This is a genomic window from Micromonospora sp. NPDC023644, assembly GCF_040640115.1.
In the GTDB taxonomy this organism is placed as follows: domain Bacteria; phylum Actinomycetota; class Actinomycetes; order Mycobacteriales; family Micromonosporaceae; genus Micromonospora.
On record NZ_JBFABA010000006.1, the window covers coordinates 56,871 to 114,301 of the forward strand.

General features: G+C 74.5%; 46 protein-coding genes (1 of these 46 only partly in view). 15 read left to right on the forward strand and 31 right to left on the reverse strand.

Annotation, left to right across the window (positions count from 1 at the left end):
* A protein-coding gene (locus tag AB0G08_RS07050; RefSeq protein WP_358084328.1) for a VIT1/CCC1 transporter family protein crosses the window boundary here: on the reverse strand, nucleotides 1-382 show its 5' portion. The gene continues 335 nt to the left of window position 1, outside the view; 382 of the gene's 717 nt are visible here — the first part of the coding sequence; the start codon lies at nucleotides 380-382; its stop codon lies beyond the left edge, outside the window.
* Nucleotides 379-1,236: a type I methionyl aminopeptidase gene (gene map, locus AB0G08_RS07055; RefSeq protein WP_358084331.1), complete on the reverse strand. Its 858-nt coding sequence runs from the start codon at nucleotides 1,234-1,236 to the stop codon at nucleotides 379-381. Before map ends, AB0G08_RS07050 begins: the two co-directional genes overlap by 4 nt.
* 95 nt (nucleotides 1,237-1,331) lie before the next feature.
* Between map and AB0G08_RS07060 the strand changes: the two genes are divergently transcribed.
* Nucleotides 1,332-1,649, forward strand: a complete 318-nt coding sequence (locus AB0G08_RS07060; RefSeq protein WP_358084334.1) for an STAS domain-containing protein — start codon at nucleotides 1,332-1,334, stop codon at nucleotides 1,647-1,649.
* Nucleotides 1,650-1,706: 57 nt separating this feature from the next.
* Here AB0G08_RS07060 and AB0G08_RS07065 read toward each other — a convergent pair whose 3' ends face one another.
* From AB0G08_RS07065 to pcaF, 9 genes are all read right to left on the reverse strand, one after another.
* A complete protein-coding gene (locus AB0G08_RS07065) occupies nucleotides 1,707-5,366 on the reverse strand; it encodes a SpoIIE family protein phosphatase (protein ID WP_358084336.1) in 3,660 nt (1,219 codons plus the stop codon).
* A 350-nt stretch (nucleotides 5,367-5,716) separates the two neighbouring features.
* The gene (locus AB0G08_RS07070; RefSeq protein ID WP_358084339.1) at nucleotides 5,717-6,463 is read right to left on the reverse strand and encodes a gamma-glutamyl-gamma-aminobutyrate hydrolase family protein; all 747 of its coding nucleotides are present in this window, start codon (nucleotides 6,461-6,463) and stop codon (nucleotides 5,717-5,719) included.
* Nucleotides 6,460-7,227 carry a 3-oxoacyl-ACP reductase gene (locus AB0G08_RS07075; protein ID WP_334607230.1) on the reverse strand — a complete coding sequence of 256 codons (768 nt, stop codon included), beginning with the start codon at nucleotides 7,225-7,227 and terminating at the stop codon, nucleotides 6,460-6,462. Before AB0G08_RS07075 ends, AB0G08_RS07070 begins: the two co-directional genes overlap by 4 nt.
* A 4-nt stretch (nucleotides 7,228-7,231) precedes the next feature.
* The gene (locus AB0G08_RS07080) at nucleotides 7,232-8,608 is read right to left on the reverse strand and encodes an aldehyde dehydrogenase family protein (protein WP_358084341.1); all 1,377 of its coding nucleotides are present in this window, start codon (nucleotides 8,606-8,608) and stop codon (nucleotides 7,232-7,234) included.
* 141 nt (nucleotides 8,609-8,749) lie between these two features.
* A complete protein-coding gene (locus AB0G08_RS07085) occupies nucleotides 8,750-10,111 on the reverse strand; it encodes a glutamine synthetase family protein (RefSeq protein ID WP_358084344.1) in 1,362 nt (453 codons plus the stop codon).
* A 616-nt stretch (nucleotides 10,112-10,727) separates the two neighbouring features.
* Nucleotides 10,728-11,228, reverse strand: a complete 501-nt coding sequence (locus AB0G08_RS07090) for a DUF456 domain-containing protein (protein WP_358084347.1) — start codon at nucleotides 11,226-11,228, stop codon at nucleotides 10,728-10,730.
* A complete protein-coding gene (locus AB0G08_RS07095; protein WP_358084349.1) occupies nucleotides 11,225-13,399 on the reverse strand; it encodes an EAL domain-containing protein in 2,175 nt (724 codons plus the stop codon). Before AB0G08_RS07095 ends, AB0G08_RS07090 begins: the two co-directional genes overlap by 4 nt.
* A gap of 4 nt (nucleotides 13,400-13,403) precedes the next feature.
* Nucleotides 13,404-14,222, reverse strand: a complete 819-nt coding sequence (locus AB0G08_RS07100; protein ID WP_358084352.1) for an SAM-dependent methyltransferase — start codon at nucleotides 14,220-14,222, stop codon at nucleotides 13,404-13,406.
* Nucleotides 14,223-14,403: 181 nt separating this feature from the next.
* Complete coding sequence (gene pcaF, locus AB0G08_RS07105) at nucleotides 14,404-15,606, reverse strand: 3-oxoadipyl-CoA thiolase (protein WP_358084355.1); 1,203 nt, start codon at nucleotides 15,604-15,606, stop codon at nucleotides 14,404-14,406.
* A 106-nt stretch (nucleotides 15,607-15,712) separates the two neighbouring features.
* Between pcaF and AB0G08_RS07110 the strand changes: the two genes are divergently transcribed.
* The 4 genes from AB0G08_RS07110 to AB0G08_RS07125 all read left to right on the forward strand — a co-directional run bounded on the left by AB0G08_RS07110 (nucleotide 15,713) and on the right by AB0G08_RS07125 (nucleotide 20,066).
* Entirely contained in the window at nucleotides 15,713-16,678 is a 966-nt protein-coding gene (locus AB0G08_RS07110) for a glutathione S-transferase C-terminal domain-containing protein (protein WP_358084358.1), read from the forward strand.
* Complete coding sequence (locus tag AB0G08_RS07115) at nucleotides 16,671-17,336, forward strand: DUF998 domain-containing protein (protein ID WP_358084361.1); 666 nt, start codon at nucleotides 16,671-16,673, stop codon at nucleotides 17,334-17,336. The genes AB0G08_RS07110 and AB0G08_RS07115 overlap by 8 nt, the downstream gene beginning before the upstream one ends.
* 232 nt (nucleotides 17,337-17,568) lie before the next feature.
* Nucleotides 17,569-18,876: a dicarboxylate/amino acid:cation symporter gene (locus AB0G08_RS07120; RefSeq protein WP_358084691.1), complete on the forward strand. Its 1,308-nt coding sequence runs from the start codon at nucleotides 17,569-17,571 to the stop codon at nucleotides 18,874-18,876.
* Nucleotides 18,877-18,998: 122 nt separating this feature from the next.
* Nucleotides 18,999-20,066, forward strand: a complete 1,068-nt coding sequence (locus tag AB0G08_RS07125; RefSeq protein ID WP_358084365.1) for an NADH:flavin oxidoreductase/NADH oxidase — start codon at nucleotides 18,999-19,001, stop codon at nucleotides 20,064-20,066.
* Nucleotides 20,067-20,202: 136 nt separating this feature from the next.
* Here the strand turns inward: AB0G08_RS07125 and AB0G08_RS07130 are convergent, their stop codons facing one another.
* From AB0G08_RS07130 to AB0G08_RS07155, 6 genes are all read right to left on the reverse strand, one after another.
* Nucleotides 20,203-23,778 (reverse strand): ATP-binding cassette domain-containing protein, encoded by a 3,576-nt coding sequence (locus AB0G08_RS07130; protein ID WP_358084368.1) that lies wholly within the window; start codon nucleotides 23,776-23,778, stop codon nucleotides 20,203-20,205.
* 144 nt (nucleotides 23,779-23,922) lie between these two features.
* On the reverse strand, nucleotides 23,923-24,762 hold the full coding sequence (locus AB0G08_RS07135; protein ID WP_358084371.1) for a GNAT family N-acetyltransferase: 840 nt from the start codon (nucleotides 24,760-24,762) through the stop codon (nucleotides 23,923-23,925).
* Nucleotides 24,763-24,865: 103 nt separating this feature from the next.
* Nucleotides 24,866-26,038 (reverse strand): flavodoxin-dependent (E)-4-hydroxy-3-methylbut-2-enyl-diphosphate synthase, encoded by a 1,173-nt coding sequence (ispG, locus tag AB0G08_RS07140; RefSeq protein ID WP_358084373.1) that lies wholly within the window; start codon nucleotides 26,036-26,038, stop codon nucleotides 24,866-24,868.
* A 9-nt stretch (nucleotides 26,039-26,047) separates the two neighbouring features.
* Nucleotides 26,048-27,298, reverse strand: a complete 1,251-nt coding sequence (locus AB0G08_RS07145; protein WP_358084376.1) for a site-2 protease family protein — start codon at nucleotides 27,296-27,298, stop codon at nucleotides 26,048-26,050.
* Nucleotides 27,298-28,512, reverse strand: a complete 1,215-nt coding sequence (gene dxr / locus AB0G08_RS07150; RefSeq protein WP_358084379.1) for a 1-deoxy-D-xylulose-5-phosphate reductoisomerase — start codon at nucleotides 28,510-28,512, stop codon at nucleotides 27,298-27,300. The genes AB0G08_RS07145 and dxr overlap by 1 nt, the downstream gene beginning before the upstream one ends.
* A 43-nt stretch (nucleotides 28,513-28,555) precedes the next feature.
* Complete coding sequence (locus tag AB0G08_RS07155) at nucleotides 28,556-29,263, reverse strand: Uma2 family endonuclease (RefSeq protein WP_358084382.1); 708 nt, start codon at nucleotides 29,261-29,263, stop codon at nucleotides 28,556-28,558.
* A gap of 225 nt (nucleotides 29,264-29,488) precedes the next feature.
* Here AB0G08_RS07155 and AB0G08_RS07160 point away from each other — a divergent pair, with 225 nt between their 5' ends.
* Nucleotides 29,489-30,805 carry a family 43 glycosylhydrolase gene (locus AB0G08_RS07160; protein ID WP_358084385.1) on the forward strand — a complete coding sequence of 439 codons (1,317 nt, stop codon included), beginning with the start codon at nucleotides 29,489-29,491 and terminating at the stop codon, nucleotides 30,803-30,805.
* Nucleotides 30,806-30,891: 86 nt separating this feature from the next.
* Here the strand turns inward: AB0G08_RS07160 and AB0G08_RS07165 are convergent, their stop codons facing one another.
* Entirely contained in the window at nucleotides 30,892-31,440 is a 549-nt protein-coding gene (locus tag AB0G08_RS07165; RefSeq protein ID WP_358084387.1) for a GNAT family N-acetyltransferase, read from the reverse strand.
* 51 nt (nucleotides 31,441-31,491) lie between these two features.
* Here AB0G08_RS07165 and AB0G08_RS07170 point away from each other — a divergent pair, with 51 nt between their 5' ends.
* A complete protein-coding gene (locus AB0G08_RS07170) occupies nucleotides 31,492-32,367 on the forward strand; it encodes a YhjD/YihY/BrkB family envelope integrity protein (RefSeq protein ID WP_358084390.1) in 876 nt (291 codons plus the stop codon).
* On the opposite strand, the gene AB0G08_RS07175 is transcribed toward AB0G08_RS07170, so the two are convergent.
* Nucleotides 32,271-34,469: an MMPL family transporter gene (locus tag AB0G08_RS07175; RefSeq protein WP_358084393.1), complete on the reverse strand. Its 2,199-nt coding sequence runs from the start codon at nucleotides 34,467-34,469 to the stop codon at nucleotides 32,271-32,273. The genes AB0G08_RS07170 and AB0G08_RS07175 overlap by 97 nt on opposite strands.
* Before the next feature lie 104 nt (nucleotides 34,470-34,573).
* Here AB0G08_RS07175 and AB0G08_RS07180 point away from each other — a divergent pair, with 104 nt between their 5' ends.
* Entirely contained in the window at nucleotides 34,574-35,395 is an 822-nt protein-coding gene (locus tag AB0G08_RS07180; RefSeq protein ID WP_358084396.1) for a TetR/AcrR family transcriptional regulator, read from the forward strand.
* Between the two features lie 34 nt (nucleotides 35,396-35,429).
* Nucleotides 35,430-37,025, forward strand: a complete 1,596-nt coding sequence (locus AB0G08_RS07185) for an NAD(P)/FAD-dependent oxidoreductase (RefSeq protein WP_358084399.1) — start codon at nucleotides 35,430-35,432, stop codon at nucleotides 37,023-37,025.
* Nucleotides 37,026-37,249: 224 nt separating this feature from the next.
* Here the strand turns inward: AB0G08_RS07185 and AB0G08_RS07190 are convergent, their stop codons facing one another.
* The gene (locus AB0G08_RS07190; RefSeq protein ID WP_358084401.1) at nucleotides 37,250-38,842 is read right to left on the reverse strand and encodes a Rieske 2Fe-2S domain-containing protein; all 1,593 of its coding nucleotides are present in this window, start codon (nucleotides 38,840-38,842) and stop codon (nucleotides 37,250-37,252) included.
* A gap of 271 nt (nucleotides 38,843-39,113) precedes the next feature.
* On the opposite strand from AB0G08_RS07190, the gene AB0G08_RS07195 reads away from it, so the two are divergent.
* Nucleotides 39,114-39,335, forward strand: a complete 222-nt coding sequence (locus AB0G08_RS07195; protein WP_358084404.1) for a DUF2631 domain-containing protein — start codon at nucleotides 39,114-39,116, stop codon at nucleotides 39,333-39,335.
* 100 nt (nucleotides 39,336-39,435) lie between these two features.
* Here AB0G08_RS07195 and AB0G08_RS07200 read toward each other — a convergent pair whose 3' ends face one another.
* The 8 genes from AB0G08_RS07200 to AB0G08_RS07235 all read right to left on the reverse strand — a co-directional run bounded on the left by AB0G08_RS07200 (nucleotide 39,436) and on the right by AB0G08_RS07235 (nucleotide 48,587).
* A complete protein-coding gene (locus tag AB0G08_RS07200; protein WP_358084407.1) occupies nucleotides 39,436-40,812 on the reverse strand; it encodes a DivIVA domain-containing protein in 1,377 nt (458 codons plus the stop codon).
* A gap of 31 nt (nucleotides 40,813-40,843) precedes the next feature.
* On the reverse strand, nucleotides 40,844-41,995 hold the full coding sequence (rlmN, locus tag AB0G08_RS07205) for a 23S rRNA (adenine(2503)-C(2))-methyltransferase RlmN (protein ID WP_358084409.1): 1,152 nt from the start codon (nucleotides 41,993-41,995) through the stop codon (nucleotides 40,844-40,846).
* A gap of 104 nt (nucleotides 41,996-42,099) precedes the next feature.
* Complete coding sequence (locus AB0G08_RS07210) at nucleotides 42,100-43,302, reverse strand: phosphatidate cytidylyltransferase (protein WP_358084412.1); 1,203 nt, start codon at nucleotides 43,300-43,302, stop codon at nucleotides 42,100-42,102.
* A gap of 294 nt (nucleotides 43,303-43,596) precedes the next feature.
* Nucleotides 43,597-44,154 (reverse strand): ribosome recycling factor, encoded by a 558-nt coding sequence (frr, locus tag AB0G08_RS07215; RefSeq protein WP_089001534.1) that lies wholly within the window; start codon nucleotides 44,152-44,154, stop codon nucleotides 43,597-43,599.
* 76 nt (nucleotides 44,155-44,230) lie between these two features.
* Nucleotides 44,231-44,998 (reverse strand): UMP kinase, encoded by a 768-nt coding sequence (gene pyrH / locus AB0G08_RS07220; RefSeq protein WP_091096741.1) that lies wholly within the window; start codon nucleotides 44,996-44,998, stop codon nucleotides 44,231-44,233.
* A gap of 161 nt (nucleotides 44,999-45,159) precedes the next feature.
* Nucleotides 45,160-45,990, reverse strand: a complete 831-nt coding sequence (gene tsf, locus AB0G08_RS07225; RefSeq protein WP_121396087.1) for a translation elongation factor Ts — start codon at nucleotides 45,988-45,990, stop codon at nucleotides 45,160-45,162.
* A gap of 136 nt (nucleotides 45,991-46,126) precedes the next feature.
* Nucleotides 46,127-47,023 carry a 30S ribosomal protein S2 gene (rpsB, locus tag AB0G08_RS07230; protein ID WP_358084415.1) on the reverse strand — a complete coding sequence of 299 codons (897 nt, stop codon included), beginning with the start codon at nucleotides 47,021-47,023 and terminating at the stop codon, nucleotides 46,127-46,129.
* A gap of 268 nt (nucleotides 47,024-47,291) precedes the next feature.
* Complete coding sequence (locus tag AB0G08_RS07235) at nucleotides 47,292-48,587, reverse strand: hypothetical protein (protein ID WP_358084418.1); 1,296 nt, start codon at nucleotides 48,585-48,587, stop codon at nucleotides 47,292-47,294.
* Between the two features lie 374 nt (nucleotides 48,588-48,961).
* Here AB0G08_RS07235 and AB0G08_RS07240 point away from each other — a divergent pair, with 374 nt between their 5' ends.
* Genes AB0G08_RS07240 through AB0G08_RS07250 form a run of 3 tightly spaced genes read left to right on the forward strand, consistent with a single transcriptional unit; the run spans nucleotide 48,962 to nucleotide 52,099 of the window.
* Complete coding sequence (locus AB0G08_RS07240; protein WP_358084421.1) at nucleotides 48,962-49,321, forward strand: YraN family protein; 360 nt, start codon at nucleotides 48,962-48,964, stop codon at nucleotides 49,319-49,321.
* A 52-nt stretch (nucleotides 49,322-49,373) separates the two neighbouring features.
* Nucleotides 49,374-50,894 carry a YifB family Mg chelatase-like AAA ATPase gene (locus AB0G08_RS07245; protein ID WP_358084424.1) on the forward strand — a complete coding sequence of 507 codons (1,521 nt, stop codon included), beginning with the start codon at nucleotides 49,374-49,376 and terminating at the stop codon, nucleotides 50,892-50,894.
* Nucleotides 50,891-52,099: a DNA-protecting protein DprA gene (locus tag AB0G08_RS07250; protein WP_358084427.1), complete on the forward strand. Its 1,209-nt coding sequence runs from the start codon at nucleotides 50,891-50,893 to the stop codon at nucleotides 52,097-52,099. Before AB0G08_RS07245 ends, AB0G08_RS07250 begins: the two co-directional genes overlap by 4 nt.
* A gap of 6 nt (nucleotides 52,100-52,105) precedes the next feature.
* Here AB0G08_RS07250 and AB0G08_RS07255 read toward each other — a convergent pair whose 3' ends face one another.
* Nucleotides 52,106-52,441: a hypothetical protein gene (locus tag AB0G08_RS07255; RefSeq protein ID WP_357872116.1), complete on the reverse strand. Its 336-nt coding sequence runs from the start codon at nucleotides 52,439-52,441 to the stop codon at nucleotides 52,106-52,108.
* A 546-nt stretch (nucleotides 52,442-52,987) separates the two neighbouring features.
* Between AB0G08_RS07255 and AB0G08_RS07260 the strand changes: the two genes are divergently transcribed.
* Nucleotides 52,988-54,112, forward strand: a complete 1,125-nt coding sequence (locus AB0G08_RS07260) for a tyrosine-type recombinase/integrase (protein ID WP_358084694.1) — start codon at nucleotides 52,988-52,990, stop codon at nucleotides 54,110-54,112.
* Nucleotides 54,113-54,415: 303 nt separating this feature from the next.
* Here AB0G08_RS07260 and AB0G08_RS07265 read toward each other — a convergent pair whose 3' ends face one another.
* The gene (locus AB0G08_RS07265; protein WP_358084430.1) at nucleotides 54,416-55,000 is read right to left on the reverse strand and encodes a GNAT family N-acetyltransferase; all 585 of its coding nucleotides are present in this window, start codon (nucleotides 54,998-55,000) and stop codon (nucleotides 54,416-54,418) included.
* A gap of 134 nt (nucleotides 55,001-55,134) precedes the next feature.
* On the opposite strand from AB0G08_RS07265, the gene AB0G08_RS07270 reads away from it, so the two are divergent.
* Nucleotides 55,135-56,316 (forward strand): aminotransferase class V-fold PLP-dependent enzyme, encoded by a 1,182-nt coding sequence (locus AB0G08_RS07270; RefSeq protein WP_358084432.1) that lies wholly within the window; start codon nucleotides 55,135-55,137, stop codon nucleotides 56,314-56,316.
* A gap of 84 nt (nucleotides 56,317-56,400) precedes the next feature.
* On the opposite strand, the gene AB0G08_RS07275 is transcribed toward AB0G08_RS07270, so the two are convergent.
* Nucleotides 56,401-57,297, reverse strand: coding sequence for a peptidoglycan DD-metalloendopeptidase family protein (locus AB0G08_RS07275; RefSeq protein ID WP_358084435.1), 897 nt, complete (start codon nucleotides 57,295-57,297; stop codon nucleotides 56,401-56,403).
* Nucleotides 57,298-57,431: the final 134 nt, after the last annotated feature.

Consider the following 57,431-nt stretch of genomic DNA (forward strand, 5'->3'; position numbering starts at 1 on the left):
TGCGCCGGACGGCCTGGGCGACCTCCATGGCGAGGTCGTGCGGGAGCCCGCGGGCGACCCACGCCTGGGCCAGCTCGCGCGCCTCGGCCTCGGGGTGCCGCTCCAGCTCGCGGCGCTCCTTGGCGACCTCGGCCGCGACCTGTTCGTTGGCCGAGCGGACGCTGGTGTACTCCCCCAGCCCCATCGAGATGGCGCCGGCCACCAGGCCGGCCACGCCGGTCAGCACGACGTTGCGGGGCGACACCCCGCCACCCGCCACGCCGGCGATCAGGGCGATGTTGGTGACCAGCCCGTCCATCGCCCCGAAGACGGCGGGGCGCAGCCAGCCGCCCGAGACGTCCGCGTGGTGCGCCTCACGCAGTGCCGCCGGGGTGTCCGTCACGGCAGCGTGAGAATCTCGTGACCGTCCTCCGTCACCACGATGGTGTGCTCGAACTGGGCCGTCCACCTGCGGTCCTTCGTCACCACGGTCCAGCCGTCGTCCCACATGTCGTACTGGTGGGTGCCGAGGGTGATCATCGGCTCGATGGTGAAGGTCATCCCCGGTTCCATGACGTCCGTGGGGCGGGGGCTGTCGTAGTGCGGCACGTAGAGCCCGCTGTGGAAGGCCTCGCCGATGCCGTGGCCGGTGAAGTCGCGCACGACGCCGTAGCCGAAGCGCTTCGCGTACGACTCGATGACCCGGCCGATCACGTTGATCTGGCGGCCCGGGGCGACCGCGCGGATGCCGCGCATCATCGCCTCGTGGGTCCGCTCGACCAGCAGCCGGGCCTCCTCGCTGACCTCGCCCACGCAGAAGGTGGCGTCCGTGTCGCCGTGCACGCCGTCGAGGTACGCGGTGACGTCGACGTTGATGATGTCGCCGTCCACGAGCACGGTGGAGTCGGGGATGCCGTGGCAGATCACCTCGTTGAGGCTGGTGCAGCAGGACTTGGGGAAGCCCTTGTAGCCCAGCGTCGACGGGTAGGCGCCGTGGTCGCAGAGGAACTCGTGCACGACCCGGTCGATCTCGTCGGTGGTCACGCCGGGCTTGCAGTGCTCGCCGGCGAGCTGGGTGGCCTGCGCGGCGAGCCGACCGGCGACCCGCATCTTCTCGATGGTCTCCGGGGTCTGCACGTGCGAACCGCGCCACTCCTGTGGACGCTTCTTGCCCACGTACTCCGGGCGGACGATGTGGGCGGGCACGGGCCGCAACGGGGTGAGCGTGCCTGGGGTCAGCGGCGCACGGACGGTCATGGGGCGAGTTTATCGCCGCACGCGGTGGTGACCGCCGCCACCGGCCGCCCGGAGCGGTTGTTGCCGCGGCAGGCCCGCTGTGCCATTGTGGCTCCGTGGATCAAGGGGTTGGCGCGTCTCCAGTCTTCTCCGCCCAGGCGGAGATCGACGGCGGCCATCTCCGCGTCCTGGTGACCGGCGAGGTCGACATGGCCACCGCCGACGTCATGTACCAGACCGCGCTGCGGGAGCCGGCCGAGCGGGTGACGCTCGACCTCCGGGCGGTCACCTTCTTCGACTCGGCGGCGATCCACGCCGTGGTCCGGCTGGCCCAGCACCTCCCCGACGCGCTCACCGTGCTGCCGTCGCGGCAGGTCCACCGGGTGCTGGACATCTCCGGCCTGGGCGACCAGGCCTGGCTGCGCCCGGCCTGAGCCCTCCCGCCGCCGGGCCCGCCGCCGTCGCGCGCCGGAGCGCCGCCGGCCGCGCGGTCAGTCCGCCAGCCGCCGGCGCAGCGTCACCTCGGTCCCCTCGGCGGTACGGGTCACCGACAGCTCCCCCAGCGCCTCGATCAGGGACAGTCCCCGGCCCCGGAAGCCCGATCCGGTCGACTCCCGCCACCGGCCGCTGTCGCGCACGGTGGCGACCACCGTGCGGTCGGAGATGGTCACCTCGACGCTGATCGTCGGCTCGACCGGCTCGACCGGGTGCTCGATGGCGTTGGCGGCCGCCTCGGAGACGGCGACGGTCAGGTCGAACAGGTCCGTCTCGGTGACCCGGTGCGCGACGAGGAAGTCCTCCAGCCGCTTGCGCAGCAGGCTGAGCCGGGTGGGATCGGCCGGCAGCCGCAGCGCGAACCGGTCGAGTTCCGCCGCCTCCAGGGCGAGCACCGCGACGTCGTCGCGCAGGGGCCGGCCGGCGACACGCTCCACCACGGCGTCGATCAGGTCGGTCACGTGCTCGCCGGGGGTGGCCGCGTCCTGCCGCAGCGTGGCCAGCGCGGCGTCGATGCCGCGCTGCCGGTCCTCGATCAGCCCGTCGGTGTAGAGCAGCAGCCGGTCACCGGCGGCCAGCGCCCCCTCGACCGTCCGGTAGGTCGTGTCGGGGATCGCCCCGACCGGCGGCCCGAGCGCCCGGTCGTGCAGGAGCGCCACGTCGTCTCCTCGGATCAGAAGGGGGGACGGGTGACCGGCGCTGGCGTACCGCAGCCGGCCGGTGCGGGGGCTGAACCACAGGCAGAACACGGTCGCGAAGGAGCGGCCCTCGGCGGTGCCGACGAGCCGGTTGAGCCGGGTCAGCGAGTCACCGGGGTCGAAGCCCTCCAGGACGTACGCCCGCAGTCCGTTGCGGAGCTGGCCCATCGCCGCGGCCGCCCGCACGCCCTTGCCGACCACGTCGCCGATCGCCAGCACGAGCTCGTCGTCGCCGAGCGCGATGACGTCGTACCAGTCCCCGCCGACCTCCACGTCCGCGCTGCCCGGCAGGTAGCGGCTGGCCACCACGGCGCCCGGCAGCTGCGGCAGCGACCGGGGCAGCAGGCTGTGCTGGAGCGTGGTGGCGATGCGGTGCTCGGCCTCGTAGAGCTGGGCGTTCTCCAGCCGCACCCCGACCAGCCGGGCGAGCTGGGTGAGCGCGGCCTCGTCGGTGTAGGTCCCGTCGCCGTCCGGGCGCCAGACCCGCAGCTCCCCGAGCCGTTCGCCGGCGGTGCCGGTCAGCGGCAGCACGAAGGAGGGCTCGATCGAGGCCAGCCCGCCGCCGTCGGCCTCGAAGCGCATCCCGGTGGCCGAGACCGCCACCCGGGCGGCCTCGGCGAGGCTCAGGGCGTGCCGCGCGGCGACCTGGAGCACGTCGGCCGTGGAGCGGGCGGTGTTGACCGCGACCGCCGCATCGGCCAGGGCCCGCAGCCCACGGATGATCTGGCCGCGCAACTGGCCCAGCTCGACGTTGGCGCGCACCCGGGCGGTCAGCTCCTGGCCGGAGAAGGGCTTGGTCAGGTAGTCGTCGGCGCCGACCGCGAGCCCGGCGACCTCCTCGGCGGAGCCGGCCCGGGCGGAGAGCAGCACGATCGGCACGTGCCGGGTACGCGGATCCGCGCGCAACGCGGCGACCAGCCCGAACCCGTCCAGCCGGGGCATCATCACGTCGGTCAGCACCAGGTCGAACGAGCCGTCGACGGCGTGCCGCAGCGCCTCCACGCCGTCGGTGACCGCGACCACCTCCCAGGACGGGGAGAGCAGCCGGGTGACGTGCTCGCGGAGGTCGGCGTTGTCGTCGGCGACCAGGATCCGGCCGGCCGCGCCGGTCCCCCGGGTCGACCCACCGCCGCCGGCCGACCCGGTGGTGCCGGTCCAGAGCGCCGTCTCCGTGACGTAGAGGTCGGCCTGCGCCAGCTCGACCTGCGCCGGGGTGCCGGAGTCGACGACCCGCTCGGCCGGCAGGTGGCCGGCGCCGAACGGAACGGTCACCGTGAACGTGGTGCCCTCGTCGACCCCGCTGCGCACGGCCACCTCGCCGCCGTGCATCTCGACCAGCTCGCGGACCAGCGCCAGACCGATCCCGGTGCCCTCGTGGCTGCGCGACCGCACGCCGGGGACCCGGTGGAAGCGCTCGAAGATCTGCGGCAGTTCCTCCGGCACGATGCCGACGCCGGTGTCGGTGACCTCCAGCCGGGCGGCCCCGTCGACCGCGCGGATGCGCACCCGGATCTCGCCGTCGAAGGTGAACTTCACCGCGTTCGAGACCAGGTTGAGCACGACCTTCTCCCACATGTCCCGGTCCACGAAGACCGGCGCCGGCAGCGGCGGGCAGTCCACGACCAGGCGCAGCCCGGTCCGCTCGGTGGCCGAGCGGAACGTGCTGGCCAGGCGGGCGGTGTAGTCGGCGAGGTCGGTGGGCTGGTAGCGGGCGGCGAGCCGCCCGGACTCCAGCCGGGAGAAGTCGAGCACCGTGTTGACCAGCTTGAGCAGCCGCAGCGCGTTGCGGTGCATGGTGGTCAGCCGGTCGGTGTACGCCTCGGGCAGCGTCGGGTCGGCCAGCAGGTCCTCCAGCGGGCCGAGCACCAGGGTCAGCGGCGTGCGGAACTCGTGGCTGACGTTGGCGAAGAAGTTGGTCTTGGCCCGGTCCAGGGCCGCCAGCTCGGTGGCGCGGGCGCGTTCCTGCTCGTACGCCTGCTGCCGCCCGACGGCCCGGGAGATCTGCGCGGCGACCAGGTCGAAGAAGTCCCGGTACTCGTCGGTGAGCGGCAGCCGGCGGGCGAGGCCGACCGCCAGCGTGCCGACGGTCTCGTTCCCGGCGGTGACCGGCAGCACCAGCGCCTGGCCGGTCGCGTCGGCCGGGGCCTCGGCGAGCAGGTCCGCCACGGCGACGGTGGCGGCGCCGGCGGCGGCGGCGAGCCGCGCCGGTGGGGGCGTGACGACGGCCCGGCGGTCGACGCCGCTGCACCCGGCCAACGCCACGTCGCCGGCCGCGTCGGGCAGGTGCACCAGCGCGAACGGCACGTCCGACCGGTGCCGGTCGAGCACCGCCGCGGCGACCCGACCGAGTTCGGGCCTGCTGTCCACCTCGGCCAGCTCGGTGCCCAGCTCGGCCAGCAGCCGCAGCCGGCGCTCCCCGATCACCCGGCCCGTGGTCTCGTTGACGATGCAGAAGACACCGTCGACGGTGCCGTCGGCGCCCAGGATCGGGTCGTAGGAGACGTCGAAGTACGTCTCCTCCAGGAAGCCGCGGCGGTCGAGCGCGAAGGGGTGGTCCTGCGCGCGGTACGACCGGCCGTCGCGCCGGACGCCCGCCAGCAGCGGCCCGAGCACGCTCCAGGTCTCCGCCCAGTGCTCGCGGGCCGGCCGGCCCAGCACGTCGGGGTGCTTGTCACCGATCGTGGGGCGGTAGGCGTCGTTGTAGAAGGCGAGCTCGTCCTCGCCCCAGAACATGACGATCTGCGCGCTGGAGGCGAGCATCATGCCGATCGCCGCGCAGAGCGTCGTCGGCCAGCGGTCGGGGGTGCCGAGCGGGTGGGCGGACCAGTCGAGTCGCCGCAGCAGCTCGCCCATCTCACCGCCGCCGGCGAAGGCGGCGGCCAGCAACGGGGGGAACTCGGCGTCCCGGCCTGCCTCGGACGGGCAACCCCCGTCCACGCCCCCCTGGGCCGAGCTCATAGTTCCTCCCGCTCCGGCCATCACCGCCTCGGCCCGGTGATCCAACCGGCCGTGCCCGCTTGGTACCCCGACGGACGAGCAACGTAACGCATGCAGCCCGGCGTGCGCTGTTTACGTTCGCCTCACCCGGCTGCCATCTTCCGACAGCGGCGTCGTGGGATCGGGTCCACACGGGACGGCTGGTCAGCCGAATCCGCACCAGGGCGGCATTTCAGTCCCGTGCACGGGACGATACCGCGCCGCCCAGGTATTGCCCGGCGAGCGACTGTGATGTGCGACACCCCCGACCGTTCCCCGACAGTGGGGGAAGGGGGTGTCACCGACACGCCGGTCCGGCCCGGCCGGGTGGCTCAGCCTTCCCCGGTGGCCCGGTTCTCCCCGGCGGCCCGGCCTTCCCCGGTAGCCCGGTTCTCCCCGGCGGCGCGGACCAGGGCGGCGATCGGTCGGGGGTCGGGCTCGTTCTCCGGGTGCCACTGCACGCCGAGCAGGAAGGGCCGGTGCGGATCCTCGACCGCCTCGACCACCCCGTCGTCGGACCAGCCGGTCACCGTCAGCCGGCCCGGGTCGGCCACCGCCTGGTGGTGGTAGGAGTTGACCCGGCCCACGCCGGCCATCACCGTGGCGGCCAGGCTGCCCGGGGCGAAACGCACGCCGTGCCCGCCGTAGACGCCCGGGGCGGGGCGGTGCAGGTCGTGCCCCACCAGGTCCGGCAGGTGCTGGTGCAACGAGCCGCCCGCGGCGACGGCGAGCAGCTGCATCCCCCGGCAGACGCCGAGCACCGGCAGGTCGGTGTCGAGCGCGGCGGTGAGCAGGGTCAGCTCGCCCGCGTCGCGCCCCGGCCGGGTCTCGGTGCGGGGTGCCGGCGGCTGGCCGTACCGGGCCGGGTCGACGTCCGCGCCGCCGGCCAGGAGGAGCCCGTCGAGCAGCCGCAGCACGTCCGCGTCGCGGTCGTCCGGGGGCAGCACCACCGCCCGGCCGCCGGCCGCGGTGACCGCCCGGACGTACGCCTCGGGCACCAGCACCGCCGGCACGTCCCGCCACACCCCCCAGGCGACCGGCTCGATGTACGCGGAGATCCCGATCAGTGGCCGGCTCACAGCGGGGTGACGTACGCGCCGGTGATGCCGCCGTCCACGACGAACTGCGCGGCGGTCATGAAGGACGAGTCGTCGCTGGCCAGGAACGCCACCGCGGCGGCGATCTCCTCCGGCTTCCCGAACCGCCCCATCGGCACGTGCACCAGCCGGCGGGCGGCCCGCTCCGGGTCGGCGGCGAAGAGCTCCAGCAGCAGCGGGGTGGCGACCGGGCCGGGGCAGAGCGCGTTGACGCGGATGCCCTCGCGGGCGAACTGCACGCCCAGCTCCCTGGTCATCGCCAGCACCCCGCCCTTGCTCGCCGTGTACGCGATCTGCGAGGTGGCCGCCCCCATCAGCGCCACGAACGACGCGGTGTTGATGATCGAGCCCCGGCCCTGCCGGCGCATGTGCGGGATGACGTGCTTGCAGCAGAGGTAGACGCTCGTGGTGTTGACCCGCAGCACGCGCTCCCAGGCGTCCAGCCCGGTGGTCAGGATGGAGTCGTCCTCCGGCGGGGAGATGCCGGCGTTGTTGAACGCCACGTCGATCCGCCCGTGCCGCTCGGCCACCCCGTCGAAGAGGTCCCGCACGGCCGCCTCGTCGGCGACGTCCGTGGCGACGAACTCGCCGCCGACCTCCTCGGCGGCCCGCCCGCCCGCCTCCGGGTCGACGTCCACGCAGACCACCCGGGCCCCCTCGGCGGCGAACCGCCGCACGGTGGCCAGCCCGATCCCGCTGCCCGCTCCGGTGACCACTGCCACCCGGTCCTCAAGACGACCCCGCACCTGCTCACTCCTCCGTTGCGATGAACACGTTCTTGACGTCGGTGAAGGCGTGCAGCGCGTCCGGGCCCAGCTCGCGGCCCAGCCCGGAACGCTTCATCCCGCCGAACGGCGTCCAGTACCGCACCGAGGAGTGCGAGTTGACGCTGAGGTTGCCCGCCTCCACGGCCCGCGCCACCCGCACCGCCCGGCCCACGTCGCGGGTCCAGATCGAACCGGACAGGCCGTACTCGGTGTCGTTGGCGAGGCGGATCGCGTCGGCCTCGTCGTCGAACGGGAGCACCGAGACGACCGGGCCGAAGATCTCCTCGCGCCAGTGCCGGTCCGCGGCCGAGTCGGCGAGCAGCACCGTCGGGGCGTACCAGAAGCCCGGACCGTCGGGGCGGGAGCCGGTGAAGGCGACCGTCGCCCCGTCGACGTACCCGGCCACCCGGTCGCGCTGGGCGGCGGAGATCAGCGGGCCCATCTCGGCGCTCTCCCGGGCCGGGTCCTCCACGCGCAGCGCGCGCACCGCCGGTTCGAGCAGTTCCAGGAACCGGTCGTACACCGGCCGCTGGACCAGGACCCGCGACCGGGCGCAGCAGTCCTGACCGGCGTTGTCGAAGACGGCGTACGGGGCGGTGGCCGCCGCCCGCTCCAGGTCGGCGTCGGCGAAGACGAGGTTGGCGCTCTTGCCGCCCAGCTCCAGGGTCAGCCGCTTCACCTGCGCGGCGCAGCCGGCCATGATCCGGGTGCCCACCTCGGTGGAGCCGGTGAAGCAGACCTTGCGGACGGCAGGGTGGGTGACGAAGCGCTCCCCCACCACGGGCCCTCGGCCCGGCAGCACGGTGAACACGTCGTCGGGCACGCCCGCCTCGCGCGCCAGCTCGGCCAGGCGCAGCGCGGTCAGCGGGGTCAGCTCGGCGGGCTTGAGCACCACGGCGTTGCCGGCCGCGAGCGCCGGCGCGAAGCCCCAGGCGGCGATCGGCATCGGGAAGTTCCACGGCACGATCACCCCGACCACGCCGAGCGGCTCATGGAACGTCACGTCCAGCCCGCCCGGCACGGGGATCTGCCGCCCGGTCAGCCGCTCCGGCGCGCCCGCGTAGTAGTCGAGCACGTCGCGGACGTTGCCCGCCTCCCACCGCGCGTTGCCGATGGTGTGCCCGGCGTTGCGCACCTCCAGCCGCGCCAGCTCCTCCAGGTGCGCGTCGACCACCGCCGCGAACCGCCGCAGCACGCGCGCCCGCTCCCCCGGCGCCACCCCCCGCCAGCGCCGGAAGGCCGCGTCCGCCCGCGCGATCGCCGCATCGACCTCCTCGACCGGCGTGTCGGCCACGAACCCCACGACCTCCCCGGTCGCCGGATCCACCACCTCACTCACGCGCCCACCCCCTCCCTCCATCCGTACCCCCGCCCCCTACGTCCCCGGCCCCCGGTCCCCGGGCGGCGTCGATCATGCAGTCGTGGTGCCTCACGAAAGCCGCCGATCGCCATCAGCCGCCCACCAGAACTCCATGATCGACGGGGTCGGGGGGGGGTGGGGTCAGAGGCGTTCGAAGCCACGGAAGAGTTCCCAGTCCGTGACGGCGGCGTCGTAGGCCGTCAGCTCGATCCGCGCCTGGTTGGCGTAGTGGGCCGCCACCTCGTCGCCGAACGCCTCGGCGGCCACCGTCGAGCCCTCCCAGAGGGCCAGGGCGTCGCGGAGCGTGCCGGGGACCCGCTCGGCGGCCGGGTCGTCGTACGCGTTGCCGGTGCACTCCTCGCCCAGTTCCAGCTCCCGCTCGATGCCGTGCACCGCGCCGGCGACGAGGGCGGCGATCGCCAGGTACGGGTTCACGTCCGCCCCCGGCACCCGGTTCTCCACCCGCATGCCCTGCCCGTGCCCGACCAGGCGCAGCGCGCAGGTGCGGTTGTCCGTGCCCCAGCGCAGCGCGGTGGGCGCGAACGACCCGGGCTGGTAGCGCTTGTACGAGTTGATGTTCGGCGCGAACAGGAGGCTGAACTCGCGCATGGTGGCCAGCAGACCCGCCAGCACCCGCTGCCCGGTCACCGACAGGTGCGCCGGCCCGTCGCCGAGCATCGCCGACCGGCCGTCGGCGTCCCGCAGCGAGAAGTGGATGTGGCAGGAGTTGCCCTCCCGCGCGTTCGGCTTGGCCATGAAGGTGATCGACATGCCCTCCTGGGCGGCGATCTCCTTCGCCCCGTTCTTGTAGATCACGTGGTGGTCGGCGCAGGCCACCGCCTCGTCGTAGCGGAAGGCGATCTCGTGCTGGCCGAGGTTGCACTCCCCCTTCGCGCTCTCCGGCGTCAGCCCCGCCCCGGCCATCTCCCGCCGGATGCGGCGCAGCAGCGGCTCCACCCGGGCGGTGCCGAGCAGCGAGTAGTCCACGTTGTACTGGTTGGCTGGCGTCAGGTCCCGGTAGCCGCGCTGCCAGGCGTCCTCGTACGAGTCGCGGAACAGCACGAACTCCAGCTCGGTGCCGGCGTACGCGGTCAGCCCGTGCGCGGCCAGCCGGTCGAGCTGCCGGCGCAGGATCTGCCGGGGCGAGGCGACCACCGGGGACCCGTCCAGCCAGGCCAGGTCGGCCAGGAGCAGCGCGCTGCCCGGCTGCCAGGGCACCCGGCGCAGCGTGTCGAGGTCCGGCACCATGGCGAAGTCGCCGTAGCCGCGTTCCCAGCTGGACATCGCGTACCCGTCGACCGTGTTCATGTCGACGTCGACGGCCAGCAGGTAGTTGCAGCCCTCGCTGCCGTGCGCGACCACCTGGTCGAGGAAGTAGGGCGCGTGGAACCGCTTGCCCTGCAACCGGCCCTGCATGTCGACCAGGGCCAGCACCACGGTGTCGATCTCGCCCTCGGCGACGGCGACCCGCAGCTGTTCCAACGTGAGCGGAGCTTTCCTCATCGGCGGGCCTCCATCACCAAGGTCTACTGGCTAACCGGTCGACCGTCAATGCCCTCCCCGGCCTCCCGGCAACCGCCCCGGGCGCCGGGGGTTGCCGGCCGCGCCCTGTCGAGCTGCCCCGTGCATGAGACCGCCACGCACCGTGCCCGACGAGCCGGCCCGAGGCCGAGGCCGAGCCGGGCGAGGATGGGCGGGCCCGGGCGCCGCGCCTGGTGGGGCAGCTCGACAGGCGGCCGGGCGGCCGGGCACGACCCCGTGCCGGCCCGCCCGACACCCGCGTCGACCGCCACGCGGCCGGACGGCCGGGGGCCGGGCAAATTGCATTGCCGTTTCGGCTGGTCCGACGCATCCTTGAGCCCGTGACCAGGCCCGATCGCGACGGGCCACCGCCGGGCGCTCGGACCGCCCGGCACGCGGCGGCGCGGGGCACGTCACCTCTCTCTCACCGTACGGCGCTGCGCCGTACCCGACGCCCGCCCCGCGCCGCCGCCCACACCGCATCGCATCGCACCGCCCCGCAGCCCCGCCCCGCAGCCCCGCCCCGCAGCGCACCGCAGCGCCCCGCACCGCACCGCAGCGCACCGCAGCACATCGCAGCGCACCGCAGCGCATCGCCTCAGGCGAGCAGCAGGCCGGCGACCCAGAGCGCCGTGACGAGCAGGCCGGCGAGGAACTCGACCAGCATGGAGAGGCCGGCCGCCGCCACCGCCTGCTTCGTCGCCGGCCAGGCCAGCCGGGAGTCGCCCAGCCGGAGCCGCTCCGCCGCCCACACGCCGCCGACGAAGCCCAGCACCAGCCCGATCACCGGGATCACGAAGAAGCCGACCAGCCCCAGCAGGCCGCCGGCGAGCAGCGACGAGGTGGGCACTCCGGTGCGTTTCAGGTTCCGCCCCGGCCAGGCGTACTTCACGACGGTGCCGCCGGCGACGACCACGGTCGCGGCGGCGAGCACCGCCCAGCGGCCGGGACCGGCGCCGCCGAAGATCGCCCAGACCAGCACCCCGCCCCAGCACAGCGGCAGCGCCGGCAGGCCGGGCACCACCACCCCGGCCAGCCCGGCGAGGATCGCCAACCCGGCGAGTACGGCGACCGCTGCCTCGCTGTCCGTCAGGCTCATGCCGTCGCTCCCTCGTCGTCGCCGCGCAGCCGGGCGGTGATCTCCGCCGCCGGGGCGGGCGGGCCGAAGAACCGTCCCTGCCCGGTGTCGCAGCGCAGCGCGCGCAGCCGCTCGGCCTGCACCCCGGTCTCCACCGCCTCGGCGGTGACCCACAGCTCCAGCGCGTGCGCGAGCCGGACCAGCGCGTCCACGATCCGCTCGTCCCGGTGGTCGGCCACCGCCTCGGCGTCCTCGCCCCGGATGCCCTCGACGAACGGCCCCGCCAGCTTCAGGCAGTGGATCGGCAGCCGGCGCAGGTACGCCAGGTTCGAGTAGCCGGTGCCGAAGTCGTCGATCGCCAGCCGTACGCCGAGGGCCGCCAGCCGGTGCAGCGACCGCAGCGGCTCCCCCGCGGTGCCCATCACCGCGCTCTCGGTCAGCTCCAGTTGCAGCAGGTCCGCCGGCAGCCCGGTGGAGGCGAGCGCGTCGGCGACGGTGTCCACGATCCCCGGGTCCTCGGCCTGTCGCGCGGCCAGGTTGACGCTGACCACCAGCTGGGCCCGGGGGAACTCCCGCCGCCACGCCTCCGCGTCCCGGCAGGCCTGCCGCAGCACCCACTCGCCGAGCCGGACGATCAGGCCGGTCTCCTCGGCCAGCCCGATGAACCGGTCCGGCCCGATCAGCCCCAGCTCCGGGTGCTGCCACCGGACCAGCGCCTCCACGGCCAGCATCGAGCCCTCCAGCAGGGACACGATCGGCTGGTAGTGCACCACGAACTCGCCCCGGTCCAGCGCCGCCGGCAGCCCGGCGGCCAGGGCGGAGCGGGCGATGTCCCGGGCGCCGCGCTCCGGGTCGTAGACCGCCCACCGGCCCCGGCCCTCCGCCTTGGCCCAGTAGAGCGTGGTGTCGGCGGCCTTCATCAGCTCCGAGGCGCTCGTCCCGCCGACCGGGCACTCGACGATGCCGACACTCGCCGAGACCGCGAGCTGGTGCTCGCCGATGCGGACCGGGGCGGAGACCGCGGCCAGGGCCACCTCGGCGACCCGTACCGCGTCGTCGAGCCCGGCGCCGTCGTCGACCAGGATGACGAACTCGTCTCCGCCCATCCGGGCGACGAGGTGACCGCGGCCGGCGACGCACTCGGCCAGCCGCCGGGCGATCACCACGAGCAGCCGGTCGCCGAGGTCGTGGCCGAGGCTGTCGTTGACCGCCTTGAAGCCGTCCAGGTCGAGGAAGCAGACGCCGACCCGGTGGGCCGCGTCGGCGCCGTCGAAGACCCGGCCCAGTGTCTCGAAGAACAGGGTCCGGTTGGGCAGGCCGGTGAGCGGGTCGTGCAGCGCCTGGAAGCGCAGCCGCTGCTGGAGTTCGTACCGCGCGGTGATGTCCTCGATCATCGCGACGGTGAACCGCGGCCGGCCGTCGTCGTGGCGGATCAGCGAGACGGACAGGTCCGTCCAGACCACGCTGCCGTCCTTGCGGTAGTAGCGCTTCTCCACCCGGGCCCTGTCCTGCTTGCCCTCGATCAGCTCCTGGTAGAGCTCCCACATCCCGGCCGCGTCGTCGTGGTGGAACAGCGAGGCCACGTTGGTGTGCCGCAGCTCCTCGATGGAGTAGCCGAGCATGTCCGCGAACGCCTGGTTGACGTCGATGATCTGACCGTCGACGCCGGCGATGCCGATCCCCGTGGCCGCCCCCACGAAGACCGCACGGAACCGGGCCTCGCTGTCCCGCAGGGCCTGCTCCACCTCGTCGCGGGCCTGCCAGGCCGAGCGGGCGATCCGCTCCTGCTGGGCGAAGGTGCGGTCCCGCAGGGCCCGGGCGAAGCCGGCGGCGAGCCCGGCCTGCAACGCCGCGACCCGTTGCGTCGTCCCGTCCCGGTGGGCCCGGCCCGGCAGCACCCGGGCGGGGAACCGGCCGCCGAGGGCCCGCACCGACCAGTCGAGCACCCGGGGCTCGGTCAGGTGCGCCTCGACCAGCGCGCGCCCCACCTCCTCGGCCGGCCGGGGCGAGAACGGCTCGGCGAGCAGGGCCTGGGCCAGCCGCACGGTGTGCAGGTGCAGCAGGCGCTCGGTCTCGGCGGCGCTGAGCGGCACGAAACCGAGCCGGCGCACCGCCCGGGCCCACTCGGCCGCGTACCGCTGGGCGCCCGACCGGCTGAGGTCGTCGCCGCCGGGATCCGGGACGGCGGCCATCGGATCAGGCGGTGGGTTGGTCGTACCGGGCGACGCCGCCGAAGGCGCCGAACCGCTCCGGGTGGTCGTCCACGTCGGACGGCGAGTCGGGGCGCCACAGCGGCATGTGCACCACGCCCGGCTCCAGCAGCGTCCAGTCGCCGAAGAAGCTCGTCACCTCGGCCCGGGAGCGCAGCGTGATCTCGGTGTCGGTGCGCGCCGAGAGGCGCTGCGCGTCGAGCATCTCCTGCGGCTGGTCCTCGAACGTGGAGTGCGAGATGACCAGGTGGCTGCCCGGGGCCGCGGCGGCCCGGAGGGTGGCCAGGACGTCGCCGGGGCGGTCGGCGTCGGGAACGAAGTGGACCACCCCGGCGAGCAGGATGCCCAGCGGCCGGCCGAAGTCGAGCAGCCCGAGGTCCCGGGCGCCGGCCAGGATCCGCTCCGGCTCGCGCAGGTCGGCGTGGATCACCCCGGTCAGTTCGTCGCCGGCGAGCAGCTCCCGGCTGTGCGCCACCGCGACCGGGTCGATGTCGACGTAGACCACCCGGGCCTTCGGGTTGGCCGCCTGGGCGACCTCGTGCACGTTGCCGACGGTGGGGATGCCGGAGCCGACGTCGAGGAACTGGTCGATGCCGGCGTCGAGCAGCGTCCGCACCGCGCGGCGCAGGAACTCCCGGCCGGCGCGCATGGTCGCCGCCAGGTTCGGGGTCATGGCGGCGATCTGCTCGGCGAGCTGCCGGTCGATCTCGAAGTTGTGCGCCCCGCCGAGGAAGTAGTCGTACACTCGGGCCGCGCTCGGCCGGGAGAGGTCGATCTCGGCGGGAAGTCCGTCCGGCATCTGCACTGCTGCACCTCATGGTCGTCGCCGCGGTGCGGGAGGCAACCGGCGTCGGGTGCGTGGGGCACGCGAGGCACCGGCCGACCCGCGGGTCGTGTGGTGCTCACCACTCTAGGCCGCGAACTCCCGGCTCCGGGAGATCCCATGACCCACTTCGTCGGGCGGGGTGCGGGGGCCCGGCTGCGGGTCAGGCGGCTTCGAGCAGCAGCGAGATGCCCTGCCCGACGCCGACGCACATCGTGGCCAACGCCCGCCGGCCGCCCCGGCGGCGCAGCTCCAGCGCGGCCGTCAACGCCAGCCGGGCGCCGCTGGCGCCGAGCGGGTGCCCGAGCGCGATCGCCCCGCCGTTCGGGTTGACGTGCTCGGCGTCCGCCGGCAGCCCCAGCTCGCGCAGCACCGCGACGGACTGCGCGGCGAACGCCTCGTTCAGCTCGATCACGTCGACCGCGTCGAGGCCGAGGCCCAGGCGGTCGAGCAGCTTCCGGGTGGCCGGCACCGGCCCGACGCCCATCACCCGCGGCGGTACGCCGGCCGCGGCGGCGCCGGTGACCCGGGCCAGCGGGGTGAGGCCGTAGCGGGCCACGGCCCCCTCCGAGGCGACCAGCAGTGCCACCGCGCCGTCGTTCACGCCGGAGGAGTTGCCGGCGGTCACGGTGCCGCCCTCGCGGAACGGGGTGGGCAGCGCGGCGAGCTTCTCCAGCGAGGTCTCCCGGGGGTGCTCGTCGACCTCGACGAGCTTCGTCTCGCGCCGCCCCGCCGGCACGGTCACCGGCACGATCTCCTCGGCGAACCGGCCGTCGGCCTGCGCCTTGGCCGCCCGCTGCTGCGACCGGTACGCGAACTCGTCCTGCTCGGCGCGGCCGACGCCGTACTCGGCGGCGACGTTCTCCGCCGTCTCCGGCATGGAGTCGATGCCCCACTGCTTCTTCATCAGCGGGTTGACCAGCCGCCAGCCGATGGTGGTGTCGTAGACCTCGGCGGTGCGGGAAAACGGGGTGGTCGCCTTCGGCATCACGAACGGGGCGCGGCTCATGCTCTCCACCCCGCCGGCCACCACGAGGTCGGCCTCGCCGGCGACGACGGAGCGGGCCGCGGTGGCGAGGGCGTCCAGGCCGGAGCCGCAGAGCCGGTTGACCGTGCTGCCCGGCACCTCCTCGGGCAGCCCGCCGAGCAGCGCCGCCATCCGGGCCACGTTGCGGTTGTCCTCGCCGGCCTGGTTGGCGCAGCCGAGGATCACGTCGTCCACCCGCGCCCAGTCCACCGACGGGTGTCGGGCGACCAGTTCGCGGATCACGTGTGCGGCCAGGTCGTCGGGGCGGACGCCGGCGAGGGCGCCGGCGTACCGGCCGATCGGGGTGCGGACACCGGCCACCAGGTATGCCACGGTCATCAGCGCGATCCTTCGGGGGGTGGGAAGGGGCGGGGGCGGGCGGTTCCGGGTCGCGGGGACGCCCGGCAGCCAGGATATCCGCGCGCGCAGCGGATAGGTTGGCGGCATGGCCCGGGCCCAGTTCAGCGCAGAGACCAGCGGCGGCGGCGAGTTCGTCCGCCAGCCCAACCGGTTCACCGGTCGGGTCACCCCGGACTCCGACTCCCCGCCCGGCGGCGGGCCGGACGCGCAGGGCCGGTGGCCACTGGAGCCGGGCCGCTACCGGCTGATCTGGTGCCGGGCCTGCCCGTGGGCGCACCGGGCCCGGATCGTGCGCGGACTGCTCGGCCTTCAGGACGCGATCTCCCTCGGCACCGTGGACCCGGTCCGCGACGAGCGGGGCTGGCGCTTCGCCCTCGACCCCGACGGGTTCGACCCGGTGCTCGGCATCGGCTTCCTCTCCGAGGCGTACCTAACCACCGATCCCGACTACACCGGGCGGGTCACCGTGCCGGCGCTGGTCGACACGCGCACCGGCCGGGTGGTCACCAACGACTATCCGCAGCTCACCCTGGACCTGTCCACCCAGTGGCGCAGCCTGCACCGGCCCGGGGCGCCGGACCTCTACCCGCAGGCGCTGCGGCCGGAGCTGGACGCCCTGATGGCGGAGATCCACCGGGACGTGAACAACGGCGTCTACCGGTGCGGCTTCGCCACCTCGCAGGCCGCGTACGACGAGGCGTTCACGGCGCTGTTCGCCCGGCTCGACGCGCTGTCGGAGCGGCTGGCGGGCCGGCGCTACCTGATGGGCGACGCGATCACCGAGGCCGACGTGCGGCTCTTCACCACCCTGGTCCGCTTCGACGTGGCGTACCACGGGCACTTCAAGTGCAACCGGCACAAGCTCACCGAACTGCCGGTGCTCTGGGCGTACGCGCGGGACCTGTTCCAGACCCCGGGCTTCGGCGAGACGGTCGACTTCGACCACATCAAGCGGCACTACTACGGCACCCACGCGGCGATCAACCCGACGGGGATCGTCCCGCTGGGCCCCGACACCTCCGGCTGGACCACGCCGCACGGGCGTGGCTGAGCCGCGCCGGGCCGGCCCGCGCACCGCCCCGCCCCGGGCCGCCGCCGCCTCGGCGTCCGCCGCCTGCGTCGCGGCGGGCGCGGTCGCCGTGACCGTCGCCGTGGTCGCCGGTCCGGGGCCGGGTCCGACCGGGTACGTCAGCGAGGCGGGCGTCACCGACAGCGCGTACGCCCCGGCGTACCGGATCGGGGTCTTCGCCCTGGCCGCCGGGCTGCTGCTGCTCGCGGCGGCGCTGCCCCGGGTGCTGCGGGCGGCGGCCGGGCTGCTCGCGGTCGGGGGCGTCTTCACGCTGGTCTCCGGGGCGGTGACGTGCAGTGCGGGCTGCCCGCTGCCGCCGTTCGAGCGGGCCACCACGGCGGACCTGGTGCACGGCGCGGCGAGCATCCTCGCGGTGGCCGCGGTGGTCTTCGCGATGCTGGCGATCGCGCTCACCCGGGCCGCGTCGCCGGGGTTGCGCCGGCTGGCCGCGGTGGCCCTGGCGGCGGCCCTGCCGCTGGCGGGCGCGACCGCCGTGGCCCTGGTCGCCGTCGGGCGCGGCGGCCTGATCGCGGTCCTGGAGCGGCTGCTGCTGCTGGTGGCCGTCCTCTGGGGCGCGGCCACCGCGACCGCCGTCGCCCTGCGCCGGCAGGCGAGGGCGCCCCGTCGACGCCCGCGGTAGCCGGAGGCCCCTTCCGCACACCCGCTGTAAGGAGCGTCACCGTGACGGCTCCTTCCGCTGCATCGACCACCGGCGCTAGCCTCGGCGGCGATGACCAACGTCTGGCACCTGACCGTGCGCCTGTATGTCGACCTCCGACTGCAGGCCAGCGGCGTCTGTCCGGCGCAGCCGCTCTCCTGACGCTGCCCGTTCCGACCTCCAGACCCTGGGACACATCCTCATGGCTTCCGCCCTGCGCAAGATCCCCTTCTCCGTGCAGATCCTGCTCGGCCTCGTCCTCGGCGTGGCGCTCGGCTTCCTCGCCCGCGCCAACGACCTGAGCTGGCTCGCCAGCACCCTCGACACCGTCGGCGGCCTCTTCGTCCAGCTGCTCAAGCTGGCCGTGCCGCCGCTGGTCTTCACCGCCATCGTGGTCAGCGTCGTCAGCCTGCGCGGGGTGACCAACGCCGCCCGGCTGGCGCTGAAGACCCTGCTCTGGTTCGGCGTCACCGCGCTGATCGCGGTGGGCGTCGGCATCGGGCTCGGCGTGCTCACCGACCCGGGCCGCGGCGTCACCCTCGACACCGCCGGCGCCACCGCGCCCACGAGGACCGGCTCGTGGACCGACTTCCTCACCGGCATCGTGCCGACCAACCCGGTCGGCGCGTTCGTCGACGGCAACGTGCTCCAGATCGTCTTCCTGGCCCTCGTCGTCGGCGCGGCGGCGCTGCTGGTCGGCGAGGCCGCGGAGCCGTTCGTGGCGATCAACCGCGCGCTGCTGGAGATCGTGCAGAAGGCGCTGTGGTGGGTCATCCGGCTCGCCCCGATCGGCACCCTCGGCCTGATCGGCAACGCCGTCGCGTCGTACGGCTGGGACCTGGTGGCCCCGCTCGCCAAGTTCACCACCGCCGTCTACGTCGGCTGCGCGATCGTGCTCTTCGTGGTCTACCCGCTGCTGCTGGTGGGTGCCGGCCGGCTCAACCCGCTGCGCTTCTTCGCCGGCGCCTGGCCCGCGATCGAGCTGGCCTTCGTCTCCCGCTCCTCGGTGGGCACGATGCCGGTGACCCAGCGCTCGGTCGAGCGCCTCGGCGTCCCCCGCGAGTACGCCTCGTTCGCGGTGCCGTTCGGCGCCACCACGAAGATGGACGGCTGCGCGGCCATCTACCCGGCGCTGGCGGCGATCTTCGTCGCCCAGGTCTTCGGGGTGGACCTCGGGGTCACCGACTACCTGCTGATCGCCTTCGTCTCGGTGGTCGGTTCGGCGGCCACCGCCGGCCTGACCGGCGCGATCGTGATGCTCACCCTGACGCTGAGCACGCTGGGCCTGCCGCTGGCCGGCGCCGGCCTGCTGCTGGCGATCGACCCGATCCTCGACATGATCCGCACCGCCACCAACGTCGCCGGCCAGGCGCTGGTGCCGACGATCGTCGCCGCCCGCGAGGGCACCCTGGACCGGGCCGCGTACGACTCGGCGGGCCGGCGGCCGACGCTGGCCCCGACCGACGCCGAGGCCGGTGCCGGCCCGCGCCGGTCCGAGGACCTGAGCCCCGTACCGGCCTGAGCCACCCGGCACGCCCGCGCACCGGGCCGGGACCAACGTCGCCGGCCGAGCCGCGGCACCACCCGACGAGTCGGGGAGGGCCCCACCCCGGGGCCCTCCCCGCGCCCGGAGAGGATGACCCCATGAGTGCCCTGTTCACCCCGCTCACCCTGCGCACGGTGACCCTGCCCAACCGGATCGCCCTGGCGCCGATGTGCCAGTACACCGCCGGCCCGGACGGCCTGCCCACCGACTGGCACCTGGTGCACCTGGGCGCCCGGGCGGTCGGCGGCGCCGGCCTGGTGATGACCGAGGCCACCGCCGTGCTGCCCGAGGGGCGGATCAGCCCGCAGGACACCGGGCTCTGGTCCGCCGCGCACGTCGACGCCTGGCGGCCGGTGACCGCGTTCGTCGCCGCGCACGGCGCGGCGCCGGTCGTGCAGCTCGCGCACGCCGGGTTCAAGGCGTCGACGTACCGGCCGTGGGCGCCCCGGCGGGGCGGGGTGCCCGACGCCGAGGGCGGCTGGACGCCGGTCGGCCCGGGGTCCGCGCCGTTCGTGCCCGACTACCGGGTGCCGACCGCGCTGGACGAGGCGGGCATCGCCGGCGTCGTCGAGGCGTTCGCGGCGGCCGGCGGCCGGGCGGTCGACGCCGGGTTCGCGGCCGTGGAGATCCACGCCGCGCACGGCTACCTGCTGCACGAGTTCCTCTCCCCGCTGACGAACCACCGCAACGACGGCTGGGGCGGGGACCGGTCCGGCCGGATGCGGCTGACCCTGGAGGTGGCGCGGGCGGTCCGCGCGGCGGTCGGCGAGGACGTGCCCGTGCTGACCCGCATCTCGGCCACCGACTGGGAGCCGGCGGGCTGGACGGCGGAGGACAGCGTGGTGCTCGCCGGCGAGCTGGCCGCCGCCGGGGTGGACCTGGTCGACTGCTCCTCGGGCGGCGCGTCGGCCACCGCGACCGTCCCGGTCGGCCCGGGCTACCAGGTGCCGCTGGCCGCCCGGGTGCGCCGAGAGGCGGGGGTGGCCACCGGCGCGGTCGGCCTGATCGTCGAGCCGGAGCAGGCCGAGGAGATCGTCGCGTCCGGCGACGCCGACCTGGTCCTGCTCGGGCGGGAGCTCCTGCGGGACCCGTACTGGCCACACCGGGCCGCCGCCAAGCTCGGCGCCACCCCCACCTGGCCCGACCAGTACGCCCGCGCCACCTGACCCACCCGCCCCCTCCCCCGCGGCCCTCGGTCGATCATGAGGTTGACGGCGATGTCGATCTCCATCGGTGCCGCCAACCTCATGATCGACGATCGGAGCGAGCCGAGACCGGGGGGTCGGGCCGGGTGAGGTTGGGTCAGCCGGCCAAATGGGACCAGTGGGGTTCCAGGTCGCGCCAGGGGCCCTGGGCGGCGACCGTGCCGGAGCGGAGGACCACGACGTGGTCGGCCCGGACCAGGGCGGCGCGCTTCGAGGTCGAGCCCACCACGGTCACCCCGTGCTCGCGCAGCGCCTGCCACAACGCCAGCTCGGTGGTGACGTCCAGCGCCGAGGACACGTCGTCGGCCACCAGCAGCTCGGTACGCGGGGCGAGCGCCCGGGCCAGCGCGAGGCGCTGCAACTGCCCGCCCGAGAGCCGGGTGCCCTTGTGCCCGATCAGCAGCCCCAGCCCGCCCCCGGCCGCCGCCAGGTCGTGGTCGAGCTGGGCGGTCGACACCGCCGCCGCGGCGTCCACCTGGTGGCCGAGGGTGATGTTGTCCGCCACCGTGCCGGAAAGCACCCGGGGCAGCTGGCCGACGTAGCCCACCTGATGGGGGCGCAGGAACAGCTCCGGCTCGGTGACGGGATCGCCGTTCCAGGTCAGCCGGCCGGTGTGCGGCGCGATGCCGGCCAGCGCCCGCAGCAGCGACGACTTGCCCGAGCCGACCGGGCCGACCACCAGCACCAGCTGCCCGCGTTCCACCGTCAGGTCGACGTCGCGTACGGCCACCGTCCCGTCGGTGTGCCGGACGCCGAAGCCGGTCAGCTCCAGCCGGCGCAGCGGGTGCCGGGGCGGCACGACGGGCGCCGGGGCGGTCCCCGCGCCCAGGTCCACCTCCGGCACCGGCGCCGAGTACGCCTCCACGCCGGTCATCGCCACCGTCCGCCGGGTCCACACCCGCGCCGACGGGATCTGCGAGATCAGCGACGCCGTCGTCCAGGCGAACCAGCGGGCGGCGGCCAGGGTGGCGACCGCGACCAGCGTGGCGCCGGCCGACAGGTGCCCGGCCAGGAACAGCGCCCACGCGCCGATCGGCAACAGGCCGCTGACCAGCGACGGGGTCGACCGGGACCAGACCTGCACCGAGATCTCCCGGCGTTGCCGGTCGCTGCGGACCACGTCGAGGTCGGCCAGGTGGGCCAGCACCGGGCGGGTGGCCCCGGCCAGTTTGACCGTACGGGCGGCCGACAGCGAGGAGACCAGCGCGGTGGCGAACGTGGCCCGGGCCGCGACGGTGGCCCGCGCGGAACGTTCCAGGTTGGGGCCGAACAGCGTCGCGGCGAGCCCGGAGACCAGCATCGTGCCGGCGAAGAAGAGCCCCGGCACCACGCTGCCGGTGACGGCGGTCATCGCGACCAGGAGCAGGAGCGAGATCCCCTGGTCCATCAGGTTGTCGGCGAGCTGCACCACCCGCTCGGTGTCGCCGCCCTGGGCCACCACCTCGGCCGGCGTGTGCCCGCTGACCCGGCGGGGCCCGGTCTGGCCGTGCACCAGGCGCAGACTGATCCGCAGCATCTGCCGGACCCACCACTGCGGGAACCACCGGCCGGTGAGGTACGGCACGGGCAGGGTCACCAGCAGGCCGGCGACGATCCCCAGCGCCGGCTTCCACGGGTCACCGGCGCCGTCGACCAGGTCGGCCCAGAGCCAGGGCAGCACCGGCCCGTCCAGCCCGAGGATCACGAGCAGCAGGAAGAACGAGAGCGAGGCCAGCCCGTACCGCGCGTCGTTGACGCACAGCCGCAGGATCTCCCGCAGCCCCCGCGGGGACGTCGGGGCCGACTCCCCGGGGTCGCCGGATCCGCCCCCGCCCGCCCGGCCGTCGGCCGACCCGGCCGGCGGCGCGACCGACGCCTCCGGCGCGGGCACGGCCGGCGCCCCCGTCGAAGGCGGGACGGTCGGCGGGGCGGCCTCGGCCGGGACGGTGGGCGGCCACGGGTCCGAGGGGCCGGTCAGCAGGTCCAGCCCGCCGGACCGGCCCCCCGGCGCCGCGTGGGCGTACGCGGTGGCGTGGCTGGTGGCGAGCAGCTCGGCGAAGCGTTCCGAGGAGTGCAGCGGCCCGGCCTCGACCACCGCGCCGTCGGCCATCACCACCACCTCGTCGCAGCGGCGCACGGAGGAGAGCCGGTGCGCGATGACGACGCCGATCCGGTCGCGCAGCAGCCGCTCGGTGGCCCGCTGCACCCGCGCCTCGGTCACCGGGTCGAGGCGGGCGGTGGCCTCGTCGAGGATCACCACGTGCGGGTCGCGCACCAGGATCCGGGCGAAGGCGACCAGCTGCTCCTGGCCCGCCGAGAGCACGTGCCCGCCGTCGCCCAGCCGGGTGTCCAGGCCGTCGGGCAGCTCGGCGATCCAGCCGTCCAGCCCCAGCTCGCGCAGCGCCTGGGCGGCGGCGTCGAGCAGGTCCGGGTCGAACAGCGCGACGTTCTCGGCGAGGGTCCCGGCGAGGATCTCGGTGCGCTGGGGCACCACGGCGACCCACCGGCGCAGCGCCTCCACGTCGAGGTCGCACACGTCGTCGCCGGCCAGGAAGACCGTGCGGGGCGGCACGTCGACGGCCCGGGTCAGCACCTTGGCCAGGGTGGACTTTCCGGAGCCGGTCCGGCCGACCAGGGCGTACGAGCGGCCCCGGGTGAAGGTCAGGTCGACGTCGCGCAGCGCGGGACCACGCCCGTCGTCGGCGCCCGCGTAGCGGAAGGTGAGGCCCCGCACCACCAGGTCCCCCTCCGCCGGGGCGGCCCCGCCCACGGGCTCCTGCGGGGAGTTCGCCAACAGCTGCACCCGGCCCCACGCGCCGAGGGCGTACTGGAGTTCGGGGACCATCCGGCTGACGTGCTCGACGGTCATGCCGAATCCGATGGCGAGCAGCCAGACCGCGGTGAGCCGGGCGCCGTCGACCCGGCCGGTGACCAGCGCCCACGCGCCGCCGAGCACCACGGCCGCGATCCCCACCCGGATGACGCCGGCGGCCACGGTGGTGACCTCGGCGGACATCCGCCACACCCGCACGCCGCGGCGGAGCACCTCGGCGGCCCGGCGGGCGTAGAGGCGCAGCACGTACGGCCGGGCCAGGCTGGTGCGCACGTCGTCCTGCCCGTGGATGGCCTCCTCCATCACCGCGGCGAGGTCGGACCAGGCCTCCTCCTCGGCCATCCGGGCCGGGCCGATCCGCGCGGTGGGCTTGCGCAGCCCGGCGGCCAGCAGCACGGAGAGCAGCAGCATCCCGACGCCGGCCGGCCACCACACCGCGAGGGCGACGACGGTCGACAGCACGCCCGCCGCCAGCCCCTGGGCGATCCGCACGCCCTGGCTGCGCAGCGCGGCGGCGACCTGGTAGACGTCGCCGTCGATGCGGTCGAGCAGTTCGCCGACCGGGGTGGTCTCCAGGGCCGGTAGGTCCTGCCCGAGCGCGACCCGGCACAGCCGGCGCCGCACGTCGGCGGACCAGTCGGCGGTCAGCCCGGCCATCAGCAGGCTCACCGCGAGGTCGGTCAGGACGGCGGCGACCAGCGCCACGGCGAGCAGCGCGAAGAACCCGGTGGCGCGGTGCACCAGCACCGGGCCGGCCAGCGCGGCGGCGGCGGCCTGGCCGCCTGCGCCGAGCACGATGAGGCAGGTCACGATCGCCATTCGGCGGGGCGAGGTGGCCCACAGGTCCCGGAGCAGACGCATGACGGAGTCCCTTCCGAAGACCGGGGCGGAGCATCCAGCCTGGCCGGTGGAGCCGGCCCGCTCAACGCATTTACCGCTCGTTCACCTGGTCCGATGCCGGCGACGAGGGCCACGCCGACCGGTGCGGACGCCGGGGCCGGCGGGTCAGAAGAGCACGGTGGCGAGCGTGCCGACCGGGCGGAAGCCACAGCGCTCGTAGACGCGGCGGGCCGGCAGGTTGAAGTCGTTGACGTAGAGGCTGACGGTCGGGGCGACCCGCAGCAGCGCGTCACGCACCACCGCCGCCATCGCCGCCGACGCGATGCCCCGGCCCCGCCAGTCGGGGGCCACCCAGACGCCCTGCACCTGGGCGGTCCGCCGGGTCACCACCGCCAGCTCGGCCTTGAAGACCACCTCACCGTCGACGAACCTGGCGTACGCCCGCCCGGTCCGGACCAGGTCGGTGACCCGCCGCCGGTAGCCGCGCCCGCCGTCGTCGGCGAGCGGCGACACGCCCACCTCCTCGGTGTACATCGCCACTGCCGCCGGGAAGAGCCGGTCGATCTCGCTGGCACGCACCCGCCGCACCTCCGGGTCGGCCCGCAGCGCCGGCAGCGCGTCGGTCGCCAGCAGGGGCTGGTTGGGGCGTACGTCCCGGGCCGGCCCCCAGACGGCGGAGAGCCGGTCCCAGAGGCCGAGCACCGCGTCGGCCCGGCCCACGATCGACGAGCAGAGCCGCTCCTCGCCGGCGAGCAGGTCGGCGTAGGCGGCGACAGCCGGCTCGGTGGCGAGCACGGGGGTGACGTTGCCGCCGAGCCAGCAGATCGACTCCAGGTTGCGGCGGCTGCCGTAGCCCAGCACCCGCCCCTCGGCGCGCCACCAGGCCAGGCCGCGCGCGGTGATCCGCTCGGCGACCTGCGCGCCCGCGAACGGGTCGAGGTCGAGCAGCCGCTCGACCGCGCGGCGCTCCGACTCCCCCAGTTGCCGTACCGGCACCGTCAGCACGGATACCAGCCTGCCAGATGCGCCCCGTGCCGCGCCGGTCGAGTGACGAGTGGGACTACGACACCGTTGCCGGTCGGGGCACGGGGCGCGACGGCGCGACGGGTCAGTGCACGGTCACGGTGGCGCCCGGGAGCAGGTCGCGCAGTTCCTCGGGCAGCTCGGCGCCCATCTCGTCGGCGATGCGCAGCGCCTCCTCGATCAGCGTCTCCACGATCTGCGCCTCGGGCACGGTCTTGACCACCTTGCCCTTGACGAAGATCTGGCCCTTGCCGTTGCCGGAGGCCACCCCGAGGTCGGCCTCGCGGGCCTCGCCCGGGCCGTTCACGACGCAGCCCATCACCGCGACCCGCAGCGGCACCGGCAGCCCCTCCAGGCCGGCGGTGACCTCCTCGGCGAGCTTGTAGACGTCGACCTGGGCGCGACCGCAGGACGGGCAGGAGACGATCTCCAGACCCCGCTCGCGCAGCCCGAGCGACTCCAGGATCTGGTTGCCGACCTTGATCTCCTCCACCGGCGGCGCCGACAGGGAGACCCGGATCGTGTCGCCGATCCCCTCGGCCAGCAGCGCGCCGAAGGCCACCGCCGACTTGATGGTGCCCTGGAAGGCCGGGCCGGCCTCGGTGACGCCCAGGTGCAGCGGGTAGTCGCACTTCTCGGCGAGCTGGCGGTAGGCCCGGATCATCACCACCGGGTCGTTGTGCTTGACCGAGATCTTGATGTCGCGGAAGCCGTGCTCCTCGAACAGCGAGCACTCCCACAGCGCCGACTCGACCAGCGCCTCGGCGGTGGCCTTGCCGTACTTGGCGAGCAGCCGCTTGTCCAGCGAGCCGGCGTTGACGCCGATCCGGATCGGCACGCCCGCGTCGCCGGCCGCCTTGGCGATCTCCTTGACCTTGTCGTCGAACTGGCGGATGTTGCCCGGGTTCACCCGGACCGCCGCGCAGCCGGCGTCGATGGCGGCGAAGACGTACTTCGGCTGGAAGTGGATGTCGGCGATCACCGGGATCTGCGACTTCTTCGCGATCGCCGGCAGCGCCTCCACGTCGTCCTGGCTGGGCACCGCGACCCGGACGATCTGGCAGCCGGACGCGGTCAGCTCGGCGATCTGCTGGAGCGTGGCGTTGACGTCGGAGGTGAGGGTGGTGGTCATCGACTGCACCGACACCGGTGCGCCCCCACCGACCGGGACCGAGCCGACCATGATCTGGCGGCTGAGCCGACGCGGGGCGAGCGGCGGGGGCGGCACGGCGGGGATACCGAGACTGACAGCGGTCACTTCAGGCACTCACCTTGAGAAGAGCGTGATCGGGTTGACGACGTCCGCGGTGATGGTCAGCAGCGTGAACACGCCACCGATCAGGATCACCGCGTACGTGAAGGGCATGAGCTTTAGGTAGTCCACGCGGCCGGGGTCGGTGCGGCCGATCCGGGCGTAGAGCCAGGAGCGGGCCCGCTCGAACCAGGCGATGGCGATGTGCCCGCCGTCGAGCGGCAGCAGCGGCAGCAGGTTGAACACGCCGATGAAGAAGTTCAGCGAGACGAAGAGCATGAAGAACAGCAGCCAGGCGTCGTTCTCCACCGCCTCGCCGCCGAGCCGGCTGGCGCCGACCACGCTGATCGGGGTGTCGATGTCCCGTTCGCCGCCGGTGATCGCCGTCCAGAGGGCCGGGACCTTCTGCGGGATGCGCTTCATCGCCTCGAAGGTGTTGACGGCCATGTCGCCGGTGAAGTCGGCGGTCGCGCCGAACGCGCCGACCGGTCCGTACGTCACCCGGGTCGGGGTGCTGGGGACGAGGCCGACGCCGAGCGCGGCGACCGGGGCGACCTGGCCCTTCGGGTCGTCGAGCGGGGGCCGCTGGGTCTGCGCGAGCACCGTGCTGGCCGTGGCCGGCTGGCCGTCGCGGACGTACGCGATCTGCGCCGTGTCGCCCGGCTTGAGGGCGCGCAGGGTGGTGAGCAGCTGCCCGTAGTCGTTGATCGGCGTGCCGTTGATCGCGGTGATCCGGTCGCCGTCGCGCAGCTGCGCCTGGGCGGCGGGGCTGGCGGGGTCGGCGGTGGTGCACTCGCGCAGCGTGTTCTCCGGGACCACGCACTTCGACAGCTGGATGACCGCCGGCTCCTTGCGGATCTCGGCCTCGGTGCTCGGGAACTTCGGGTTGGGCAGGCCAGCGGAGACCGCGATGATCCAGAGGGCGATCAGGGCGAGGGCGAAGTGGGTGATCGAGCCGGCGGACATCACGATCGTCCGCTTCCACACCGGGTAGCGCCACATCGCGCGCGGCTCGTCGGCCGGGTCGACGTCGTCGTCCTGGGGGGTCATCCCGACGATCTTGCAGAAGCCGCCGAGCGGGATGCCCTTGATGCCGTACTCGGTCTCGCCCCGCTTGAACGACCAGAGCGTGGGGCCGAAGCCGACGAAGTAGCGGGTGACCTTCATGCCGAAGGCCTTGGCGGTGAGCATGTGCCCCGCCTCGTGCAGGCTCACCGAGATGAGGATCGCGAGGGCGAAGAGCACCACCCCGAGCAGGTACGCCATCAAGCTCCTTCCACCGAACCCGCGATGATGATCTCCTGCGCATGCGCGCGCGCCCACGACTCCGCCGCGAGCACGTCCTCGACGGTACCCGGTTCGTCGAAATCGGGAGCGTCCTCCACCACCCGCCGGAGGGTGTCGACGATGCCGAGGAAGGGCAACCGGCCGGCCACGAACGCGGCCACGCACTCCTCGTTCGCCGCGTTGTAGATCGCCGGGCGGCAGCGTCCGGCCTCGCCGGCGGCCTTGGCCAGCGCGACCGCCGGGAACGCCTCGTCGTCCAGTGGCGCGAACTCCCAGGTGTGGGCCTTCGTCCAGTCGACGGCGGCGGCGGCGTCGCCGACCCGGTCGGGCCAGCCGAGGCCGAGCGCGATCGGCAGCCGCATGTCCGGCGGGCTGGCCTGGGCGAGGGTGGACCCGTCCACGAACTCGACCATCGAGTGGATCACCGACTGCGGGTGCACCATCACGGCGATGTCGGCGTACGGCACGTCGAAGAGCTCGTGCGCCTCGATCACCTCCAGCGCCTTGTTGACCATCGTGGCGGAGTTGATCGTGACGACCGGTCCCATGTTCCAGGTCGGGTGGGCGAGCGCCTGCTCCGGCGTGACCCGCGTCAGCTCGTCACGCCGCTTGCCCCGGAACGGGCCGCCGCTGGCGGTGACGACCAGCCGCCGCACCTCGCTCCGGGCGCCGCCGCGCAGGCACTGCGCCAGCGCCGAGTGCTCCGAGTCGACGGGGACGATCTGCTCCGGCCGCGTCACGGCGGCCTTCACGAGGGAGCCGCCGGCGACGAGGGACTCCTTGTTGGCCAGCGCGAGCGTACGCCCGGCGCGCAGCGCGGCCAGGGTCGGCGCGAGCCCGAGCGAGCCGACCACGCCGTTGAGCACGACGTCGCAGGGCCACTGCGCCAGCTCGGCCATCGCGTCCGGGCCGGCCACGATCTTGGGAAGCTTGAAGTCGCCGGTGGCCCAGCCGCGCCGGCTCGCCTCGGCGTAGAAGGCGAGTTGGAGGTCCTGCGCGGCGGAGGCCTTCGCCACGCCGACCGCGTCGACCCGCAGTTCGAGGGCCTGGGCGGCGAGCAGCTCGACGTTGCCGCCACCGGCGCCGAGCGCGACGACCCGGAACCGGTCCGGGTTACGCCGCACGATGTCGATGGCCTGTGTGCCGACCGAACCGGTGGAGCCGAGCAGGACGAGTTCCCGGGGCGAAGTCACCGGGCCATTCTTCCCCACCATCGCTGTGCCCCCGCTGGGAGCCTCAGCCTCCCGCGTCGGCCTGCCCCTCCGGCGCCTCCGCACCTTCCCCGGGCACCTCCGCACCGTCCCCGGGCGCCTCCTCGTCGAGGAGGTCGGCCGGGTCGACGGCGAACGCGAACGGCTCCGTCATGGAGAAGGTGCTGCCGGCCGCCGCCGCGCTCAACGGCTGGTACTCCCCCTCGGTCAGCCCGAACAGGGCGATGGTCGGCACCCGGTTGCGCAGGTCGACCCGGAGAAAGAAGGGAACACCGGCGGCGGCGTACTCGCGCGGCCGGTCGATCACGTCCTTGCGCCGGTTACCGGGTGACACGATCTCGCCCAGCAGGACCGCCTGCCCGATGTCGACGGCTGGGCGGCCCCCGCCGGAGGAGCGGAGCACGGCTACGTCGGGAATGAAGAGGTCCTTACCCGAGATCACGTTGATCTCGGGGTAAGCCCATAGGCCCGCCCTGCGGGCGGCACGGTGCAGCAGATAGGGCAGTTCACGTTCCACCGACTGGTGGTCGATTCCGGCGTGCGGGGTCACGATCACGCTTCCGCTCAGGACCTCAACCTTGGGGCCGTTGGTCTCCGGCAAGAGGTCGAGGGCGAGCTGGGCGGTCCACGGCTCGTCGCGCCACCGCAGCACGTCGAACGACGGCTCGGTGGGCTGCGACGCGGGTTCGGTTTGCTGCGGCGCCGGCTCGGGCGCGAACGCTGCCTGGGCCATCCGGGCTCACCCCCTCAGCGGGACATTCTGCTCAACTCAGCCTAGCCGCCGCAGCCCCCACCGCACGGGATCGCACACCGGGTCCGACGCCGTCCGGCCGTTTCTGGCGTCGACGCCCTCGCGCAGCCCGAGCTCGGCACGGAGGGCGGACCGAGCTCGGCACGGAGGGCGGACCGAGCTCGCAGCTTTCTTTCAATACATCGATCGACGTGGTTGAATTCCGTCATGCGAAGAGGTCTCGTCTGGCTGGCGGCCCTGCTGGTCGCCGCCCCACTGCTCGTCAGCCCGGGCGTGGCCCAGGCTGCCACCACGACACCGTCGCTCGTCATCGCCAGCGACTTCCCCGACCCCGACGTCGTCAAGTTCGGCGGCACCTACTACGCGTACTCGACGAACAACGGCCACGGCAACGTCCCGGTCGCCACGGCCAGCTCGCTGACCGGAGCGTGGACCAGGCGGCCCGACGCGATGCCGACCCTCGGCGCCTGGGCCAACGGGGGGCTGACCTGGGCCCCCGACGTGTCCCAGCGGGCCGACGGGCGGTACCTGCTCTACTACACCGCCCGCAGCCGGGCCACCGGCCGGCAGTGCCTGGGCGCCGCGCTGGCCACGTCGCCGCTCGGCCCGTTCACCTCCGTCGGCACCCAGCCGCTGGTCTGCAACGCCGGCGAGGGCGGCGACATCGACGCGGCGAGCTTCACCGACAGCACCGGGCTGCGTTACCTGCTCTACAAGGACGACGGCAACGCCATCGGCCAGCCGACGAGCCTCTGGCTGCAACAGGTCGCGGCCGACGGGGTGACCCTCCAGGGCGCCCGGGTGGAACTGCTGCGCAGCGGACGCGCCGAGGAGGGCGGCATCATCGAGGCGCCGGTGCTGACCAAGGTCGGCGCGCAGTACGTGCTCTTCTACTCGCTCGGCGGCTACGGCGGCGACGGGTACCAGACCAGCTACGCCACGTCGACCTCGCTGACCGGCCCCTACACCAAGGCGTACCGCTCGCTGATGACCACGGCGTCGCTGGACTCGGCCGTACGGGGGCCGGGCGGCGCGGACGTGGTGCGCGAGGCGGGCGGCGACCACATCGTGTTCCACGGCTGGATCAACAACTACTCCGCCCGGGGCATGTACGTGGCGGCGCTGGGCTGGGCCGGCGGGAACCCCGTGGTGCGGGGCAGCCGGGTGCGGTACGAGGCCGAGCGCGGCGGGCTCAACCGGTGCGCCGTGCGCGCCGCCCCGAACACGTCCCAGGGACAGGTGGTGGCGTACATCGACCACGCGGACAGCTGGGTCGAGGTCACCGTCTTCGCGCCCCGGGCCGGCGGGTACCGCGCCCACGTCGCCTACGCCGCCGGCTACGGCGACGCCCAGCACACGCTGACGGTCAACGGCGCGAACCCGAAGGTCGTCACCTACCCCGACACGGGCTGGGACGTCTGGCGGCAGGTGGGCGTCGACGTCACGCTCAACGCGGGCTTCAACACGCTCCGGTTCACCCACCTGAGCCGCTGGGCGGAACTCGACTTCGTCGAGGTCGCGTAGCCCGCGCCGGGAGCGCGTGGAGATCTTGGTGGGAAGGTGCCCCTCCAGGGGCCGCTTCCCACCAGGATCCCGACGCGGAGCGGGGTTCAGGCCCCGGCGGCGGTCAGCACGAAGGTCTCCAGGGACTCGCCGCCGTACCAGTCCGAGCGGCGGCCCACGTGGGTCATCCCGAGCCGGCGGGCCACCGCCATGGACGCCTCGTTGCCGGGCGCCACGACGGCGTAGACCTCCCGGGTGCCGGCGGCCAGTTCGCGCGTCGCCACCGCCCGGGCCGCCTCGGTGGCGTACCCGTGGCCCCACGAGTCGGGGTGCAGGTGCCAGCCCACCTCGATGTCCTCGGTCGGCACGCCCTCGTCCCGCCCGGGCAGCGGCTTGAGCAGCACCGTGCCGGCCACCACGCCCGTGTCGCGCACCTCGATCGCCCAGGTGCCGTACCGGCCGCCGTGCCCCGCGTGCCGCTCCCGCCACATCGCGAGGCGGCCGGCGGCCTGCGCCGGGGCGGTCAGCGGCAGGCCGGGCGCGCCCAGCCAGCGGGTGACCTCCGGCCGGGAGTAGATGTCGAAGAGCCGGGCCAGGTCGGCCGGCTCGTCGGTCCAGTCCCGCAGCACCAGGCGCTCGGTGGTGAGAACGGTCATGGCCGGTGATCATAATGCGTGGCGGGGGGCGGTACGGGGAATGAAGCCGCGATGGGCGGCGGATGGCAACGGGCGAAGCGGGTCACCAGTGCGGCGTTCCGCCCGCTGCGGGGTCGGGACCTGTCCCTGCACGCCGCCGCCATCACCTTCTACGGGGCGATCGCCGTGGTGCCGGTGGCCCTGCTGGCGATCTGGCTGACCTCGCTGCTGGCGGGAGCCGAGCGGGTGCGCCGGCTCACCTCGTACGCCGTGGAGACCCTGCCGGACGCGATCGGCGCGCCCCACGCGGTGCAGGCGCTGGTCGAGGCCGGGGTGGGGCTGACCCCGCTGCTGGCGTTGGCGTCGCTGCTGCCGGCGTCGCTCTACGGCGAGGGGCTGCGCCGCGCCTTCGTGTCGGTCGCCGTGCCGCGCAGCGACGAGTCGCTGGTCGGCTGGCGGGGCCGGCTGCTGCTGCTCCCCCTGCTGGCGCCGGCCCCGGCCCTGCTGCTGTCGATCCTGCTCGCGCTGCCCACGACCACCGGGCTGGTCCGGCAGGGCGGCTGGACCGGCGCGCTGGGGGTGGTGCTGTCGTTCCTGGCGGTCTGGCTGGTGCTCACCCCGGTGCTGCTCTGGGTGTTCCGGGTGGTCGGCCCGGCGTCGCCGGACTGGCTCTCCGCGCTGGGCGTCGGCTCGTTCACCGCGGCCAACCTCTCCGGCTTCCTGCACGGCTTCGTGCTCTTCGCCTCGCTCCCGATCGACCTGGGGGTGCCGTTCGGGGGCTTCGACGAGATCGGCGCGGGGGTGGCGGTCCTGCTCTGGCTCTACCTCTTCCACGTGATCGTGCTGGCCGGCTACTCCGCCACCCTCGCCCTCTCCTGCTGGCGCAGCACCCGCTCCGGGGCCGCCGGCCCGGGGTCGTCGGACTCCTTGATGCCGAAGCGGCGGTAGACCCGGGCCAGCGGACCGGGGGCCCACCAGTTCCAGCGACCGAGCAGCCGCATCGTGGCCGGCACCAGCAGCGCCCGGACCAGCGTCGCGTCCACCACGATCGCCACGATCATGCCGATCCCGATGAGCTTGATGTACGCCATCTCGCCCGTGGCGAAGCCGGCCACCACGATGATCAGCAGCAGCGCGGCGGCGGTGATGATCCGCCCGGTGTGCTGGAGCGCGGTGGCCACCGAGGCGGTGTTGTCGCCCGTACGGTCCCACTCCTCGCGCACCCGGGAGAGCAGGAACACCTCGTAGTCGGTCGCCAGCCCGAAGAGCACGGCGAGCATGAGGATCGGGTTGCTCGGTTCGATGAACCCGGTCGGGGTGAAGCCGAGCAGGTCCGCGAAGTGCCCGTCCTGGAAGATCCAGACCACCACGCCGAACGACGCGCCGATCGACACCAGATTCATCAGCACCGCCTTGACCGGCAGCACCACCGAGCCGAAGGCGAGGAAGAGCAGGACCAGGGTCGCGGCCGCCATCAGCAGGGCCATCCAGGGCAGCCGGTCGGCGAGGCCGTCGATCAGGTCGAGGTCGACGCCGGGCCGGCCGCCCACGAGCACCTCGGCGTCGGCCGGCGGGGGCAGGTCGCGCAGCGCCCGGACCACGTCGTGCGCCGCGTCGCCGGTCGGCTCGCCCGGATAGGTCACCGTCAGCAGCGTCGACGCGCCCCGGTTGGCCGCCACCTGCACCCCGGTCACGCCCGGCACGGCGGCCACCCGGTCGGCGAAGGGCTGCACCTGCTCCGGGGACGCCCCGGAGACGAGCACGTCGATCGGCGCGATCGTGCCGCCGGGGAACTCCGCGGCGATCCGCTCGGACACCACCCGCGGCTCGGCGCTCGCGGGCAGCACCCGGTCGTCGAACCCGCCGAACTCCATCCGCAGGATCGGCGTGGCCAGCAGCAGGAGCAGCACGGTCACCCCGACCAGGTAGCGCACCGGGCGGCGCATCACGCTGTGCGCGATCCGGGCCCAGGCGCCGCCGGTCTCCCCCGCCGCCGGCCGCTTCCCGCGCGCCCCACGCCGCCACGGCAGCGGTACGCGCAGCGCGTCGATCCGGTGGCCGAGCACCGCGAGCAGGGCCGGCAGCACGGTCAACGCCGCCAGCATGGCGACCAGCACGGCGGCCATCCCGCCGAGCGCCATCGAGCGCAGGAACGCCTGCGGGAAGATCAGCAGGCTGGACATGGCGAGCGCGATGGTGAGCCCGGAGACCAGCACGGTCCGCCCGGCCGTGGCCATGGTCCGCCGGATCGCGGCGGCGGTGCCGTTGCCGGCGGCCAACTCCTCGCGGAACCGGCTCACCACGAAGAGGGCGTAGTCGACCGCCATGCCCAGACCGATCAGGGTGATGACGTTGATCGCGAAGACCGACACGTCGGTGACCATGTTGACCAGCCGGACGGCGACGAACGCGCCGAGGATGGCGAGCCCGCCGATCAGCAGGGGCGTGGACGCGGCCACCAGCCCGCCGAAGATCAGCACGAGCAGCACGAGCAGCACCGGCATGGAGAGGAGTTCCGCGCGGGTGATGTCCTCGGTGGTCTGGGTGTTCGACTCGTGCAGGGCCGCCGTCGCGCCGCCGATCTCGGTCCGTACGCCGGGGGCCGCGAGGGCGGGCCGCAGCTCCTCGTACGCGGCGGCCTTGTCGTCCTTGTCGGCGGCCCGCAGCTGGACCAGCGCGTAGGTGGCCCGGCGGTCGGTGGAGAGCAGCACGGGGGCCTGGGTGTCGTACCAGGTGGTGACGCTGGTGATCTCCGGGCGCTCGCGCAGCGCGGCGACGGTGGCCGCGACCGGGTCGCGGAAGGCGGGCTGGTCGACCGTCGGCCCGTCGCTGGACCAGAGCACCACGAGGTCGGCGCCCTGCGGCCCCAGCTCCCGGGTGATCCGCTCGGCGGCCCGGCTGGACTCGCTCGCCGGGTCGTCGAAGCCGCCGCCGGTCAGCTGCCCGAAGACCCCGACGCCCCAGGTGGAGCCGACCACGACGAGCACCAGGGCGGCGGCCAGCACCGCCCAGCGCAGTCGCACCACCATGTGTCCCCACCAGGCGAACATTCGCCTTCCCCCTCCACCGACGGCTAGGCTGTGACCATCGCTCATTTGAGTGAACGCCGTTAACTATCGCAACGGCGGTCGATTCGGTCAAGGGAGTCAGCCGGATGGGCGCACCGAGCCGACGGGAACGCCTGCGCTCGGCGACAGTCGCCGAGATCAAGGACGGGGCGCGGCGGCTGCTGGTGACGGGCGGCGTCGACGCCGTCTCGCTGCGGGCCATCGCCCGCGACATGGGCATGACCGCGCCCGCCATCTACCGCTACTTCCCGAGCCTGGAGGCGCTGGTCGCGGCGCTGGCCGGTGACCTCTACGACGAGCTGCGGCTGCTGCTGGAGGCGGCCCGGGACGAGGCCGGGGCCGATCCGGTCGACCAGCTGCTGACCATGTCCCGGGCGTTCCGCGCCTGGTCCGTGGCGCACCCCGCCGAGTTCGGGCTGATCTTCGGCGCCCCGGGCCCCGGGCGGAACGCCTTCGTCGACGGCTGCGTCGACCCGGACCATCCCGGCGCCCGCTTCGGCGCCGTCTTCATCCAGCCGATCCTCGACCTCTGGCGCCGGTCCCCCTTCCGCACCCCGCCTCCCGAGCTGCTCCGGCAGCGCCTGGGCGGGCGGCGACTGGAGCCGCTGCGGCTCAGCCACGGCGAGGTGCCTCTCGAGGTCGCGTACGCCTTCCTCTCCGGCTGGACCCGGCTCTACGGGCTGGTCGCCATGGAGGTCTTCCACCAGTTCGACTGGGCGGTCACCGAGGCCGAGGCGCTGTTCGAGCTGGAACTGGAGATGTTCACCGCCCAACTGCTGGCCGACCCGCCGACGCGCGACGACGCGCTCCCGACGGGCGAGGACCCGCCGCCGACGGTCGAGGACCCGCCCCCGGCCTTCCCGACGGGCGACGGCCCGCCCCCGGCGTTCGGAGCGGCGAAGGGCTGACCGGCGGCGCCCGCGGGCAGTAGGCTCCCCCGGCATGGGTGACGAGCTGCCGACCCGGGCCGACGTGGTGATCGTCGGCGCCGGGCACAACGGTCTGGTGTCCGCGATCCTGCTCGCCCGCGCCGGGCTCGACGTGCTGGTGCTGGAGGCGGCCGACGTGATCGGCGGGGCCACCCGCACCGAGGCCCCGTTCCGCAGGGTGCCCGGGCTGCGCCACTCCACCGGGTCGTACCTGCTCGGGCTGATGCCGCCGGAGCTGCTCGCCACGCTGGACGTGCGCATCCCGGTGCTGCGCCGCGACCCGCACTACTTCCTGCCCACCCCGGGCGGCCCCGGCTCGCCGTACCTGCTCTTCGGCAGCGACACGGCGGCCACCCGGGCGCAGCTCGCGGAGTTCTTCTCCCCCGCCGACGTGGCCGCCGACGATGCCCTCCAAGCCGAGCTGGCCGCGCTGCGCGACGACCTCGCCCCGGCCTGGCTCGCCGAACCGCTGCCCGTCGAGGAGACCGCCGAGCGGCACGTCCGGCCGGCGCTGCGGCGGGTCTTCGTCGACCTCGTCCGCGGCTCGGTCGCCGACCACCTGGCCCGCTTCGACTTCCGCTCCGAGCTGCTGGTCAGCATGTACGCCGTCACCGACGGCCTCTCCGGGCTCAACGCCGGCCCCGACGACCCGGGCACCGGGCACAACTTCCTCGTGCACAACATGTGCCGGCTGCCCGGCTCCGACGGCACGTGGATGATCACCGAGGGCGGGATGGGCACCGTGTCGCGCGTCTTCGCCGACGCCGCCCGGGCCGCCGGCGCGACGATCCGCACCGGCACGCCGGTCAGCGCGATCACCCTGGACGGCGGAGCGGCCGGCGGAGTGGTGCTCGCCGACGGACGGGAGGTCACCGCCCGGGTGGTGCTCGGCGCCTGCGACCCGTACCGGCTGATGGACCTGCTGCCCGACGGCGCGCTCCCGGCGCCGCTGGCCGACCGGATGGCGGCGGTCCGCCGCCCCGGCACCACGCTCAAGCTCAACCTGGCGCTCACCGGCCTGCCCCGCTTCTCCTGCCTGCCCGGGGACGCGCCGAGCCCGTTCGGCTCGACGATCCACCTGCTGCCCGGCTCGGAGTCGCTGACCGGCGGGGGCGGCGAGTCACCGATGGCGGCGCTGCGCGCCATGTGGGCGGACGTCCAGGCGGGGCGGCTGCCCGACGAGCCGACCATCGAGTGGTACCTGCACACCACCGTCGACCCCTCGCTGTCCGACGGCCGGGGGCACCACTCGTCCGCGCTCTTCGTCCAGTCGGTGCCGTACGAGCTGGCCGGCACCACCTGGGACGAGGCGCTGCCCGGCTACGTCGACCGCCTCGTCGCGATCTGCGAGCGGTACGCCCCCGGCACCGGGGACCTGATCGCCGACGCCGTGCCGTTGCCGCCGCCCGGCATCGAGGCGCACTTCGGCATCACCGGCGGGCACATCCACCACGTCGACAACACCGTCTCGTTCACCGACCGGATGCCGTACGCCACCGGCGTCGACGGCGTCTACGCCGGCAGCGCGGGCTGCCACCCGGCCGGCAGCGTCATCGGCGCCGCCGGCCACAACGCGGCCCGCCGCATCCTCACCGACCTCTCCCGCTGACCATCCGCTCCCCGCTCCCCTGCTCGCCCGCCGCCCCCTCAGAGCGCCGATCATGCAATTGCGGTGCCCGATTCAGGCCACTCGGGACGGTTTTGTCATCCACCACCACTGCATGATCGACGCAGGAGGGCGGGAGGGGCGGGAGGGCGGGGCGGGGCGGGGCGGGGCGGGGCTGGTCAGGTCAGGGGTTGCCGGTGGGGGCGCGGGCGCGGGGGAGTCGTCCGTCAGCTGGCCGGCCCGCCCGCCGGGGCGGGGGTCTGCTGGTCGCCGGCCCGGTGGGCGCGGACCTTGTGGCCGACGCTGGTCAGGCAACGGCCGCTGGCCAGGTCGAACTTCCAGCCGTGCAGCTGGCAGGTGAGCTGGTCGCCCTCGACGATGCCGAACCGGGTCAGGTCCGCCTTCAGGTGCGGGCAGCGCCGCTGCACCACCCAGTCGCCGAGGGTGATGTCCTCGGCGTCGCTGGACCGCTCGTGCTCGTCGTACCAGCCCTCGGCGTACTGGAGGCGCTCGGTGGAGAGGCACTTGAAGAAGGCGTAGACGAACTCGTTGTACTGCCCGATCCGGGCCGCCGAGAAGCGGCAGGAGAGGAAGAGGGAGTTGACCCAGTCCACCTCGCCGATGTGCAGCAGGTGCTCGATCAGCGCCCGCTCGGTGCGGAACCGGTAGCGGACCTTCTCGTCGGCGTACGGCCGGACCTGCTTGCCCGGGAAGTCCACCACGATCGACTCAATCGTCTCGCCGCCCGAGTCGTCGGTGCCCACCAGGTCGAAGCGGACCGGGCCGCCGACCCCCTTGGCCAGGTAGATCGACTCCTCCAGCAGGGGCTCGACCCGGCGCTGCATCTCCTTGAGCACGTCCACCTCGGGGTGCCGCCAGGACGCCTTCTCGGCCTCGATGACCGGCCGCTTGCGCTCGCGCATCTCCTCCAGGTGGGCCACCTTGTTGGCGAAGAACTCCTCCACCGGCACCGGGTGGCTGGTCTCGCAGCTCTCGGTGGTGATCTCGGCGACGCTGCCCGGGAGCAGCACCACGCCGTTGGTGCCGCCGACCTTGGCGTACTCGCTCAGGAAGACCGACTGGTCGGGGAAGATGTTGCCCTCGTCGCCGTGGATGTCGTTGAACTGCCACAGCTCGTCGTCGAGGAAGCAGGGCGGGCCGGCGATCGGGAAGACGTGGTCGGCCTTCAGGTCGTCGATGTAGCGCCAGGTGCGGTCGAACTGCCGGTCCCGCTTCTGCTTGCCGAACGCCGTCTTCGCCGCCTGCGGCAGCTCGTAGACCATCGGGTACCAGATCGCGCCGGAGAACTGGAGCATGTGCGCGTGCACGTGGCCCAGCTCCGCGAAGACGCCCAGGTCGGTGGGGCGGGCGTCGTTCTGGTTGAGCAGCCGGACCCCCTCGTACTCCACCCACAGCGAGGAGTCGCCGATCGGGCCGTCGGTCGGGCTGGTCAGCGCCTGGATCATGATCTTCAGGCCGCCGTCCAGCTCCACGACCTGCTCGTTCGGCGCCTTCAGGAACTTGGTAAAGCCCAGCTCCCGCAGCTCGTCCTCCATCTCGGAGGTGGGGAACGCGGGCAGCAGCACGGTGGCCGACTTCGACACGAAGCGCTTCAGGTGCGCCGCGTCGAAGTGGTCCCGGTGCAGGTGGGAGACGTAGAGGTAGTCGACGTCGCCGAGGGCCTCCCAGTCGAGCAGGGAGTTGTCCGGAAACGGAAACCACGAGGCGAAATAGGCCGGATTGACCCACGGGTCGCACAGGATGCTGCCCGCGGCCGTGTCGATCCGCATGCTGGCGTGCCCCGTACCGGTCACTCGCACCGCAGTTCCCCCTCAAAACGACAAACAAGGTGTACGCCAGAAACGCTACCGGAGGGAGTCTGGCCACCCACCCGCGACGCCGGTAGTGCCGATGCGCCCGGGCGGATCCGGGACCTTGGTCCCCCGCTGCGGCCCTCGTACGTCCTGCGGGCCGACGCCCGCCCCGCCCGGGCGGATCGTGCGGTCCGCCCCATCGGTCGGACCCAGCGCCGGGCCCGGCACGGGGCGTGCCAGACTAACCGGAGATCCGATCGCGAGGGAAGGACCGACAGTGGCAGGAAGCGAGCCGGTAACGTCGCCAGACCAGCACAAGCCCGGGCACCGCAAATCCGGGCGGATCGGCGCGGTGGTCTCCGCGCTGGCCCTGCTGGCGATGCTCTGCGGCAACCACGAGGGCAGGGTCGAGAACATCTGGCTGGTCGGCCTGGCCGTGCTGCTGCTGCTCATCGTCCTCGGCGACACCGTGCTGCGGCGCAACGGCCTGCGGTCCTGACCGCACCCGCGTCAACCGGCGTCGCACCGGTCCGCGCGCCGGAGGTCACACGCACGAGGGCCCGCCCCCGACCGGGGAGCGGGCCCTCGCCGTACACGGATCAGCGGCCGAACAGGATGTCCTGCACGTCCTTGAGCGCGGCGTCGACCTCGGCCTCGAAGTAGCCGCCGGGCACCAGCCCGAAGCGCAGCGTGTCCAGCTCCTTCGGGTTCACCGGCATCGGGTTGCGCCCCTGCATGCCGCCCAGCAGGGTGTCGAAGAACCGGTCGACCTGGTCCGGGTCGTACCCGCTGCCGAACCGGCGCACCTGGAAGCTGCGACGGATCTGGTCGACGCGGTAGAGGTCGCTGCCGGGCGGGCCGGCCATCGGGGGGCCGGCCATCGGCGGCGGGCCACCCACCGGCGGACCCCCGACCGGCGGACCTCCGACCGGCGGGCCGGCGTTCGGTGGGCCGCCGAACCCCTGCTGCGGCTGCGGGGGCGGCCCGGCCGGTCCGCGGCCCCGCAGTTCACGCAGCTCCCGCTCGGGCATCCGGATCTCGGCGGTCATGTCGGCGCGGGCCCGCCGGCCGGCCTCGAACCCGTCGAAGCGCGGCTCGTCGCCGTAGCCACCGGGGCCGTCGTAGTTGCCCGGGCCGTCGCCGTAGCCGCCGGGGCGGTCGCCGTAGTTGCCGGGGCCGTCGCCGTAGCCGCCGCCCGGGCCGTCGCCGTACTTGGCCGGGCCGTCGCCGTAGCCACCGGGACCGTCGCCGTAGCCGCCCGGGCGGTCGCCGTAGTTGCCGGGACCGTCGCCGTAGCCGCCGGGGCCGGCGGGCAGGCCGCGCGGCGGCGGGGCGCCGTGGCCACCCGGGGCGCCCGGGCCCATCGGGCCGGGGCCGCCCGGGCCGCGCGGCGGCTCGTAGCCGCCCCGGGGGGCGTCGTAACCACCGGCGAAGGCGCCGGTGGGCTCGTCGTAGCGGCCGTAGCGGTCGGCGGGCGGGCCGGCCTGCGCCGGCATCGCCCGGGGCGGCATCGGCTGCGGGACCGGCGACATGCCGCGGTCGTCGCGCATCGGCGGGCCCATCCGGTCGGGCGGACCCATGCGATCGGGGGGACCCATGCGATCGGGAGCACCCATGCGATCGGGAGGACCCATCCGGTCCGGCGGACCCATCCGGTCGGGAGGACCGAGGCGGTCGGGGGGGCCGAGGCGGTCGGCGTCCCGGGGGTCGCCGCCGCGGCCGCCGGCGCCACCGCGCTCCTCCAGCTCGGCCAGCTGCCGCTCGACCCGGTCGAGGTGCAGGTCGACCTGCCACTCGTCGTAGCCGTTGAAGCGGACCCGGAAGACGACGTCGTGGACCTCCTGGGAGGCGACGGGGGCACCCACCGGCCGGCCGTCGAGCGTCGCCTCGACCCGGTCCAGGAAGGCGTCGACCTCGTCGACCTTGTATCCCCGGCGGAGCGCCTTACGCCGGAAACGCTGACCCTGACTCGCCACTATGTCTCCTGGTCTCGTTCGCTACGCCCGGTCACGCCTTCTCCCCGGCCCGGTCGGTGTCGGTGTCCATGTCCTCGGCGGCGGCGAGCTGCCCACACGCTCCGTCGATCTCGCGACCCCGGGTGTCCCGCACGGTCGTCGACACCCCGGCCTCGCGCAGCCGCCGGACGAACTCGCGCTCGACCGGCTTCGGGCTGGCGTCCCAACGGCTGCCCGGAGTCGGGTTGAGGGGGATGAGGTTCACGTGGGTCAGCTTCCCGGCCAGCAGCCGCCCGAGCAGATCAGCTCTCCACGGCTGGTCGTTCACGTCCCTGATCATCGCGTACTCGATCGACACGCGACGTCCCGTGCGGGCCGCGTAGTCCCACGCCGCGTCCAGCACCTCGGACACCTTCCAGCGCTGGTTGACCGGCACGAGTTCGTCGCGCAGCTCATCATCGGGGGCGTGCAGCGACAGCGCAAGGGTCACCGAGAGGTCTTCGCTGGCCAGTCGGCGGATGGCCGGGACCAGCCCCACCGTGGAGACCGTGATGTGGCGCTGCGACAGCCCGAGCCCCTCGGGCGCCGGGGCGACCAGCCGACGGATCGCCGCGACCACCCGGGAGTAGTTGGCCAGCGGCTCGCCCATGCCCATGAAGACCACGTGCGACAGGCGCGGCGGCGAACCCGCCACCGCGCCGGAGGCGGCCACGCCGGCCAGGTAGACCGCCTGGTCGACGATCTCGGCGGTGGAGAGGTTGCGGGTCAGCCCCGCCTGGCCGGTGGCGCAGAACGGGCAGGCCATGCCGCAGCCGGCCTGGCTGGAGATGCAGACCGTGACGCGGTCCGGGTAGCCCATCAGCACGCTCTCCACCAGCGAGCCGTCGTGCAGCCGCCAGAGCGCCTTGCGGGTCGCGCCGTCGTCGCAGGCCAGCTCGCGGACCGGGGTGAGCAGCCGGGGCAGGAGCCGGTCGGCGAGCTTCTCCCGGGTGGCAGCCGGCAGGTCGGTCATCTGCCCCGGATCGCGCACCAGCCGACCGAAGTAGTGGGTGGAGACCTGCTTGGCGCGGAACGCCGGCTCCCCCAGCTCGGTGACCAGGGCCCGGCGGCCGGCGAGGTCGAGATCGGCGAGGTGACGGGGAGGCATCGCGGGCCGCCGCCCGGGGGCGTCGGGGTCTGCGGGAATCAGGGGCAGGCTCGTCATGGCGCGTCCAGTCTGTCACGCCGGATGGCCGACACACCCGTCCGGAGGTGCCGAATCGCCCCCCGCCGCCCGGGCGGAACCGCTGACGACGGGTGATTCACGCCTCACTCCAGCACCGGGACGAAGACCGCCAGGAGCAGGTACGCGGTCGGCAGCGCGAAGAGGATCGAGTCCAACCGGTCCATCAGGCCGCCGTGCCCCGGGAGCAGGTTGCTCATGTCCTTCACCCCGAGGTCCCGCTTGATCATCGACTCGGCGAGGTCACCGAGGACGGCGGCACCGGAGACGGCCAGCCCGAAGAGCGCACCCCACCACGGGGCCACGTCGAGGAGCAGCCAGAGCAACAGGGCGCTGCCCAGCGCCGCGGCGGTGACCGAGCCGGCGAAGCCCTCCCAGGACTTCTTCGGGCTCACCGAGGGGGCCATCGGGTGCTTGCCGAAGCTGACGCCGGCCGCGTACCCGCCGGTGTCGGAGAGGACCACCGCGGCCAGCGTCACCAGCACCCGCAACTCGCCGTCCTCGGGCACCGCCGCCAGCAGCGCGGCGAACCCGCCGAGGAACGGCACGTACACGGCGATGAGGGTGGCGGCGGTCAGGTCCCGCTGGAAGCCGCCCGGCCCGTCGCCGAGCCGCCAGACCATGGTGCCCAGCACGGTCACCAGCAGGCCGAGGCTGAGCGCGTCGGGGCCGGAGAACCAGGCCAGCCCGACGGTGAGCACCCCGCCGGCGACCAGCGGCACCAGCGGCGGATGGGCGCCGCTGCGGCGTACCGCCCGGGCCATCTCCCAGATGCCGACGCCGACCGCCGCGGCCACCACCACCAGGAAGGCGGGCGGGTAGAAGAACAGCGGCACCACGATCAGGGCGCCGAGACCCACGCCGACGGCGATGGCCGCCGGCAGGTTGCGCCCGGCCCGGCTCGGGACGGGCTGCTGGGTCGGGGGCCGGTCCACGCCGGCCCGGCGCCGGCCGCGCTGCCGGCGGCCCAGCGGCCGCGCGGGCTCGGGCTCCGGCTCGACGTCCCGGACCGGTTCGAGCTGGGTGGTCGGGTACTCGGAGTCGTCGGGCTGGCCGCGGTGGCCGTTCATCGCGGCCGGGTCACCGCCGGCCACCACGTCGGCGGGCGGGCGGGGCTGGGCCGGCGCCTCGGCGTACGCGTCAGGCAGAACGGCGGGACCGCGGTGCCACTGACCCGGATCGATCTCGGGCTCCGGCCAGGGGAGGCCGGGTGCCGGTGCGGGAGCGGGGGCGTCGGGGCGGTCCCAGCCGCGGGGCTCGGCGCTGCCGTGGGGATCGAGGTGGGCCATCACGCACCGAGCGGGACCGGCACGAGATCCATCAGATGACGCACAACCACAACCATTCCCCTACCCGCGCGACTGTTCCGTCCGGTTGACCCGCCCGACGGCCGGCCGATCCCCACCGTTCACCGCAGGGTGGCCGGGAATCCTGCCGAGCCTACTGCACCCACCGATCCCTCACGTCGGACCGGCCCCGCGCCGCCCTCCGACGACGGTGGCACCGGACCCCGCCGCCCGGGAGCGGACGGCGGAGCGCCGGTGCCACGATGCCGTCGTCGCCGGTGGAGGCCGGCGTACGGCTCACACCTCGAGAAGCTCGTTCTCCTTGTGCTTGACCAGGTCGTCGACGGCGGCGACGAAGCGCTGGGTCAGGTCGTCGAGTTCCTTCTCGGCGCGGCGGCCGTCGTCCTCGCCGACCTCGCCGTCCTTGACGAGCCGGTCCAGCTCCTCCTTGCCCTTGCGGCGGATGTTACGGATGGCCACCTTGGCCTCCTCACCCTTGTGCCGGGCGACCTTGATCATTTCTCGGCGGCGCTCCTCGGTCATCTGCGGCAGCAGGATGCGGAGCTGGTTGCCCTCGTTGTTCGGGTTGGCGCCGAGGTCGGAGTCGCGGATCGCCTTCTCCATGGCGTTGATCTGCGAGTTGTCGTACGGCTTGATGATCACCATGCGCGGCTCGGGCACCCCGATGGACGCCATCTGGGGCAGCGGGGTGGGGCTGCCGTAGTAGTCGATGATGATCTTCGAGAACATGGCGGCGTTGGCGCGACCGGTGCGGATCGCGCCGAACTCCTCCTTGGCGTGCTCGATGGCACGCTCCATCTTCTCCTCGGCCTCGAGGAGGGTGTCGTCGATCACCGGTCTCCTCGCCTCCTTCTGTGCTCGTCGTGGGCTTGTCGTGTCGGAGGGACCGCTGAGGTCGGGGTCAGACCGCTCAGGCGGTGATCAGGGTGCCGATCTTGTCGCCACCCACGGCCCGGATGATGGTGTCGTCGCCCTGCGCGCCGAAGACCAGCATCGGCAGGCCGTTCTCCATGCACAGGCTGAACGCGGCGGCGTCGGCGACCCGCAGGTTGCGCCGCAGCACCTCGGAGAAGGTGATCGAGTCGAACTTGCTGGCGGTCGGGTCGACCCGCGGGTCGGCGGTGTAGACGCCGTCCACGCCGTTCTTGCTCATCAGCACCACGTCGGCGCGGATCTCCAGGGCCCGCTGGGCGGCCACGGTGTCGGTGGAGAAGTACGGCATCCCGGCGCCCGCGCCGAAGATCACCACGCGGCCCTTCTCCAGGTGCCGGATGGCGCGCAGCGGGATGTACGGCTCGGCGACCTGGGCCATCGTGATCGCGCTCTGCACGCGCGTCTCGATGCCCTCCTTCTCCAGGAAGTCCTGCAACGCGAGGCAGTTCATCACGGTGCCGAGCATGCCCATGTAGTCGGCCCGGGCCCGGTCCATGCCGCGCTTCTGCAGCTCGGCGCCCCGGAAGAAGTTGCCGCCGCCGACCACCACCGAGACCTGCACGCCGCGGCGGACCACGGTGGCGATCTGCCGGGCGATGGCCTGCACGACGTCCGGGTCGACCCCGATCGCGCCCCCGCCGAACACCTCACCGGAGAGCTTCAGCACCACCCGGCGGGCCCGACCGGGGGGTGGCGCCGTCGGATCGTCCGCCGCCAGACTCCGGTCACTCACAACCTGCGTCATCCGCCCCGCCCTTCCCCATGCGCACGTCCCGTACGCCCCGTACCGCGAAACTGCCGTAGCCGACCCTATGTGACGAGGAGGCCGCGGTGCCTGTCACGTACACCGGCGGCCTCCTCGTCGACGTTTCCCTGCCCGCGGCGCGCGAAGCGCCCGGGGGCGGCTCAGGCCTGGCCGACCTCGAACCGCACGAAGCGGGTGACCTCGATGCCGGCCTCGGCCAGCAGCTGCTTCACCGACTTCTTGTTGTCGGCGACCGACGCCTGCTCGAGCAGGACGTAGTCCTTGAAGAACGCGTTCACCCGGCCCTCGACGATCTTCGGCAGGGCCGCCTCGGGCTTGTTCTCCTCGCGGGCGGTCTGCTCGGCGATGCGCCGCTCGGACTCGACAACGTCGGCCGGCACCTCGTCCCGGGTGAGGTACTTCGGCCGCATGGCGGCGATCTGCATCGCGACGCCCCGGGCGTCCGAGTCGGACGCCTCGTCGCCGGCCGTGCTCGTGTACTGCACCAGCACGCCGACCGCCGGGGGCAGGTCCTGGCTCTTGCGGTGCAGGTAGACGGCGGTGGTGCCGTCGAGCTTGGCGAACCGGTTGAGGACGAGCTTCTCGCCGATCTTGGCGGACTGCTCCTGCACCAGGTCGGCGACGGTCTTGCCGTCCAGCTCGGTGGCGAGCAGCTCCTCGGCGGTGCCGACGCCGCTGCGCTCGCCGTGCTCCACCAACTGCTGGGCCAGCTCGATGAAGGCGTCGGTCTTGGCGACGAAGTCGGTCTCGCAGTTGAGCTCGAGCAGCGCCTTGCCGGAGTGGGCGATCAGACCGTTGGCGGCCGTACGGCCGGCCCGCTTGCCGACGTCCTTGGCGCCCTTGACGCGCAGGATCTCGACGGCCTTGTCGAAGTCGCCCTCGGCCTCGGTCAGCGCCTTCTTGCAGTCCATCATGCCGGCGCCGGTGAGGTCGCGGAGCTTCTTGACGTCCGCGGCGGTGAAGTTGGACATGGCTCTCTCTTCGGTGTTGAGACTGCGGGTGGGTTGGTCCTGGTGCCGGTTACCCGGATCCGGGCGCGACGTGCCCGGCGTACCTGCCGCTTCCCCGCCGCCCGGGAGACCGGGCGGCGGGGAAGCGGCGGTGCGGTCACTCCGCGGCGGCGGTCGCCGGCTGCTCGACCGGCTGGGCCGGCTCGGCCTGCGGGGCCTGCTCGGCCTGCGGGGCCTGCTCGGCCTGCGGGGCCTGCTCGTCGGCCTTCTTCGGCTCCTCGAGCAGCTCGCGCTCCCACTCGGCCAGCGGCTCGTCGGAGGCGACGCCCGGCTCCGGCTTCTCGTCGCTGCCGCGACGACGGCCGGAACGGGCGATCAGGCCGTCGGCGACGGCGGCGGCCACGACCCTGGTCAGCAGCTCGGCCGAGCGGATCGCGTCGTCGTTGCCCGGGATCGGGAAGTCGACCTCGTCCGGGTCGCAGTTGGTGTCGAGCACCGCGATCACCGGGATGCCCAGCTTGCGAGCCTCGTCGACGGCGATGTGCTCCTTCTTGGTGTCGACCACCCAGATCGCGGCCGGCAGCTTCTGCATGTCCCGCAGACCGCCGAGGGTGCGGGTCAGCTTGATCTTCTCGCGGGAGAGCTGCAGGGTCTCCTTCTTGGTGTACCCGGCGGCGGTGCCGCTCAGGTCACCCAGGGCCTCCAGCTCCTTCATCCGCTGGAGCCGCTTGTAGACCGTCTGGAAGTTGGTCAGCATGCCGCCGAGCCAGCGGTGGTTGACGTACGGCTGACCGACCCGGGTCGCCTGCTCGGCGATGGCCTCCTGGGCCTGCTTCTTGGTGCCGACGAAGAGGATGCTGCCACCCTCGGCGACGGTCCCGCGCACGAACGAGTAGGCCTTCTCGATGTAGTCGAGGGTCTGGCGCAGGTCGATGATGTAGATACCGTTGCGCTCGGTGAAGATGAAGCGCTTCATCTTCGGGTTCCAGCGCCGGGTCTGGTGCCCGAAGTGGACACCGCTCTCCAGCAGCTGACGCATGGTCACGACGGCCATGGTGGGGTACTCCTCGTGGTCCCTGGTTGTCCCGCCCGGCCAGGCGGCCGGGCGTCCTGGCGCCCGGTCGGCGGCCATGGCGGGCCCGACCAAGATCGGGACCAGGGAGGCCGTCGCCCCACGACGGCTCGTGGAGAGGGCGCGCGAGGTCGACCGCGCAAGGCGGTCGCCAGTTGGCCAGTGTACGCCCCTTCCCCGCCCCCGATGCCTCGGGTGCGGGGAAGGGGTCGGAACGCCCATTTCCGGCACCAAACGCGCCGGTCGAGGGTCAGCCGACGGCGAGGGCGGCGGCGACGAAGAGCACCAGGCCGACGGTCAGGTACGCCGTCGGCGGGCGCAGCCAGCCCCGGCTCCCCTCCGCCAACGACAGCCCGCCGGTGCGCAGCCCGTACAGGCCGATCGCGAAGATCGGCAGGCCGCAGACCAGGAAGATCCCCACCACGATGTCGGCGGCCGAGACCGGGTCGCCGGTCACGCCGCTGAACAGCACCCGCATCGCGGGCACCTCGAACACCACGACCAGCAGGGTGAAGAGCGCGGCCAGCGCCGGCCGCCGGGTCCGGTAGACCCCGTCGCCCGCCGGCGGTCCCGGTTGCGGCGCGACCACCGGTGGGTACGCCGGCAGCTCCCCCGGCGGGAGGTCGGCGCGGGGCGCGATCGGCGGCATCGGCCCGGTCGGCATCTCCAGCGCGTTCGGGGTCTCGACCGGCCGGGCGGGCTCGTCGACCGGCTTCTCCGCCGGGTTCGTGGGCTCGGCGGCCCGACCGGGCGCGACGATCGGGTACCCGCCCAGCGGGGCCGGGCGGGGCGGCTCCACGGTCCGCTCGACGGGTTTCGCCCCGGCCAGGGCGTCGACCCCCGACGTCGACAGCGCGTCGCGCGCCCCCCTCGACTCCCGGGCGGCGCGGCGGCCCGGACGGTCGGTCGGCAGCTCCCCGGAGACGTCCGGATCCGCCTCGGCCCGGCGCGAGCGGCTCGCCCGGTATCCCTCCGTCTCCGACCGGGCGTCCCCGAGCGGCGGCACCGCGGCGAAGCGCCCCGAATCGCCCTCCCCGAACCTTGCGGGCTCCGATCCGGTGGCAGCGAACCGGCCGGAATCCTCCGGCCCGGTGACGGCGAACCGACCCGAGTCCTCCGGGCCCGTCACCGCGAACCGACCCGAATCCTCCGGCCCGGTGACGGCGAACCGACCCGAATCCTCAGGGCCCGTCACCGCGAACCGGCCGGAGTCCTCCGGTCCGGCGAAGCGGCCCCGATCGGCCTCGACCGCCCCGAAGCGCCCGGAGTCGGGCTCGACGGACCCGAAGCGTCCCGAGTCGGGCTCCGTCGACGGGCCGAAGCGTCCTGCTTCGCCGCGCCGGGCCCCCACGGAATCGCCGTAGCGGCCGTCCTCCCCGGCCCGGCGCGGCTCGGGGGCGCTCAGGTCGTCGTCCCGGTACCGGGTGTCGGCCGGGCCGCGCCAGTCCGCCTCCCCGTAGCCGCTCTCACGGTCACGGTCGCGGTCGCGATCCGCCGGATACCAGCGCGACTCCTGATCTTCGACAAAGTTCCGTCGTCCGTCCACGTCCGGCACCGTATGCGACCGGCTCCACGGACGCCATTCGCCCCCTGGGCACCCGCGTGCACCGGGTCACCGCGCGGCGACGGTCGGGCACGGCGGCGGGCGAGCCGGTCCGGCTGTGCGGTGCGGCGGGCGGTTCGTCGGGGCGGTGCGGTGCGCAGTTCGTGCCGGCGGTGCGGGTGCGCGGTTCGTGCCGGCGGTGCGGGTGCGCGGTTCGTGCCGGCGGTGCGGGTGCGCGGTTCGTGAGGTGGTCCGCTGGCGCCGACCGCATAGCACGCCGAGGGCATGATCGTCCGTTCGTCCACAGCGCGTCCGCCGTCCACAGCTTCCGCGGCGCGGGGCGGCGGCTTCCCGCCCGTCGGGTGCACCGTGCCGGCATGACGAAGCAGAACCAGGCGGTCGGCGCGTACGGGGAGCGGTGCGCCGTCCGGCACCTGATCGGGGCGGGACTGCGCCCGGTGGCCCGGAACTGGCGCTGCCCGGCCGGGGAGATCGACATCATCGCGTGGGACGGGCCGGTGCTCGCCTTCTGCGAGGTGAAGACCCGCCGCACCGACGAGTTCGGCCCGCCGGCGGAGGCGGTCGTACCGGCCAAGGCCCGCCGGCTGCGCGGACTCGCCGCCCGGTGGCTCGCCGACACCGGCACCACCGCCGACGAGGTGCGCTTCGACGTCGTCTCGGTACGCCTCACCGGCGCCGGCGCCGCCCGGGTCGAGCACCTCAAGGGGGCGTTCTGATGGGCGGGCCCGACCGGACGGGGGCCGGCGGCGCGGGCCGACGGGCGGCGTCGTGAGCTACGCGAAGGTGCTCTGCGTGGGCCTGGTCGGCGTCACCGGGCACCTGGTGGAGGTCGAGGCCGACCTGGCGGCCGGCCTGCCGGCGGTGGTCATCTCGGGGCTGCCGGACACCGCTCTGCACGAGGCCCGGGACCGGGTCCGCGCGGCCGTGGTCAACTCCGGTCAGCGGTGGCCAAACCGGCGGATCACCCTCAACCTGCTGCCGGCCGACCTGCCGAAGTTCGGCTCCGCGTTCGACCTGGCGATCGCGGCGGCCCTGCTGGGCGGCTCCGGCGAGCTGCCGCTGCTGCCGCTCGAACACGTGGTGGTCCTGGGCGAGCTGGGCCTCGACGGCACGGTCCGCCCGGTGCGCGGCGTGCTGCCGATGGTCGCCGCGGCGGCCCGGGCCGGCGTCGGAAAGGTGATCGTCCCGGCCGGCAACGCCGCCGAGGCGGCGGTCGTCCCCGGGGTCCGGGTCCGGGCGGTCGACACGCTGCACCGGTTGGTCAGCTTCATCCGCGACGGCTCGCCCCTGATCGAGCCGGAGCCGGACGGGCCGCCGACGGCCGGCGGCGGGCCCGACCTGGCCGAGGTCGCCGGGCAGGGGCTGGGCCGAAGGGCGCTGGAGGTGGCCGCGGCGGGTGGGCACCACCTGGCGCTGGTCGGGCCGCCGGGAGCCGGCAAGACCATGCTCGCCGAGCGCCTACCGTCGATCCTGCCGGAGCTGGACGACGAGGCCGCGCTGGAGGTCACCGCGCTGCACTCGATCGCCGGGCTGCTGCCGCCGGGCGGCCGGTTGCTGCGCCGCCCGCCGTTCCAGGCGCCGCACCACACGGCGACGGTGCCGTCGCTGGTCGGCGGCGGTTCCGGGCTGGCCCGCCCCGGCGCTGTCTCACTCGCCCACCGGGGCGTGCTCTTTCTCGACGAGGCGCCCGAGTTCAGCCGGGGCGCGCTGGAGGCGCTGCGCCAGCCGCTGGAGAACGGCCGGGTCCGGCTGGCCCGCAGCCGGGGCGGCGCCGAATACCCGGCCCGTACGCAGCTGGTGCTGGCGGCCAACCCGTGCCCGTGCGCCAAGCCGGCCGGGGACGCGTACTGCGAATGCCCGCCGCAGGCCCGGCGGCGCTACCTGAGCCGGCTCTCCGGGCCGTTGCTGGACCGGATCGACGTGCAGGTGCGGCTGCCGCCCGTCCGGGCGGCCGAGCTGATGGCGGCCACCGTCGACAGCGAGGCCTCCGCCACCGTCGCCGCGCGGGTGGCGGCGGCCCGGCGGGCGGCGGCCGCGCGCTGGGCGGTGCTCGGCCACCGGCTCAACGCCGAGATACCCGGCCCGTACCTGCGCCGCCCGCCCTGGCGCCTGCCCGGGCCGGACACGGCCGAGCTGCGGGCCCGGCTGGACTCCGGGTCGCTGTCGGCCCGGGGCTTCGACCGGATCATCCGCCTGGCCTGGACGATCGCGGACCTGGACGGTCGGGACCGTCCCGACCGGGAGGACGTCCGGGAGGCCATCCAACTGAGGACGGGGGACACGACGTGAGCACCGACGAGGAGACGCTGGCCAGGGTGGCGCTCACCTGGCTCGCCGAGCCGGGCACCTGGTCGGTGCACCGGCTGGTCGACCGGCTGGGCCCGGTGGCGGCGCTCGACCTGCTGCTCGACGGGGGCGCGCCGGAGGAGACGCTGCGCAACGCCGTGGCGGCCCGTTGCGCGGCCGGCGACGCCCGGGCCGTCGCGGCCGAGGCGCTGGCCCGAACGGACCGGCTCGGCGCCCGGATCGTCGTCCCCGACGACGACGAGTGGCCCGTACGGACCGAGGACCTGCGCCGGCTCCGGCTGCCCGGCGCCTACCGGCGGGTCGACGTCGAGACCGCTCCCCCGCTCTGCTTCTGGGTACGCGGCTCGTGGCCGCTCGGTGAGGCGTTCGACCGCTCCGTCGCGGTCGTCGGTGCCCGCGCCGCCACCGGGTACGGCACGCACGTCGCCACGGAACTCGGCTACGGGCTGGCCGACCGGGACTGGACCGTCGTCTCGGGCGGAGCGTTCGGCATCGACGCCGCGGCCCACCGGGGCGCGCTCAACGCCGGTGGCCGCACCGTGGCGGTGCTCGCCTGCGGCGTGGACCGCCCGTACCCGATGGGCAACGCGGCGCTGTTCGACCGGATCGCCGAGACCGGGCTGCTGGTCAGCGAGTGGATGCCGGGCGCCGATCCGCTCCGACCCCGGTTCCTCATCCGCAACCGGGTGATCGCGGCGGGCACCCTCGGCACGGTGCTGGTGGAGGCGGCCGCCCGCAGCGGCGCCACCCAGACCACCCACCGGGCGCTCGCCCTGGGCAAACCCAGCATGGTGGTGCCCGGCCCGGTCACGTCGGCGATGTCCGTCGGCGCCCACGAGACGCTGCGGGAGTACCCGAAGGCCCGACTGGTGACCGGCGTCGCGCAGGTGCTGGAGGAGGTCGGGCGGATCGGCGACCTGGCGCCCGTACCGCGCGGCCCGCAGCGGCCGGTCGACCTGCTCGACGACGACGCGCGGGCCGTCGTCGAGGCGTTGCCCCGCCGGGGGGCGGTGGACGTGGACGTCCTCGCCGCGCGGGCCGGGCTGCCCGTCCGTACCGCGCTGCGGAAGCTGTCGATGCTCGAGGAGCTGGCCCTGGTGCTCCGCCGCGACGACGGGTACGCCCTCGCGCCGCCGCCGGCCAGGAGCGCGACCACCGCGCGACCGGCTACGCCGGAGGGACCGTGAGCCCGGTCAGTCACCCTCGAAGCGGATCTCCATCGCGCGGTCCTGCCGGCAGCGCCGCGCCAGCCGGTCCAGCTGGCGCACGTGCGTCATCTCCGGCGTCGACCGGGCCACCTCGGCGAGGCAGCGCACCTCGGCGAGGAGCTGGGGCGCCTGGCCGGCGGGGACCACCAGCTCGCCGACCGGATCCACCCGATCGAGCAGCGGCGTGCGCCCGCCGCCCCGGACCCGCCTGACGAGATTCAGCAGCACGTCGTCGGGATCGGGCAGCACCTCCGCCGGCACGACGCGGCGCCGGCCGGAGCCCGCCCCGACCGCCCGGTAGAGGACGACGTCCACCCCCATGTCCGGCCCCCTTCGTCGAGCCTGGTCCCGTCGCGCGGCGACCACGACCAGGGCCCACCTCCGCTGGTACGACCAGTCTGCTCGCCTCGGCCGGCGCAATCCATCACCCGGGCCGCGCGCCCGAGGCGGGACCACCCGCGAGCCGGCTCGCCCGGTCGACTCCCGGCGGGCCCCGGCGGGCCAGCGGCCCAGCGCCCCAGCAGCCCGGCGGCCCAGCGGCCCAGCAGCTCGGCGACTCTCGGCGGTTCGGCTGCCTGCCGGTGCCGCCGGTCGACCGTAGGCTGGTCGTGTGCCGCCCGAGGATCCGCCGCCCACCGCCGCCACGGCCTCGCCCCGCACGACCGCACCCGCAGCTCGTTCCAACGGGGCGGGGACTCGCCCGCGAGGGACGCCGGCCGCCTTGGCTCGGCGGCCGGCGGGTCCGCGCCGCCGCGGACATGCGGACGGTCGCGAGGGAGCCGCCGTGCGGTGGGTGGTCGCGAGGCAGTCGTGGTGAGGCGGGAGGCGAACGGCACCCGGGCGACCCACGCGGCCCTCCCACCGGCGATGCGGGAGGCGGTGGACGACTTCGCCGGGCACCTGGCCGGTGTGCGCAACCGGTCCGCCCACACGGTCCGGGCGTACGTCGGTGACGTGGTGTCCCTGTTGGACCACGCCCACCGGATGGGCTGCGCCGAACTACCGGAGCTGGACCTCACCGTGCTGCGCAGTTGGCTGGCGAAGCAGCGGACGATGGGGGCCGCCCGGACGTCACTCGCCCGCCGGGCGGCCTCGGCGCGGACGTTCAGCGCCTGGGCGCACCGCTGCGGGCTGCTCCCCGCCGACGTGGCCGCCGCCCTGGCCAGCCCACGCGCCCACCGGGACCTGCCGACCGTGCTGCGCGCCGACCAGGCGGCCGCCCTGGTCGAGGCGCCGGGCCGGCTCGCCCCGGGTGTGCCGCCACCCGCCGAGAGCGACTCCCGGGCGTCGTCGTCCGATCAGGGCGACTCCCGACCGACGCCGTCCGCCGAGGACGGTTCCCGGGGCACGCCGTCCGTCGCCGGTGCCTCCCGGTCGACGTCGCCGCCGGAGGACGGCTCCCGGCCGACGTCGACCCCCGAGGACGGCTCCCGGCCGACGTCGCCGGGGTCGTCGGATCCGTCCCGGGCGGCCGACGGGGTCGCCGAGGCGGTGCTGCTGCGGGACCGGGCGCTGCTGGAGCTGCTCTACGGCACGGGGGTGCGGATCAGCGAGGCGTGCGGCCTCGACGTCGCCGACGTCGACCACGCGCGACGCGTCGTGCGGGTGTTCGGCAAGGGCGGCCGGGAACGCGCCGTCCCGTACGGGGTGCCGGCGCAGCGGGCGCTCGACGAGTGGCTGCGCCACGGCCGGCCGGCACTGGCCGCACCGCACTCCCGCGACGCGCTGCTGCTCGGCGCCCGCGGCGGACGGCTCAACCCGACGACGGCACGGCGGATCGTCAGCGGGTACGCGGACGCCGCCGGCCTGCCTCCGGTCAGCCCGCACGGGCTGCGGCACTCGGCGGCCACCCACCTGCTCGAGGGCGGCGCCGACCTGCGGGCGGTGCAGGAGCTGCTGGGCCACTCATCCCTGGCGAGCACCCAGATCTACACCCACGTCTCCGTGGAGCGGCTCCGCGCCGCCTACCGCCAGGCCCACCCCCGCGCCTGAGCCCCACCGTCACCAACCGCCCCGCGCCCCGGGCTCCCCGCCTGCGGCCCGGGCTCCTGCGGCCGGGGCCGCCTCCGCGCCCGCACACGGCCCCGGCCGGTCGCGAGCCGATTCCGAACAGCCGGACCTGACCAGCCCGGGCACGACGGACCGGAATCAACCGGCCCAGGCACGAAGGACCGGCACCGACCAGCCGGCACGACGGGCCGGCTGGCCTCCAACCAGGACGGGCCAGGACGGCCCGGGACCGCCCAGCCCAGGCAGGACGGGCAGGACGGGCGGCCCGTCAGGACGGGTTGACGGTCAGGATCGGCGCGGCGACGAGCCCGGCCCGTCGGGGGCCGAGCCCCGGAGCACGACGTGCGGCTCCCGCCCGAGGTCCAGGCACATCCGCACGTCGTCGTAGCGTTCGTCGCCCACCTCGATGACGTTCGGCAGCCGCCCCCACTCGCGGAAGCCGAGGCGCTCGTAGAGCTCGATGGCACCGTGGTTGTTGCCGCGCACGCCCAGCGCCAGGGTCTCGATGCCGGCCTTACGGGCGTCGTCGACCAGTGCGCCGGTGACGAGGCGACCGATCCCGCGGCCACGGGCGGCGGGGTGTGCGGTGATCTTCTCCAGGTCGGCGTAGTGGGCGAAGATCGGCTTCGGACCGCGCCGCCACGTCCCGGTGCCCACCACCCGGTCGTCCAGCACGGCGAGGACCAGCGCGGCGTCGCCGGCCTCGACCAGACCGAGCACCCCGTCCAGCCAGGCGTCGGTCTCGGCGCGGCCGGGCGGGACCGCGTACCCGATCGCACCGCCGCGCTCGGCGACCGCGTGCAGCACCCGGTGCACCTCGGCACGGAGCTGCCGGTCGGCCACGGTCGGCCAGCGCAGTTCGACGTCCATGACCAGCGATTCTCCGGGATCGAGGAGGGTCGACCGACACGGGCACCCGACGCGACGGCGCCCCGGACGGGCGCCCGGCGGACCGTACCCGGCGGAACGGCGGCGGGACATCGACCGGTCGCTACGATCGTCGGGTGAGCCTCCCGCAGCCGCCCGAGCCGATCGCGGCAGCCCGCCTGCTCTTCTCGCTCGACCCGGCGGTCAGCCATCTGAACCACGGTTCGTTCGGCGCGGTGCCGATCGCCGTGCAGCGGTCCCAGCAGCGGCTGCGCGACGAAATGGAGGCCAATCCGCTGCGCTTCTTCACGCAGGGCCTGGTCGACCGGATCACTTACACCCGCCGGCACCTGGCCGGCTTCCTGGGCGCCGACCCGGACGGCACCGCGCTGGTCCCGAACGCCACCACCGGCGTGGCCGTGGTGCTCCAGTCGCTCGGCCTGGGCCCCGGCGACGAGGTGCTCACCACCGACCACGGCTACGGCGCGGTCGGGCTCTCCATCGCCCGGGAGTGCCGGCGTACGGGGGCGGCCACCCGGGCGTTGCCCGTCGCGTTGGCCGCCTCGGACGAGGAGATCCTCCAGATCGTCCGCGCCGGGCTGCGCCCCGGCCGGACCCGGCTGCTCGTCGTGGACCAGCTCACCTCGGCCACCGCCCGGCTCTTCCCCGTCGCCGCGATCGTCGGCGTGGCCCGCGAGCACGGGATACCGGTCCTCGTCGACGCCGCGCACGCCCCGGGCATGCTTCCGACGCCGGTGGGCGACGTCGGCGCCGACTTCTGGGTGGGCAACCTGCACAAGTGGGCGTACGCGCCGCGCGGCACCGCCGCGCTGGTGGTCGCCCCGCCGTGGCGGGAGCGGATCGAACCGCTGGTCGTCTCCTGGGAGCAGGAGTCGGGGTTCCCCGGCCGGGTCGAGTGGGCGGCGACGCAGGACTACACGGGCTGGCTGGCCGCGCCGGTGGGCCTGTTCACGCTGCGCAGCCTCGGCGTCGACCGGGTACGCGGGCACAACGCAGCGCTGGCGGCGTACGGCCAGCGGGTGCTGGGGGACGCGCTCGGGGTGGCCTCCGCCGACCTGCCGGACCCCGGCGGACCCGGGATCGCCATGCGGATCGTCCCGCTGCCGGCGGGCCTGGCCACCACGCTCGACGCGGCGCGGGCGCTGCGGGAGCGCATCGCCGAGCGGCTCGCCACCGAGGTCGCGGTCATGGCGTGGAACGGGCGCGGCTGGCTGCGGCTCTGTGCCCAGGTCTACAACACCCTGGACGAGTACGAGCGGCTCTCGGTGCGGCTCCCCCCGCTGCTCGCCCAGCGCTGAGGCGCGAGGAAGGGCCCCTTCCGACGTTCCGCCGTGCAGGAAGGGCCTCCTGACCGGCAACCCCACCACCGCAGCTCCCCACGTTCACCGACAGGCGGACGAGCGGCGCGGGCGAACGACCCGACGAGCGGCGCGGACCGACAACGTTGGACGAACGGCACGAACGGCCCGGACGAACGGCGCCCGGATGGTCGGCGCGCTGGCGAACGGCGCGCGGGCGGATGGGGTCGGCCCGGGGTCGACACCGTCGAGCGGCAGCAGCCGCACGGGTCCCAGGCCGAGCAGGGCCAGCGGATCCAGGTAGTCGGCGCCGCGCCGCAGCCCCCAGTGCAGGCAGGCGGGAGCGGGGCAGCCCGAATGGCCCGTGAGCAGGGCGCCCAACGGTGTTCCGGCGGCCAGGCGGTCGCCGGGGCGCACCGCGGGCGACACCGGCTCGTGGGTGGTCCGCAATCCGTCGGCGTGCCCGACCGTGACGACGGGCCGGCCGGCCACCAGGCCGGCGAAGAGCACCGTGCCGGCACCGGCGGCCCGCACGGTCGCGCCCGGCGCGGCGGCCAGGTCGACGCCCCGGTGCCCGGGCAGCCAAGGCCGTGGCGGCGGGTCGAACCGGCGGACCGGGCGCGGGACGCCGTCGAGCGGCCACCGGAAACGCGCCGCCCGCAACGCCGGAGCCCAGGACGCCACGGCCCCGAACGACGGGACCCCGGACGACGGAATCCCGGACAACCCGGCCCAGGGCGGCACGGCCCCGGACGACGCCACCCCGGACGACGCGGCCCAGGGCGATCCGACCCCAGGCGACCCGGCCACGGGCACCACGACGCCGGGCGGTCCCGACCCGGACGTCGACGCGGCGGCACCTCCGACGGCGGGCGGCCGGAGCGCCGCCGGCACCGGCGAGGGGACGGGCGCGGCGGCCGGCCCCAGGGACAGCAGGGCGGCGCAGAGCACGGCGGCGCCGGTACGCGTGGCTGGTCGCATGGGGCGCAGCCTGCCCGGCGGGCGTTCGCCACCGCCACCCGCGACGCCCGCTCCTGTGGACGGCGGCTGTCCTGTGGACGGACGCCCGGAAGCGAATCGATCTGCTACGGGGCCTGCGGCCGACCCACGAGGCC

Bases quoted from the DNA above. Each gene is read 5' to 3' on its own strand.
- map (WP_358084331.1), bottom strand. From the start codon at position 1,236: ATGACCGTCCGTGCGCCGCTGACCCCAGGCACGCTCACCCCGTTGCGG.
- AB0G08_RS07065 (WP_358084336.1), bottom strand. From the start codon at position 5,366: ATGAGCTCGGCCCAGGGGGGCGTGGACGGGGGTTGCCCGTCCGAGGCA.
- AB0G08_RS07080 (WP_358084341.1), bottom strand. From the start codon at position 8,608: ATGGAGGGAGGGGGTGGGCGCGTGAGTGAGGTGGTGGATCCGGCGACC.
- AB0G08_RS07085 (WP_358084344.1), bottom strand. From the start codon at position 10,111: ATGAGGAAAGCTCCGCTCACGTTGGAACAGCTGCGGGTCGCCGTCGCC.
- AB0G08_RS07090 (WP_358084347.1), bottom strand. From the start codon at position 11,228: ATGAGCCTGACGGACAGCGAGGCAGCGGTCGCCGTACTCGCCGGGTTG.
- AB0G08_RS07095 (WP_358084349.1), bottom strand. From the start codon at position 13,399: ATGGCCGCCGTCCCGGATCCCGGCGGCGACGACCTCAGCCGGTCGGGC.
- pcaF (WP_358084355.1), bottom strand. From the start codon at position 15,606: ATGACCGTGGCATACCTGGTGGCCGGTGTCCGCACCCCGATCGGCCGG.
- AB0G08_RS07110 (WP_358084358.1), top strand. From the start codon at position 15,713: ATGGCCCGGGCCCAGTTCAGCGCAGAGACCAGCGGCGGCGGCGAGTTC.
- AB0G08_RS07125 (WP_358084365.1), top strand. From the start codon at position 18,999: ATGAGTGCCCTGTTCACCCCGCTCACCCTGCGCACGGTGACCCTGCCC.
- AB0G08_RS07130 (WP_358084368.1), bottom strand. From the start codon at position 23,778: ATGCGTCTGCTCCGGGACCTGTGGGCCACCTCGCCCCGCCGAATGGCG.
- AB0G08_RS07145 (WP_358084376.1), bottom strand. From the start codon at position 27,298: ATGGCGTACCTGCTCGGGGTGGTGCTCTTCGCCCTCGCGATCCTCATC.
- AB0G08_RS07155 (WP_358084382.1), bottom strand. From the start codon at position 29,263: ATGGCCCAGGCAGCGTTCGCGCCCGAGCCGGCGCCGCAGCAAACCGAA.
- AB0G08_RS07160 (WP_358084385.1), top strand. From the start codon at position 29,489: ATGCGAAGAGGTCTCGTCTGGCTGGCGGCCCTGCTGGTCGCCGCCCCA.
- AB0G08_RS07165 (WP_358084387.1), bottom strand. From the start codon at position 31,440: ATGACCGTTCTCACCACCGAGCGCCTGGTGCTGCGGGACTGGACCGAC.
- AB0G08_RS07170 (WP_358084390.1), top strand. From the start codon at position 31,492: ATGGGCGGCGGATGGCAACGGGCGAAGCGGGTCACCAGTGCGGCGTTC.
- AB0G08_RS07175 (WP_358084393.1), bottom strand. From the start codon at position 34,469: ATGTTCGCCTGGTGGGGACACATGGTGGTGCGACTGCGCTGGGCGGTG.
- AB0G08_RS07180 (WP_358084396.1), top strand. From the start codon at position 34,574: ATGGGCGCACCGAGCCGACGGGAACGCCTGCGCTCGGCGACAGTCGCC.
- AB0G08_RS07185 (WP_358084399.1), top strand. From the start codon at position 35,430: ATGGGTGACGAGCTGCCGACCCGGGCCGACGTGGTGATCGTCGGCGCC.
- rlmN (WP_358084409.1), bottom strand. From the start codon at position 41,995: ATGACGAGCCTGCCCCTGATTCCCGCAGACCCCGACGCCCCCGGGCGG.
- AB0G08_RS07210 (WP_358084412.1), bottom strand. From the start codon at position 43,302: ATGGCCCACCTCGATCCCCACGGCAGCGCCGAGCCCCGCGGCTGGGAC.
- pyrH (WP_091096741.1), bottom strand. From the start codon at position 44,998: ATGACGCAGGTTGTGAGTGACCGGAGTCTGGCGGCGGACGATCCGACG.
- tsf (WP_121396087.1), bottom strand. From the start codon at position 45,990: ATGTCCAACTTCACCGCCGCGGACGTCAAGAAGCTCCGCGACCTCACC.
- rpsB (WP_358084415.1), bottom strand. From the start codon at position 47,023: ATGGCCGTCGTGACCATGCGTCAGCTGCTGGAGAGCGGTGTCCACTTC.
- AB0G08_RS07240 (WP_358084421.1), top strand. From the start codon at position 48,962: ATGACGAAGCAGAACCAGGCGGTCGGCGCGTACGGGGAGCGGTGCGCC.
- AB0G08_RS07255 (WP_357872116.1), bottom strand. From the start codon at position 52,441: ATGGGGGTGGACGTCGTCCTCTACCGGGCGGTCGGGGCGGGCTCCGGC.
- AB0G08_RS07260 (WP_358084694.1), top strand. From the start codon at position 52,988: ATGCGGGAGGCGGTGGACGACTTCGCCGGGCACCTGGCCGGTGTGCGC.
- AB0G08_RS07265 (WP_358084430.1), bottom strand. From the start codon at position 55,000: ATGGACGTCGAACTGCGCTGGCCGACCGTGGCCGACCGGCAGCTCCGT.
- AB0G08_RS07275 (WP_358084435.1), bottom strand. From the start codon at position 57,297: ATGCGACCAGCCACGCGTACCGGCGCCGCCGTGCTCTGCGCCGCCCTG.